This window comes from Sinomonas sp. R1AF57, from assembly GCF_002224485.1.
Taxonomy (GTDB): Bacteria; Actinomycetota; Actinomycetes; order Actinomycetales; family Micrococcaceae; genus Sinomonas; species Sinomonas flava.
Genome location: NZ_CP022463.1, coordinates 2300809 through 2356198, shown reverse-complemented (window position 1 = coordinate 2356198; position 55390 = coordinate 2300809). Strand labels below are relative to the sequence as shown.

Sequence of the window (55390 nt, the reverse complement as noted above, 5' to 3'; positions counted from 1 at the left end):
GGCATCCGGCACGCCGAAGCCGAGGGCTGGATCGAGTGGGACGACGACGGGGAGCGCTGGATCCTGACCAAGAAGGGGGCGTCGAAGTGAGCGGGCGGCTTGGCCCTGGAGTGATCTACGGCCTGCACGGTGGCGACGGCGTGATCCGCTACGTCGGGCAGAGCAAGGCGGGTATCGCAGGGCGGCTGAGCGGCCACCGGGGGACGGCCCGCGCCGGATCCACGCAGCCCGTCCACACCTGGATGCGCGAGGCGGGTATCGAGTCAGTAGTCGCAGTCACCCTTCACGAGGTGCCCGAGGGCGCGTCGATGGATGACGCTGAGGCCGAGTGGATAGCGCGGTCACGCGCCGAGTACCCGGACGTGAATCTGAACACGGTGGCGCGGAGCACGACGCGTGAGGTGACCGCCGTAGAGCGGGCACGGCGAAGCGCCCGCGCCAAGGCCATGTGGGCCGACCCCGAGGCGAAGGAGAAGCTCACAAAGGCGATCGGGGAGGCAATGAGCCGCCCTGAGTCCCGCGAGCGAGTCAGCGAGGCCTCAAAGGCCATGTGGGCCGACCCCGAGGCGAGAGCACGGCAGAGCGAAGCCGCGAGGGCCAATTGGACCGCCCCTGAGTACCGGGCACGGATCAGTGAGGCATCGAAGGCCTTGTGGACTGACCCCGAGCACCGCGCGCGGATGCGAGAAGCCGCGAGGGCCCAGATGGCAGACCCTGCGGTGCGGGCGCGGCTCAGCGAGGCATCGAAGGCCAATTGGACCGCCCCTGAGTATCGGGCGCGGATCAGCGAATCCGCGAAGGCACAGTGGGCTGATCCTGAATTCCGCGCGCGCGTAGACGAGGCCCTGGAGCGCGGACGCCACACCCGGTGGCATACCAATCGCGGCATCCGGAAGCCCGGCTGTGAGTTCTGCCAGAAGTCCCCCTCACGCTCGGCAGAGTCTCCGCAGGCTCGCGAATCACGCCTACACAACCCAACCCCCGAGGAGGACCACCATGAAGGCTGAGATCGCGGAGGGCGCTGCCCGCGCCCACGCATGGGAGTACCAGACGGCGCTCGGAGCCCACGCCGTGTGGGAGGCGGTGTTCCACTACGCCCGTGGCCACGGAGGCGGTCGCTCCACCGCCAGCCTCAGGCCGGTCGCTCGTCGCCCCCGCTCAGTGGTCGTACAGGTGCCGGCTGAGGCAATGATCGACCGAGCAGAGGCCCTAGGGTGGATCGAGTGGCGGGAGGGGCTGTGGTGGCCTGGCTCCCTCAGGCCCGAGGACACGCCGGGTGCCGGCCTTCCCCAGTACGCGCCCACCGCCCCCGTCCTCCGGGCGGCACGGCGAAGCCGCCACGAGTCGCACTGGCTGCTGACGGTTCGGTGCCCCTACTGCGGTGGCCTCCACGCTCACGGCAGCGGTGGCCTTGACCTGAGCGGCGACCTCGGCCAGCGAGTGCCTCACTGCCCACCCCCGAACCGTCCGTACCAGCTGAGGCTGACCGAGGAGGTCAGGCCGGAGACCGACGAGGTAGCACCAGAGGACGGCACGCGGTGAGCCGGGTGTTCCGAGACGATCCGGCCCGGGCGTGGACGAAACCGCTTAGGAATGTGCATGTGACCGCCCCTCATGAGTATGGACGCATCACGGCAGCCGAGGTAGGCGCGATCCGGGCAGCAATCGTGCCGCCCCGGGGGATAGGTGAGCCCGCCGGGGGTGTAGCGGTCACGGTCAACGACGTCGTGAGGCTGACCCTCACTCGGGCTAACGCCCTCGCCCTGATCGACGCTATCGGCCGGGTTCTGGACGAGCCGCCCCGGGTACCTCGTGGCGGCTACCCCGGGTGCGGCAGCCGGGGTGAGGGGGTGGGTGAGTGAGGGTCTACCCGGAGGGCAGGGGGTGGCTGACCGTGGCTGCTCAGGCTCAGGCTCAGTCGCTCAGCCCAAGGCGCTCAGCCTTCAGCCGCTCAGCGCTCAGCCTCAGTCGCTCACTGCTCCAGGTGCTCACTGCTCCAGGTGCTCACTGCTCCAGGCTCAGTCGCTCAGTCGCAGTCGCTCCAGGCTCAGTCGCACCACCTCGAAGCCACCACCTCGACGCCGGGCTCACGTCGCGGCGCCAAGGCTGAGCGGGGCAGGCTGAGCCGGGTATCGGGCGGCTCGGGGTGAGGCTGAGCGGCTGAAGACCTGGAGGCACGAGGCCTATACCGAAGGTCGCGCGGCTGAGGCGAAGCCGAACGAACCGACGAACCGAACGATACGAGCGCGCGAACGAACGATGAGCCGAGTGAACGAGGAACCGAACGACGGGGCAACGGCGAAGGCCGATGGCGGGCGCGGCGAAGGCGCAGCGAAGCCGGGTCACCCTACCCCCCGTAGCCCCCGGCCCCCCGATGAGCTGCCCGCCTTCCGGGCTTAGCGGATCCGCGCAAGTCCAGACTTCAACCCCCCGATACGCCTACCGGCCTAGGCTTTGAATGCAGGCCCTGATCGAGGAAGGTGAGCACCGATGAGCGAGCGAAGGCTAGCCCCTTGCGGTACGCCCGCCGCGTATGACCGCCACCGCCGTCGCGGCGAGCCGGTCGATGATCTGTGTGCCCGCGCCAACAAGGAGGCCAGCCTGGAGCGCCAGCGGAAGCGCAGGGTCAGGGCGCAGAAGGCCCGCGCCCGGGCCGACGACGCTCGCCGGCTCGGCAGCGCGGTGAGGCTTGCCCCCGTGGCGGACCTCCCCCTCACGCCCGGCGATGACGCGTCCGACCCCAACCCCCTCACGGACGCCCGTGAGGACTATCGCCTAGTCATGACCGCCCTGAGCCGGGCCCTGCCGCGTGAGGTTCCCGCGCTGAGCCGCCGCCGCGAAGAGCTCGTCCAGCGCATCGCCGACCTGAAGGCGCAGAAGGACGCGATCCCCTTCGCCGACCGGCTGGCCGAGGCCCGCGCCCGGGTCGTCCGTCGCCGCGCTGAGCGCCGCTGAGGCGTCGGAGGGTACGCCCGTATCCGCTTGGTGCTGCCAGCTCGCAGGCAGGAGACCTGCCGAGGCTGAGCACGACTCCCACGCTGAGCCTCAGACGGGTGCGCCCCGGCTTGGGGGGAAGCCGAGACGCACCACACCCCATGCTTACCCGCGCCGCTGGCGCCTGACGCGATTACCCCCACCTCGGGTCTAAGCGGTAGCCTTGCTCTCGTTTCCATCGGAGGAAGGGAGCCCTCGGTGTCCACCGAAGTCGCGAAGGCAAGGTCGCTCGTCGGCGTGGCGGTTCGCCGCCATGACCCTGAGGCTGAGGCCGATGCCCGCGCCGCGCTCGCAGCGGCGAAGATCGAGCAGTTCCTGACCCACACGCTGGCCGAGGTTCGCCTCAGCCCCGAGCAGCTCGACCGGATCGCCGCGCTGCTGTTCACGGAAGGAACACGCTCATGACCGCCACACCCCTCGACTTCGCGGTGCCGACCGCCGACCTCACGGCAGCCGCCTACTCGCACGTGCCCGGGTACGACGCTGCCTCACGCGACGTCGCCATCGCTGTGGAATGGATGAGGGCGCTTCGCGAGACGCCGCCCCCGGCCCCACTCGACCCTCAGGCTGAGCTGCGCGCTGCGGCCTCGGCCGGCCAGCCCTTCCCGCTCGACCTGCCGCGCCGGGTGCGTGAGGGGGAGCACGCCGGGTACGATCTGGCGCAGTCGCTTCAGATGGCCGGCCAGTTCCTCGCTGACGCGAAGGCGCGGCAGGCCGCCGCCCTGGAGCACGGCGCTGACGCCGGGCTGGGCTGGCTGCGCCCTCACCTGGACGAGACCGTCGCCGCCGTGCGTGAGCGCGCCACCGCGCTGCGGGTACTCAACGCCGACTCGGCCCTGCATGACCCCGCCGCCGCTCAGCTGCTGCGCGACGCTGACGCCCTCACCGCTCGCTACTCGGCCATTCGGGCCGTCCAGCGGGCGCTGGTGCGCGCGGCGTGCACCTCACGGGGCACCGACCACGGTCAGCGTATGTACCTCGTCGCCGGTCAGGTGGCCGACTTCATCGACCGTGAGCGGGCATGGCTCGACCGCCGGGTGGCGCAGGGGCGCTGGCCGCATGACCTCGGCCGGCTGTCCAAGGAGCAGCACGCCCTGAGGGGCTGGCTGACCCGCCCCGGCGAGCCGGTGCTCGATGCCCTCACGTGGCTCGCCCCTCTGCCGTCGGGCAGCGTCGCCGATCAGGCCCGGGCGCTCGCGCTCATCGTCAGCCGGGCCACGCCGTGGCTGCCCAGCATCGAGCAGCTGACCACCGCCTACGAGCAGGCGAACTTCACCACCGAGGGGAACGCCCTCAGCCCCCGTGACGCTGAGGCCGGTATCCGCTGGCTCCACCGCCTGGAGGACGTGACCGGCTACCTGAGCGCCGGGGCACCGCCGCTGCCGCCTGAGCGGGCGCAGGGCCGACCGGCCTTCCGCCACACAGTCCCCTTCGTCAATCGCTAGAGAGGAACCCAAACCATGGAAGACAAGGCCACCCTCACCGCTGCTGCTGGCCGAGCGGCAGCGTGGGCCGCTACGGCAGCCACCACACTGCAGACCGCGAAGGACAGCCTTCGCTCGACGCTCCGGGCTGCCTTCATCGCCGGCACCACCCCGACGCAGGCCACCGTCGACACGCAGGCCGACGCCGTGAACCGCGCGCAGGCCGAGCTGAACGCGGCGAACGCGCTCGTGTCCGAGCTCAACGCTCAGGTGAACTTCGCATGAGCGGGGTCGAGGAGGGGCGCGCCCTCTACTACGAGACGCACCCCCGCCCGCGTGAGGGTGACGCCGAGCGTGAGGACGAGGAGCACGAGTCGGAGGGTATCGACGCCGGGCGCGCTCTGTTCGAGCGCTTCCACCCGCGCCGCGCCGACTGAGCCCCTACCCAGCGGTGCATCTCCCCGCGACGGTAGGACGAGTGAAGCCCCGGTTTTCCAGTGGACCGGGGCTTCGCTACGCCTGGAGGGGTGCCGAGGGCGACGCGGTCACGCTTCCACCGAGACACGCTGGATGAGGGAACTCGCTCGTTCCCACGCCGCCCTCGGCGCTGAGGGGGAGGGGAGCCGCTCAGCCTGATCCCGGGGGAATCGGCGGCCTCACCGCGCCCACCCGCCTACGTCACCCCGACCAGCAGCCCCCCTCCTCACGGCGGCAATGCTACGCCCACGCCTGGAGCGGTCAGTAGGGCGTCTCCGGCTCCTCCTCGACGAATGTGACAAAGCGATTCCAGCCGTCGCGGAGCCCTCAGCCGGAGCCAGAGGACCGCCAGCGGGCACCTCAGCCGGAGCCAGAGGACCGCCAGCGGGCACCTCACGCGGGCGGCGCGCGACCCTCAGCCTCAGGCGCCACCCGATCGACCGTCAGCCGCTCAGGCACGAAGAGCAGCCCCCCGCCGTCGCCGTCGAGCACCGCTATCGCCGTGCCCCCGCGTGAGGCCTCACGGGCGTCCCCCGTAGCGAGGTACGTGACGCCGTAGACCGCGAACACGTCGCCCTTCCGGATCGTGCGGGCGCTCACGCCCCGCCCCTCAGTTGGGCCACATGTCATCGCTGATCACCATCTGGAAGCGGCGGTCTATGAGCTCGACCGGACGGCGAAACTCGTCGTCGCAGCCCGCGCTCACGAGTACGTACACCTCGCTGCCGAATAGCTCCTCGACGCCGCGCACCATGAGCACGTTGCCGCCCCCGTACGCAACGACGATGAGCTGGCCTGGACGGAACCGCGCGCTCATCGCGCCGCCTCCAGCACTTCGAGGGCGAGCCGGTACGTGCCGCCCTCAGCCCGCTCCAGGCGTCCGTCGTAGAGCGCCTCGTGGAGGTCGCCCGTGCGCGCTGAGGCGATGAGCGTGCGAGCCCTGAGGTCGTCGTCCTCGGTGAGCGTGAACAGCGCGAACACCGCCGTGTCCGCGACCGCCTGGAAGGTGGTGAGCGCCTTGGTCGCTCGGTCGAAGTGGGCGACCGCGAAGGCGTCGCCACCGCTGTCCAGCCTCGACTGGGCGGCTCGGGCCGCGTCCTTCGCCTCCTCGACGGCGCTCCAGGCGTCCTTGCCCGCCTGCGCGAGCCTCCTCAGGCAGCGAACCTGCGTGCGGGTCAGCGTGAGGGTGGTCATGATGGGTCAGTCCTCTGGGTGAGCCGGGCGCTCAGCGCCCTGCGGTGTTCGGGGGAGTTGGCGACGACGACAGCGCCGTCGTGCAGGATGATCAGTCGGGCGAGGTCGCCCCCCGCGAGGCGCTTAGCGACCCGCATCACGGTGGCGTCGACAGTGATCGTGACGGTGTCGTCGGGGTGGCGCTCAGGGGAGCGGCGAGGCCGACGCGGCAGCCTCACGGTCGGGTCGGTGACCGTGAGGCGCGCCATACGGCTCAGGCGCGGCACGCCGCTCACGCCTCAGCCTCAGCGGCGACGACGGGGACGGAGCCCGAGTGGCCGGACGCCTTGTGGTGGAGCGCCAGCCCGCCCGCGTTCGACTCGCGGCCGCATTCGGTGCAGCGGAAGCGCTTCGTGTTCGCGGTCGTGGCGCCGCCCACCGCCCCAGGCTCCGGCTCCCACTCGTTGCGGGGGTCCTCACGCTGAGGCTGGAACACGACGACGGTGTTGCCGCTCTTCGAGGTCCAGGGGGCACGGCGCTCAGGCTCGCCCTTCACGACGTCGACGAGAAATTCCTCGTGATCGCCACCGAGCTCCTTGATGCGATGGACGGTGTCGGCCCGGCGGACGCCTGCGGCGGTGCGAAGGGCGCCAGTGGAGGGCTCGTAGATCGTGATGTTCTGCAGATACGTGGTCACGGGGATCAGCTCCAGATTCAGTTGCCTATGTCAGGACAAACATCCTGACGTGAGAGTTATACTCTCGGTTAGCGTGCTGTCGCTAGTAGCTGCCCTGAGGCGTTCGGACTCGCTCAGCGAGGCCGGAGCCGGGGGTGAGGCGTCGGCGAAAGCGCCGAGCAGGCGATCTCAGATCTCCGCCGGGCTCGCGGGGGTGGGGCTGCGGGTACGGGTGTAGCCGGGGGAGCGCGCTGGGCCTGCTGAGGAGACGGCAGCCGCCCTCCAGGTGCGCGCGGCCTCAGCTCCAGGCGCGCGCGGCCTCAGCTCCAGTCGAAGGTGACCGTCTCAGGGTCGAAGCCCCTACGCCCGCGCGGCGCGGGGTGGACCCTCACCGTGAACAGCAGACCGATCACCCCGCGACGGATCATGAGCGACGACTCGGTGAGGTAGGCGACAGGGTCAGACGCGCGGAGCACGGCCGCAGCGGGGTTCGCCGCTCGCGCCAGTGCGGCCTCGGCCGTGACGAGCTCAGCCTGAGCGCGGTCGGTGGCGACCCTGAAGCGGTGACCGTCGATCAGCCCCGAGTCGTACTCGTCAGCGATCCGCGTGAGGCGCTCCCTCAGCACGCGCACCTGCTCGGCGGCCTCACGGTTCTCGCTCGTCGGCGCGGTCAGGCGAGCCCGAAGCTCGGCTACCCGGTCGGGGTCGCTGAGGAACTCCACCGCGACGCCGGCGACGTAGAGGTCGATGTGGCGCTGGGCGCGCGTCAGGTGGCCAGCTGGGCAGCGGTACCGGCCACCGGTCCATGACGTGAGGGCGTCGCCGCAGACGCCGCACAGGTACAGCCCTGAGCCTAGGTGCTTCCGGTCGGTGCCCTCATGCGTTCGGCGGCGCGGGTCGCTCAGCTTCACCTGGACGATGGTGAACAGGTCCTCACTCACGATGGGCGTCCAGCCCCCGGCTCGGCCGGTCTGCTGCCCCCGGTAGATCGCGCGCCCGGCGTAGCGAGGGTTCGTGAGGAGGGTGCGGACCGTCGACGGGTTCCAGGGCGCGCCGTGGCGGGTAGGTACGCCCTGCTGCTGGGCCCACGCCGCGAGCGCGCGCAGCGAGTCGCCAGCGGCGAACCGCTCGAAGAGCACCCTCACGAGGTCAGCCTCAGCCGCGACGAGCTCGCCCTTCGGCGTGTAGCCCGTGAGGCGTACCCCGAGCGGTGGCCGTCCTACCTCGGCGCGCTGCCGTGCCGCTGCCCGCTGGCGCGCGGCCTTCCGCTCAACCTCGCCTCGGGCGACCGCTGCCTTGATTCGGGCGTACATGCGCCCGCCGTCAGTCGTGAGGTCGGCCTCGCCGTTGGCCGTGACCAGCAGGAGGCCGCGCGTCTCGGCGAGGTCGATCCAGTCCTCCAGCTGGCGCGGCTGGCGCGTGAGGCGGTCCAGATCCCAGCACACGATCGCCTGGAAGCGTCCGGCCTCGTAGTCGGCGACCATGCGGTCGTAGTCGGGCCGCTTCTTGCGTCGGTCTGAGGCGCTGATCGAGTTGTCCTTGTACTCCTCGACGACGCTCCAGCCCCGGGCCGTCGCCAGAGCGCGGCAGTCGTCGCGCTGGCGCTGGACGGCTAGCTCGTCGCCGGCGGCGTCGAGGGACTGGCGGAGGTAGATTGCTGCGGTGGTCATACCGTCAAGGCTACGCCGCAGCAGGTTGCGCAGCTAGGCAACTCTGTCGAGTTCCGCTTCAACGTCTAGCCGGGAGCAGGGCCGTCACGCCTCGCAGACGAAGGTAACGGTCCGGATCCGCTCCTCGCGCAGGTTCGCGACCTGATTGCGCGTCATGTCCCCGAAGTCGCTGCCGAGGAAGGTCGCGAACGTCACCGGGGGCCCACCCGACTCCGCAAGGCGCGCGGCCATCGTCTCGAACCATGCGAGGCTCTCGGCCGAAGAGTCGGCCTGGCCGACGATGGTGAACCCGGCGCCGCCGAGGAATGCCGCCATTTCGTCAGGGGAGGCGAGGAAGCTGGTCGCACTGTCCCGGGCCCATGGAACCGGGTAGTGGACCTCGTCTCCGGGCCCCTGCAGGACGTCGTACACGACGAATCGGGCCCCCGGTGCCAGGACCCGGCGCGCCTAGCGGTACATGGCCGGCTTGTCGGCGACATTCATGCCCACGTGCACGGTGAGCGCCGCGTCGAAGTGGGCATCCGGGAAGTCCAAGGCCGTGGCGTCCCCCACGAGGAAGGCCGTCTTCCCGCCCAGGCCGGTCCACGCCGAGAGGTCGGCAGCCGCAGCGGAGAAGGCGGGCGTGGGGTCGACCCCTGTCACGTGGGCGCCCGTGGCCTCGGCGATGGTCCGGGCAGGGCCGCCCAGCCCACTGCCGATGTCGAGCACCCGTGACGTGGCGTCCACCCGCAGTGCGCGGGCCATCTCGAGCGTCGCGGTCCGGCCGCGGATGTGGAACTCGTCGACCGGGGCGAGGACCGTCGTCGCAATGCCCTCCCGCTCGATGCCAGCAGCATCCAGCGCCGCCGCAATCGCAGAAGTGAGGTCGCCCGAGCCGGCGTAGTGGTCCACGAGGGAGTCCGTCACGCTGAGATTCTAAGCCCGCCTGGCCTGGACGGACGCCGGCGCGCACGAGGTGTTCTCCCCGACGTCACTCCAGGGCCATTCGCCTCAAGGGCCCCGCAACCTCGCCGGGCTAGGCTGGGCAGCGACCGGCCGCGTAGATCCAGCTGTGTCCGCGCGGCAGCCGATGCGGAAGGGCGGTACCCCTCACGTGACGACGACAGAGCCAACCACGCACCTCACCGAGCAGGGGATGGAGGATCTCGAGCGCTGGTGGCGGGCGGCGAATTATCTCTCCGTCGGCCAGATCTACCTCCGCGACAACCCGCTGCTGAGGAGGCCCCTCGAGTCCGCGGACGTCAAGAAGCGCCTCCTCGGCCACTGGGGCACCACCACAGGCCTGAACTTCATCTACGCCCACCTCAACCGTGCCATCATCGCCCGTGACCAGGCGATGCTGTTCGTGACGGGGCCCGGACACGGCGGCCCCGCAAACGTGGCCAATGCCTACCTCGAGGGCACCTACTCGGAGATCTACACGCGCTTCGGAGACGACGAGGACAGCCTCCGGGAGCTCTTCCGCCAGTTCTCGTACCCTGGCGGCATCCCGAGCCACGCGGCCCCGGAGACGCCCGGCTCGATCAGCGAGGGCGGGGAGCTCGGCTACTCGCTCGCGCACGCCTTCGGCGCTGCCTTCGACAACCCGGACCTCGTGGTCGCGTGCGTCGTGGGAGACGGCGAGGCCGAGACCGGCCCCCTGGCCGGCAGCTGGCAGTCGACCGCCTTCCTCGATGCCGCCCGCGACGGCGCCGTCCTGCCGATCCTCCACCTCAACGGCTACAAGATCGCCAACCCCACGGTCCTGGCCCGGCGCCCGGAGTCGCAGCTGCGCTCCTACCTGGAGGGCCTCGGATGGGCGCCGCGGTTCGTCACCGTCGACGACCCGCAGGACCACGACGGCGCACACCGCGACTTCGCCGCCGCGCTCGATGACAGCCTCGACGAGATCCGCGCCATCCAGGAGCACGCACGCTCGGCGGGGGAGCGGCCTGCCGACGAGCCGGCCGCGTCCTGGCCGCTCATCGTGTTCCGCTCCCCGAAGGGCTGGACAGGCCCGGCGGTCGTGGACGGCAAGCCGGTCGAGGGCACCTGGCGCGCACACCAGGTCCCCCTCAGCGGCATCCACGAGAACCCCGAGCATCTCGCCCAGCTCGAGCAGTGGCTGCGCTCCTACCGGCCGGAGGAGCTCTTCACGCACGACGGCGCCCGCTCGCCCGAGCTGGGCAGCCTCGCCCCGCGCGGTGACCGCCGCATGAGTGCCACGCCCTTCGCAAACGGGGGGCGCCTGCTCAACGACCTGCGGCTCCCCGACCCCGAGGCGCACATGATCCCGGCGGAGGCGCCCGGCGTCGTGCGTGCCGGGGCGATGCACAACCTCGGCGAGTGGATGCGCGAGGTGATCCGGGCCAATCCGACGAACTTCCGGCTCTTCGGCCCGGACGAGACGGCGTCCAACCGCCTCCAGGCGGTGTTCGAGGCGACGGACAAGGTGTGGCAGGAGCGCATCGAGGGCGTCGACGAGCACCTTTCCCGGGCGGGACGCGTCATGGAGGTGCTGAGCGAGCACCTGTGCCAGGGCTGGCTCGAGGGCTATCTCCTCACGGGGCGGCACGGGGTCCTGAACTCGTACGAGGCGTTCGTGCACATCGTGGACTCGATGTTCAACCAGCACGCGAAGTGGCTCAAGGTGCACCGGGAGCTGCCCTGGCGCCTGCCGGTCGCCTCCCTCACGTACCTGCTCTCGAGCCACGTGTGGCAGCAGGACCACAACGGCTTCTCGCACCAGGACCCGGGATTCATCGACCACGTGGTCAACAAGAAGGCGGACGTGATCCGGGTCTACCTTCCCGTGGATGCGAACACCCTTGTGTCCACGATGGACCACTGCCTGCGCAGCCGTGACTACGTCAACGTGGTCGTGGCGGGGAAGGCGGCGTCGCTGCAGTGGCTGGGGCCCGAGGAGGCGCAGCTTCACTGTGCCCGCGGCATCGGGATCTGGGACTTCGCCGGGAGCGAGGTCGAGGGGGAGGAGCCCGACGTCGTGCTGGGCTGCGCCGGAGACGTCCCGACAGCGGAGGCCGTCGCCGCGGCGCAGATGCTGCGCCGGGACCTGCCCGGGCTCAAGATCCGCCTGGTGAACGCCGTCGACCTCATGCGCCTCCAGGACGAGCGGGAGCACCCCCACGGCCTCCCGGACCGCGAGTTCGACGCCCTCTTCACCACCGACAAGCCGGTGGTGTTCGCGTACCACGGCTATCCGTGGCTCATCCATCGGCTCACCTACCGCCGGGCCAACCACGGGAACCTGCACGTGCGCGGCTACGTCGAGGAGGGCACGACGACGACCCCGTTCGACATGGCGATGCTCAACCGGATCGACCGCTTCCACCTCGCCATCGACGTGATCGACAGGGTCCCCGGGCTTGCGGCCAAGCACGCCGCCCTGCGGCAGCGGTACGAGGACGAGCTGGTCCGCGTCCGCGCGTACACGAGGGAGTTCGGGGAGGACCCGGAAGGCATCCGGGACTGGGTGCTCGGGGAGGGCTGACCGTCCCCGCGCGGCGCGATAGATTGCAGGTTCATAACGACAGGACCCGAAGAGTAACCTCCGCCGAGGTCGCGACGAGGGTCACGTCTAGGCTGTGTGGCACGTGGGTGTCGATGAAGAAGGAGTCGGAATGCGGCGTGGGCGTATCTCCAGGGCTGTAGGCATTGCCGTACTGGCGGTACTCTCACTCGGCGCGTGCGCGACCCAGAACAGCCCCGCCCCGGGAGCGTCCACAGGACAGGCGAGCGCCAAGCAGGGCGGCAAGATCACTGTGGTCGAGGTCAACGCCTTCAACTCCTTCAACCCGAACACCGCGACCGGCAATGCCGAGATCAACTCCAAGGTCAGCTATCCGACGCACTCGGGCTTCTACTACATCGACAACAAGCTCAATGTGGTGCGCAACGAGAAGTTCGGCAAGATGGAGAAGGTCTCCGACGACCCACTGACCGTCAAGTACACCGTGAACGACGGCGTCAAGTGGTCGGACGGCACCCCCGTCACCGCCCATGACCTCTTCCTCCAGTGGGCCGCCTTCTCCGCCTACTACTCCGACGCGAACCCCTCCGCGAAGACCGGCACGAGCTACTTCTCGTTCGCGGGTGACCCGACCGGGCTCAACGCCACGGAGGTCCCCACGATCTCCGACAACGACCGGACCCTGACCTTGAAGTACACCAAGCCCTTCGCCGACTGGGAGATCGCGCTCGGCGGCCCAGCCATCGACGTGCCCGCCCACGTGATCGCGAAGAAGGCGGGGCTGCCCGACGCCAAGGCCCTCACCGACCTCATGAGGGGCATGAAGAAGGGCGACCCGGCCAAGCCGCAGCCCGCGAACGAGACGCTCAAGAAGGCGGCGGACTTCTACAACACCGGCTTCGACACGAAGACGCTGCCCGCGGACACCTCGCTGTTCCTCTCCAACGGGCCGTACATCGTCAAGGAGATTGTCCCCGACCAGTCCATGACGCTCATCCGCAACAGGGACTATGCCTGGGGCCCGACCCCGAACGCCGATTCCATCGTGGTCCGCTACATCGGCTCTGCGCCGGCGCAGGTCCAGGCCCTGAAGAACGGGGAGGCGGACATCATCGCCCCGCAGGCCTCTGCGGACACGATCGACCAGCTCAAGAGCGTGCCCGGGGCCACAGTCCTCCAGGACAAGCAGCTCGCCTACGAGCACCTCGACCTCAACTTCTCCGGCCCGTTTGCCGACAAGGACGTCCGGACGGCGTTCCTCCTCGCGGTCCCGCGCCAGGACATTGTGGACAAGATCGTCAAGAAGCTCGACCCCGAGGCCAAGCCGCTCGACTCCCAGTTCTTCGTCCCGGCCCAGACGGCCTACGCGAACTCCGTCAAGGACAACGGCTCGTCCGCGTTCGACAAGGTCGACCTCGACAAGGCCAAGCAGCTCCTCGCCGGCAAGCAGCCCGAGATCCGCATCATGTACAACAAGGACAACCCGAACCGCGTAGACATGTTCACGCTCATCAAGGAGTCCGCCGAGAAGGCTGGCTTCAAGATCGTGGACGGTGGGCTCGGCCGCTCGGACTGGAGCAAGGCGCTGGGCAAGGGCACCTACGATGCGAGCATCTTCGCCTGGTCCAACCCGGGGGTGGGCGTCCAAGGCGTACCGGCGATCTTCAAGTCGGGCAACGACCTGAACTACAACAAGTTCTCGAACGAGGAAGCCGACAAGCTCATGGACGAGCTGATCGCGACCACGGACAAGGGCAAGCAGAACGAGATCATGACGAAGCTAGACAAGATCGTCTGGGACTCCTCCTACGGCCTGCCGCTGTTCCAGACCCCCGGAGTCCAGGCCTACAGCGACAAGGTCGACGGAGTGGCGTACAACCCGATGAAGACCGGCGTGTGGTGGAACTTCTGGGAGTGGTCGGTCAAGTAGCGAACGCCCAGGACACCACGCCGCCATGCTGACGTACCTTGTGCGGCGGCTGGCCACGGCCGCGCTGATCCTCCTCGGCGCCTCGTTCGTGGTCTACAACCTGACCGCGCTCTCGGGCGATCCCCTCGAGGAGTTCCGTGGGAGCGGGGCGCCCAACGCCAGGCAGCTCATGGACGCGCGCGCGGAGCTTCTGGACCTCGGCACCCCTGCTCCCCTGCGCTACTTCACGTGGCTCGGCGGCGCGGCCCGCTGCCTCATTCCCATCGCCGGGGGATGTGATCTGGGGAAGAACGTCGCGGGCCAGCCGGTCACCGAGGCGCTCGGCGTCGCACTGGTCCAGACGCTCACCCTGGTCACGGCCGCGGCGGTCCTCGCGATCCTCGTCGGCGTTGCACTCGGTGTCGTCACGGCCCTGCGGCAGCACAGCGCGCTGGACTACGGCGTCACCTTCATGGCCTTCCTCTTCTTCTCCCTGCCGATCTTCTGGGTCGCGGTGCTGCTCAAGGAGTACGGCGCGATCGGGTTCAACGACTTCCTCGCCGATCCCGAGATCCCGTGGCAGGTGTCCGCGGGCCTGGGCGCCCTGGCGGCCCTGAGCGTGGGCGGAGTGGTCGGTGGGCGGCCCCGGCGTCGGCTCGCTGCGGGCGGCACCGCCTTCGTCCTCACGGCGGGCCTGCTCGCCCTGGCCTCGGCTACGCGGTGGTTCGCCCGCCCCGGATTGGGCCTCATCGTCCTCCTCGTGGCCGGCACCGGGTTCGCGTTCGCTGCCGCGGGACTGGCCGCCGGGCCGAGGAACCGGAGGGCCCTCGTGGCCGGGCTCGCGGCCGTCGCGGTCGGGCTCGCGGTGTACTTCCCCATCCAGGTGCCCCTCAACGGCGCCACGCCGGGTACGGTCCTCGTCCTCGGGGCCGTGACCGTGCTCGTCGGCGCTGGCCTCGGGTGGCTCGCCGGGGGCTACGACCGGCGGCAGAACATGCGCGTCGCCGTCGCCACCGCGTTGGCGATGGCCGCGATGACAGCCCTCGACCGCTACATGCAGGCGTGGCCCTCCTATGTCGCGGACAGCACCGTGCGCGGCCGGCCGATCGCGACCATCGGCGCATCGACGCCCAACCTCGGCGGAGACTTCTGGACGGTGGGCATCGACTCCTTCACCCATCTGGTCCTCCCCACGATCGCGCTCGTCCTCGTCTCGCTGGCGGGCTACGCGCGCTTCACTCGGTCCTCGATGCTCGAGGTCATGACCATGGACTACATCCGCACCGCCCGCGCCAAGGGAGTGGGGGAGCGCGACATCGTCCTGCGCCACGCGCTGCGCAACGCGCTCCTTCCGATCACCACGGTCGTCGCCTTCGACATCGGCGGCCTCATAGGGGGCGCCGTCATCACCGAGACCGTCTTCTCGGTGCGCGGAATGGGCGTGATGTTCCTCGAGGGTGTCACCCGGGTCGACCCCAACCCTGTCATGGCCGTCTTCATCTGCACAGCGGCGACGGCCATGGTGTTCAACATCCTTGCCGACCTCGCGTACTCGGCCCTCGACCCGCGGATCCGGGTGAGGTGACGTGTCCCAGCCAACCCAGCAGAGTGAGCTGCTCGCCGAGGGGGAGGCCCTCGCCCGTCAGAGGACGCCCGGTGAGGGTCCCGTCGGGCCGAAGGGCCTCAGCCAGGGCCAGATCGTCCGGAAGCGGTTCCTCCGGCACGGCGGCGCGGTCGTCGGGGTCTCCATCCTTGCCGCGATCCTCGCGCTCGCGTTCACGTCGGTGGGGTGGGGGCCCTTCACCGGCTGGTGGAGGTACGGCCACACGGACATCGCACCACTGGTCCACGACGGCGCACCCACCCTCTCGCTTGCCCCGTTCCGTCTGGGGGAGCACCCCTTCGGCCAGGATCGGATCGGCCGTGACCTCTTCGCGATGACGATGCGCGGGGCCCAGCAGTCCATCATTGTCATGCTCGTCATCGGGCTCATCGCCGGCGCCATCGGCGTCGTGGTCGGGGCCGTGGCCGGGTACTTCCGCGGCTGGGCCGACGCCGTCCTCATGCGCCTGACCGACATCGTGATCATCGTCCCGGCCCTCCTGCTCGCTGCCGTCCTGTCCGCAGTCGCCGGCCGCCGCGACGACGGCACCTGGTTCGGGGCCGTCGCGGGGCAGCACGGCGTGCTGGTGCTCGGCGTCTTCCTCGGCCTCGTGCTGTGGGTCGGCCTGGCCCGCCTCGTGCGCGGGGAGTTCCTGACGCTGCGTGAACGCGAGTTCGTCGACGCCGCCCGCCTGTCCGGGGCGTCGAGCATGCGCATCATCGTCCGGCACATCGTGCCGAACGCGATCGGCGTCGTGATCGTGAACGTCACGCTCACCATGAGCTCAGCGATCCTGCTCGAGACGGCGCTCAGCTACCTCGGGGTCGGCGTCAAAGCGCCCGACACCTCCCTCGGCCTGCTCATCTCCCAGAACCAGGACGCGTTCTCCACGCGACCGTGGCTGTTCTGGTGGCCGGGCGCGTTCATCGTCCTGATCTGCCTGAGCATCAACGTCATCGGAGACGGCCTGCGCGACGCCTTCGACCCGCGCCAGCGGCCTTTCCGCGCCGGTCCCGGGAGCGGGCGGTGACGCCGCCCCCGGGAGGGGCGCCCGGCGCCGTCGTGCGCGGATCACGCCCCGGGGGTGAGGAGGGTCGCGACGGCGAGCCCCGCCGTCACCGCCGTCTCGGCCCACGCGACGCGGCGGGTGACCGGGGTGGGCTCCGCGCGTCCGGCATGCGCGGTGCCCGAGGCGAGCGCCTCGGCCCAGCGCCGGCGGACGACGGCGGCCGCCTGTCCCGAGTCGGTGTGGGCGAGGTCGCCGGGCCGGATGGACCGCGCGGGGCCGTACGTGCTCTCGGGAAGCCCGTCGAGGTGCTCGGGCCTCGCATGCCTGGCGCCCCAGATGCCCGGCGCGGGCGCCGCCCAGGCCGTGAAGCGGCCGGACCCGGTCACCAGCGTCAGGGCGTACTTCGTGTCCACATGGGCCAGGGCGTCCCAGGGAACCCCGATGCTGCGCAGCGGGTTGCGGAGTTCGACGCCGGCGTCGCTCACCACCACCGCAGGCCGCCAGAAAAGCACCCACCCGGCCGCGGCGAGCAGCAGGAACGGCGCCGCGAACCGGGCCCCGGCCAGTCCCGCCGCGGACAGCGTCAGTGCGAGACCGGTCGCGGCGAGGCCCCACGTCAGCCAGGCCAGAGCCCTGCTGCTGCGGGCGGCGAGGGTCTCGACGCGGCCCGTGTGCTCCAGGACGTCAGGCTTGAGCGCGGTCATGACCCCATGAAACAGGACGGCGGGAGCCGTCGCCACACCCCGAAGCCGCTGAGGACAGGAGGACGGCCGTGACGGACCGTCCCAGGTACGCGGCGGGCCGCGAGGCAGCGCCCGTCCTCGAGGTCCGCGGCCTGAGCGTGGACTTCGGCGTCGACCGCGCTTGGGTGGCCGCAGCGCAAGGCCTCGACTTCGAGGTGCGCGCCGGCGAGGTCCTCGCCATCGTGGGCGAGTCGGGGTCCGGCAAGTCGGCGAGTTCGATGGCCCTGCTGGGGCTCCTTCCCCCCAACAGCCGCGTCTCGGGCAGCGTCCGCCTCGCCGGAGAGGAGCTGTTCGGCCCGGACCGCAGGCGCCTGCGCGCGGCCCGGGGCAGGGACATCGCGATGGTCTTCCAGGAGCCCATGTCGGCGCTCAATCCCGTCAGCACAGTGGGGGCCCAGATCGTCGAGGCCGTCCGGCTCCACACGCCCCTCCCGCCGCGCGAGGCCCGCGCGAAGGCCCTGGCCCTGCTCGAGACGGTGGGCCTGGGGGAGGCAGAACGGATCTTCCGGTCGTACCCCCACCAGCTCTCCGGCGGACAGCTGCAGCGCGTCCTGATCGCCCAGTCGCTCTCGTGCAGCCCGAAGCTGCTCATCGCCGACGAGCCCACCACGGCCCTGGACGTCACCGTCCAGGCGGAGATCCTGAGCCTCCTGCGGAGCCTGAAGGACAGCCTCGGCGCGGCGGTCCTCCTCATCACCCACGACATGGGCGTGGTCGCCGACCTCGCCGACCGCGTCGCGGTGATGCGCGCGGGCCGGATCGTCGAGACCGGCACGGCCGCCCGGGTCTTCCGCTCCCCCCAGCACGCCTACACCCAGGCGCTGCTGGAAGCGGTCCCGCGTCTGGGGCAGGGCGGCCGCCGCTCGGACGACGGCGTGGACCCCACCGCTGCGCTCGCAGCCGCGGCGGGCGTGGGCCTCGAGGAGGCCGAGCCGCGCGGGCTCTCAGCGCGCGAACGCGAGGCCGCCCCGCCTCCCGCCGAAGCATTGGGCCGGCGGGCCACCCGGGGGGTGCCCGTGCTCGAGCTGCGCAGTGCCGTCGTCGAGTACCCGAGCCGGGGACGCGGAGCGGCCTTCCGGGCCGTGCACGGGGTCGACCTCGCAGTGCATCCCGGCGAAGTGGTGGGCCTGGTGGGGGAGTCCGGGTCGGGCAAGACCACGGTCGGACGCGCCGCGGTGGGACTGCTGGCCGTGGCGGAGGGTTCGCTCACCGTCGTCGGCCAGGAGATCGCGGGCCTCCGGCGGAACTCCCGCCGCCTGCGCGAGGTGCGGCGCTCGATCGGGATGGTCTTCCAGGACCCGTCCTCCTCGCTCAATCCCAGAATGCCGGTCGGCGAGTCGATCGGTGAGCCCCTGCTGCTCTCGGGGACGGCCAAGGGGGCACGCCTCCACGCGCGGGTCGAGGCGCTCCTGGACCAGGTCGAGCTGCCGCGCTCGTACAGGAACCGCTACCCGCATGAGCTCTCCGGCGGCCAGAGGCAGCGCGTGGGCATCGCGCGGGCGCTCGCACTCGAGCCGAAGCTCATGGTGGCTGACGAGCCCACCTCGGCGCTGGACGTCTCGGTCCAGGCCAAGGTCATCGACCTCTTCGCGCAGCTCCAGCGCGAGCACGGCTTCGCATGCCTGTTCGTGAGCCACGACCTCGCGGTGGTCGACATCCTCGCCGACTACATCGCCGTAATGCGCGGCGGCCAGATCGTCGAGCAGGGCCCAAGAGACTCCGTGCTCCGCAGTCCCCGGGAGCCCTACACCCAGCGGCTCCTGGCGGCCGTGCCGCTGCCGGATCCGGAGCGGCAGCGCGAACGCAGGGAACTGCGCGAGCTGCTCGCGGGACGGGCCCCGGAATCCACAGGCTAGATCACGGTTTGGCAAAGGATTCTTTCACTTCTCGGGAATGTGGCTAGGCTGTACGAATGTGGGTCGGATCACGTCACCTGTGTGGCGGGCTCACGGGCTCTCGCATCAGGCCGGGGTCCATTTCCGAGATCGTTAGGAGTTTGAGGGATGCGTCTATCACGCATGTCCAAGGCCTTGGGGGCCGCGGCTGCTCTCGCCCTCGCGCTGAGCGCGTGCAGCGGCGGCGGGGGCACTTCTGGGGGCAGTGCACAGTCGAGCGGCGACCCGAACAAGGTGATCACCGCCTACAGCAACGAGCCGCAGAACCCGCTGCTGCCGGCCAACACGAACGAGGTCTACGGCGGCCGCGTCGTCGAGATGCTCTTCGAAGGCCTCCGCACGTACGCGGCGGACGGCAAGCCCGTCAACGCCCTCGCCGACAGCATCGAGTCCTCTGACTCGCAGAACTGGACCATCAAGGTCAAGCAGGGCCAGAAGTTCACCAACGGCGAGGCCATCACGGCCAAGACCTTCGTGGACTCCTGGAACTTCGCGGCACTCGCCACGAACCTCCAGAACAACAGCTTCTTCTTCGAGTCCATCGAGGGCTACGAGGACGTCAGCGCCACCACGAAGAGCACCGGGGCGGACGGCAAGACCACCTCGACGCCGGCTCCCAAGGCGCAGACCATGTCCGGGCTCAGCGCCCCCGACGACCAGACGATCAAGGTCAAGCTCGTCCAGCCCGAGGCCGACTGGTCCCTGCGCCTGGGCTACTCGGCGTTCTTCCCGCTGCCCTCCGAGGCGCTGAAGGACCCCAAGAAGTTCGGCGAGAACCCGATCGGCAACGGCCCGTACAAGATGGCGAAGGACACCGGGGCGTGGGTGCACGACCAGTCCATCTCGCTGGTCAAGAATGCCGACTACAAGGGTCCGCGTGAAGCCAAGAACGGCGGCATCACGTTCAAGTTCTACACCGACCCGGGCCCGGCCTACACGGACCTCCAGGCCGACAACCTTGACGTCACGGACGTCCTCCCGTCGAACGCGCTCAAGACCTACACCACGGACTTCCAGGACCGGAACGCGACCAAGCCGGTCGCGAGCAACTCGACCCTGAATATCCCGGGCTACAACCCGAACTTCCAGGGCGAGGCCGGCAAGCTCCGCCGTCAGGCCCTCTCCTACGCGATCAACCGCGAGGAGATCGCCAAGGTCGTCTTCAACGGGACCCGGACCCCGTCCAAGGCATTCGCCCCGCCCGTCATCGACGGCTTCAAGGCCGACATCCCGGGCAGCGAGGTCCTCAAGTACGACCCGGCCAAGGCCAAGGACCTCTGGGCCCAGGCCGACAAGATCCAGCCGTACGACGCCTCCAAGCCCCTCCTGATCGGCTCGAACACCGACGGTGGCAACAAGGAATGGGTCGACGCCGTTGCGAACAACTTCAAGAACAACCTGGGCATCCAGTCGGAGATCCAGCCGTTCGCGAAGTTCGCCGAGCTGCTCAACGTCCGCAAGTCGCAGAGCCTCCCGGGTCTGACCCGTGCCGGCTGGCAGGGTGACTACCCGTCGCTCTACAACTTCCTCGGCCCGGTCTGGGCGACCGGCGCGTCGTCGAACTACGAGAAGTACTCGAACCCCGAGTTCGACAAGCTCCTCAAGGACGGCCTCGCCGCGAAGTCGACGGACGAAGCGAATGACAAGTTCAACCAGGCGCAGGAAGTCCTGTTCAAGGACCTGCCGGGTCTGCCACTCTGGGACCAGAACCGCGCCATTGTGTGGAGCAACAACGTGATCAAGGCCGAGACCGGGTGGAACGGCCAGATCCGCTACTTCGACATCCAGGCGAAGTAGCACCGCGACAGCGGACACTCCACTGACCGAGGGCCCGGCGGGTGCCGGGCCCTCGGCCTCTGTTTCAACCGGAAGGCAACACCCATGAGAGTCCCTCCGACCTGGGACGCAGGAGGCACACCGTGATCCGGTACATCCTCCGCCGACTCCTCCAAGTCATCCCCGTCTTCATCGGGACAACCCTGCTCGTCTACTTCATGGTCTTCGCCCTCCCCGGAGACCCCATTGCGGCGCTGTTCGGCGACCGGCAGCCGCCGCAGGGCGTCATCGACGCGCTCCGGGCCCAGTACCATCTCGACCAGCCGTTCATCGTCCAGTACGGGATCTTCCTGAAGAACCTGTTCACCCTGGACCTCGGCGTGGACTTCACCCAGCAGCCCATCGCGGCGACGCTGGCCCGCATCTTCCCCGTCACGGCGATGCTCGCCGTCGAAGCCCTGGCGATCCAGGCGGTCTTCGGCGTGCTGTTCGGCCTCTTCGCCGGCCTCCGCCGGGGCGGCATCTTCGACTCGACCGTCCTCGTCGCGTCCCTGGTCGTCATCGCGGTCCCGACGTTCGTGCTCGGCTTCGTGTTCCAGCTCGTCTTCGGCGTCTACTTGGGGTGGGCCAGACCCACGGTCGGATCCCAAGCCGACTGGGGAAACCTCATCCTTCCCGCGATCGTGCTCGGACTCGTCTCCTTCGCGTACGTCCTGCGCCTCACCCGCGCCTCGGTCATCGAGAACATGAACGCGGACTACGTGCGCACCGCGACGGCCAAGGGACTGTCCCGCACCCGCGTCGTCCTCGCACACGTGCTGCGCAACTCGATGATCCCCGTCGTGACCTACCTGGGCGCCAACCTCGGCGGCCTCATGGGCGGCGCGATCGTGACCGAGGGCATCTTCAACGTCCCCGGAGTCGGCAACAAGCTCTACCAGGCAGTGCTGCGCGGCGAGGGCCCCACGGTCGTGGCGATCGTGAGCGTGCTCGTGCTCGTGTTCGTCCTCGCGAACCTGCTCGTCGACCTCCTGTACGCCTGGCTCGACCCGAGGATCCGCTATGAAGCCTGAACGCACTGAGGGCCACTACGTCGCCCCCTTCGAAGAGAAGACGCTCGGCGCGACCGACACGCTCCGTGTCGAGGAAGCGCCCCTGAGCCTGTGGGCAGACGCCTGGCGCAAGCTCAGGCGGCGGCCGCTGTTCATCATCTCGTCGATCATGATCCTCGCCCTGGTCTTCATCGCCCTCTTCCCTGGCGTCTTCACCCAGGTCCCCCCGAACAGCGAGTGCCTCCTCGAGAACTCCGAGGCGGGCCCGCGCGACGGGCACCCGTTCGGGTTCACCTTCCAGGGCTGCGACGTGTTCTCACGGGTCATCCACGGGACGCAGGCCTCGCTCACGGTCGGCATCCTCGCCGTCCTGTGCGTCCTGGTGATCGGTGTGACGTTCGGCGCGCTCGCGGGCTACTACGGCGGATGGCTCGACGCCGTCCTCGCCCGCCTCGGCGATATCTTCTTCGCCCTCCCGCTCGTCCTCGGCGCGCTCGTCATCACCCAGCTGCCGCTGTTCCGCACGAACAAGAGCGTCTGGACGGTGGTGCTCGTGATCGCCATGCTCGGCTGGCCCCAGATGGCGAGGATCACGCGCGGCGCAGTCATCGAGGTCCGCAACGCGGACTTCGTCACGGCAGCACGCTCCCTCGGCGTCTCCCGCGGCGGGGCGCTCCTGCGGCACGTCCTGCCGAACGCGCTCGCGCCGGTGATCGTCCTCGCGACGCTCGAGCTCGGCGTCTTCATCGTGACCGAGGCAACGCTGTCCTTCCTCGGCATCGGCCTGCCCGAATCGGTCATGTCCTGGGGGCACGACATTGCCGCCGCCCAGACCTCGATCCGGACGAACCCGATGATCCTCATCTACCCGTCCATCGCGCTGTCGCTGTGCGTCCTGAGCTTCATCATGCTCGGCGACGCGGTCCGCGACGCCCTTGACCCGAAGAGCAGGACCCGATGACCGAGAAGACCACAGCGCCCTCGGGGCCCGAGATCACCGATGCGGGCGAGCCGGGCGGCCGCCCGATCCTCGAGATCCGCGACCTCGAGATCACCTTCACCACCGGCAGCGGCGACTTCAAGGCCGTCCGCGACGCGCACCTGAAGATCATGCCCGGCGAGACCCTTGCCATCGTGGGCGAGTCCGGCTCGGGGAAGTCCACGACCGCGCTGGCCGCCATCGGGCTCCTCCCGAACAACGGCCGGGTCACCGGCGGGCAGATCCTGCTCGACGGCGAGGACGTGGCGCACGCCCACGAGAAGCGCCTGATCGAGCTGCGCGGCAACACGATCGGCATGGTCCCGCAGGACCCGATGTCGAACCTGAACCCGGTCTGGAAGATCGGCTACCAGGTGCGGGAGACGCTCAAGGCGAACGGCCGCCCCGACGGTCCCGCCGACGTCGCCCGTGCCCTCGCCGACGCCGGTCTCCCGGACGCCGAGCGCCGCGCGAAGCAGTTCCCGCACGAGTTCTCCGGCGGCATGCGCCAGCGTGCCCTCATCGCGATCGGGCTCGCGTGCGCCCCTAAGCTGCTCATCGCGGACGAGCCGACGTCGGCCCTCGACGTGACGGTCCAGCGCAAGATCCTCGACCACCTCCAGACCATGACGGCCGAGCTCGGCACCTCGGTGCTCCTCATCACCCACGACCTCGGCCTGGCAGCCGAGCGCGCGGACAAGGTCGTGGTCATGTACCAAGGGCGGGTCGTCGAGGCGGGCCCGTCGCTCGAGCTCCTGCGGAACCCGCTCCACCCGTACACCCAGCGGCTCGTGGCCAAGGCGCCCTCGCTCGCATCGCGGCGCATCCAGGTGGCCAAGGAAGCCGGGATCGAGGCGAGTGATCTCCTGACCTCCTCAGACGAGGCCAAGGAGCGCGCCGCCGAGAAGGCCGAGGCGACGGCTGTCGGGGCCGTTGAGTCCGAGGTCGTCCCCGCGGCCAAGGCTGCCGTGCCGACCGACGACGCGCTCATCGTCGAGAACCTGACCAAGGTCTTCAAGCTGCGCACCGGGGTCGGCCGCGGCACCGACTTCACGGCGGTGGACGATGTGAGCTTCCGCGTCCCGCGGGGCACGACGACCGCGATCGTGGGGGAGTCCGGGTCCGGCAAGTCGACGGTGGCCCAGATGGTGCTCCAGCTGCTGAAGCCGACCTCGGGGCGGATCGTGTTCGACGGAATCGACACGGCGACGCTGGACCGCAGGCAGCTGTTCGCCTTCCGCCGGCGCGTCCAGCCCATCTTCCAGGACCCGTACGGCTCGCTCGACCCGATGTACAACATCTACCGGACCATCGAGGAGCCGCTGCGCACGCACAAGATCGGCGACCGGGCCTCAAGGGAGCTCAAGGTCCGCGAGCTGCTCGACCAGGTCGCGCTGCCGCAGTCGGCGATGCAGCGCTACCCGAACGAGCTCTCGGGCGGACAGCGCCAGCGCGTCGCGATCGCGCGCGCACTGGCCCTCGACCCCGAGGTGATCATCTGCGACGAGGCCGTCTCCGCCCTCGACGTCCTCGTCCAGGCGCAGGTGCTCAATCTCCTGGCGGACCTCCAGGAACGCCTCGGACTGACTTACCTCTTCATCACCCATGACCTCGCCGTGGTCCGCCAGATCGCGGACAGCGTGTGCGTCATGGAGCGGGGCAGGCTCGTCGAGACAGGCACCACCGACTCTGTCTTCGACTCGCCCCAGCAGGAGTACACGAGGGCCCTGCTGGACGCGATCCCCGGGGGCAAGCTCCTCCTGCCCCCCGAGGTCGCCTGACGCGGCAGCACCGCGCGGGGGCCCGGGCGCTGTGCGCGCCCGGGCCCCTGTCGCGTCAGTCGAGGGCGAGTCCCTGTGCGGCGAGCGAGTCGGCGAAGATCGGCGTCAGCCGGGCCATGCCGGAGGCCTTGAGGTGGACGCCGTCGGCGAGCTCGTCGGCGAGGCCGTAGCGCGAGATCCAGTCCCCGCAGCCGACGAAGGGCACCTCGAGGCGCGCCGCGATGCGCCCGAGGAGGGCGTCGACTTCGGTGCGGCGGCCGCCGCCGTCGGCAGCCGACTTCGACAGTGTCCCGACCATGAGCCGCTTCGAGTGGGGATACGCGGTGCGCAGCTCGTCCAGGATCGCGACGGCACCCTTCGTGATCGCCGCATCGGAGGACCTGCGCGTCGCGTCGTTGCCGCCGCCCTGGACCACCACGAGTCCGGGATCGCCGTAGGGCAGGAGCCAGTCGCCGAGGCGGAGGGCGTCGTCGTAGTCGTGCACCGAGGCCGTGCCGACCGAGAAGCCCGTTCCGCCCTTTCCCGCGAAGTAGACGCTGTATCCGGCCTTCTCGAGGCCGCGCCGCACCCAGCTGTCAGTGGGCTCGGACTGGGAATCGCCGATCAGGACTGCCGTCCGGGCCAGGTTCCCGAGGATCCTCTCGTGCCGGCCGGTAGCAGGGTCGGCGTACAGCGACCCGAGCGGGAGGAGGGCCGGCGGCGTGAGGCGACGCGCCGACGTCGTGCGCGGGGCGAGCACGAGCGGGGGCGTGGCGAAGGGCACAGCGGCGGACGACGGCGAGGCGGCGGCAGGCGCGGCGACGTCGGAGAGGGGCGCGCCGGATGAGGCGAGCATGACGGCGAGGGCTGCCGTGGCGACACGAAGCCTGCCTGGTCCCATGGGTCCTCCGGTGCGGTGACAACGGGTGCGGTGCGAACGCCCGTTGTCCCATCATGCTGGGTCGCGGCGTCCGGTGCCACTCGGTCTTCCCAGCGCCCCTTCCCAGCTGCCGGAAGGGCGTTTGCTCCCGGAGGGGTAAAATACTGTTGCTGGCCCTTAAGAGGGTCTGTTCCGCTGTGCCTCCGGGCCGGGCCACCCCGAGCCGCATGAGGACGCGGACCGCCGCGACCCACATCCGAAGTGAGCCTCACACGCATGACTGAAACCGTGTCCACCGCCTCTCGCACCGATCTCCGCAACGTCGCCATCGTGGCGCACGTCGACCACGGCAAGACCACCCTCGTCGACGCCATGCTCCGGCAGACCAACTCCTTCGCCGCCCACGGCGACGTCGAGGACCGCGTGATGGACTCAGGCGACCTCGAGCGCGAGAAGGGCATCACCATCCTCGCCAAGAACACGACCGTGCGCTACGCCGGTCCGTCCGCGGCCGAGGTCGGCGAGCCCGACGGCATCACGATCAACGTCATCGACACCCCCGGCCACGCCGACTTCGGCGGGGAGGTCGAGCGGGGCCTGTCCATGGTCGACGGCGTCGTGCTGCTCGTGGACGCCTCGGAGGGCCCGCTGCCGCAGACCCGCTTCGTGCTCCGCAAGGCCCTCGCCGCGCACAAGCCCGTGATCCTCGTGGTGAACAAGACCGACCGGCCCGATGCGCGCATCGAGGAGGTTGTCCACGAGACGATGGACCTCCTCCTCGGCCTCGCCTCGGACCTCGCGGACGAGGTCCCGGACCTCGACCTCGACAAGGTCCTCGACGTCCCGGTGGTCTACGCCGCTGCCCGCGCCGGCGCCTCCTCGCTCGAGCAGCCGGCCGACGGCTCGATCCCGGACAACGACAACCTCGAGCCGCTCTTCGCGACCATCCTCAAGCACATCCCGGCGCCCACGTACGACCCCGAGGGTGTCCTCCAGGCGCACGTGACCAACCTCGACGCGTCGCCGTTCCTCGGCCGCCTCGCGCTCCTGCGCATCTACAACGGCACGCTCCGCAAGGGCCAGCAGGTCGCCTGGGCCCGCCACGACGGGACCATCAGGACCGTCAAGATCACCGAGCTGCTCGCCACACGTGCCCTCGACCGGGTCCCAGCCGAGTCCGCCGGCCCCGGCGAGATCGTCGCAGTCGCCGGCATCGAGGACATCACCATCGGCGAGACGCTCACCGACGCGGACAACCCCCAGCCGCTCCCGCTCATCACGGTCGACGACCCCGCGATCTCGATGACGGTCGGCATCAACACGTCCCCGCTGGCCGGCCGCGTCAAGGGCGCCAAGGTGACGGCACGCCAGGTCAAGGACCGCCTCGACAAGGAGCTGATCGGCAACGTCTCGATCCGCGTCCTGCCCACTGAGCGTCCGGACGCCTGGGAGGTCCAGGGCCGCGGCGAGCTCGCCCTGGCCATCCTCGTCGAGCAGATGCGCCGCGAGGGCTTCGAGCTCACGGTCGGCAAGCCGCAGGTCGTGACGAAGAAGGTCGACGGCCAGGTCCTCGAGCCCATGGAGCACATGACGATCGACGTCCCCGAGGAGTACCTCGGCGCGGTCACGCAGCTCCTAGCGGCCCGCAAGGGGCGCATGACCAACATGGCCAACCACGGCACGGGCTGGGTCCGCATGGAGTTCATCGTCCCCTCCCGCGGCCTCATCGGCTTCCGCACGAAGTTCCTCACGGACACCCGCGGCGCCGGCATCGCCTCCTCGATCTCCGAGGGCTACGAGCCGTGGGCCGGGGACATCGAGTACCGCACGAACGGTTCGCTGGTCGCGGACCGCGCCGGCGTCGCAACCCCGTTCGCGATGATCAACCTCCAAGAGCGCGGCACCTTCTTCATCCAGCCCACGGCCGAGGTGTACGAGGGCATGATCGTCGGCGAGAACTCGCGCGCCGACGACATGGAGGTGAACATCACCAAGGAGAAGAAGCTCACCAACATGCGCTCCTCCACCGCGGACAACTTCGAGGGGCTCACCCCGCCGCGGACGCTCACGCTCGAGGAGTCCCTCGAATTCGCCCGCGAGGACGAGTGCGTGGAGATCACTCCCGAGGACATCCGCATCCGCAAGGTGATCCTCGACGCCAACGAGCGACTCAAGGCCGCGCGCAACCGCTCGCGTTCCTGACTCACCCCGTCCGACGGCGGTCGGCGGCTCCTGCACGGAAGCCGCCGGCCGCCGTCGTGCGTGTCCCGGGGACCGCGGCGGAGTGGTTCCACTCGCCGCGGATCCGCTGGAGCAGCCGATGGGCCGGATCCATGATCATGAGGTCCGACCAGAAGGCGTGGACCAGCGTGACGCCGGATCCGTCCTGCGTCCCCATGCGCGCCCAGAGCCGGGGCAGGGGCGTCGGCGCGAAGGCCAGGGCCGCGCTCGCGTGTCCCATCCTGTCCCGCTGGTATGGCGACGAATCCGTCTGGATGCAGGGGACGCTCCGCTGCACCGTCTCGCCCGAGGCGAGGTGCCGCTCGAGGACCGCCGTGAAGCGCACCGTCGCCCGGAACTCCCCGAAGGGCGCGAGATCCAGGGCCGCGAGACCGACATCGAGGCGGAGCGCGCCGTCGGCCGCGCGCACGCTCACCCGGTCGAAGCGTGCCTCCTGGAAGACCATCGGCGGGAGCCCGGACGGCGCAAGCCTTCCCAGGGCAGTGAGCAACGACATGGCGTGGACCTCCGGCGCAACCTCGATATTTCTATTCGATGGATTAAACCTACCGCACTGTGATCTTCTGCACAACGCTTCCCGCTACGGCTTCTCCCGCGGCGCCCGCCGCGGCGGGGGAGGCGGCACCGGCTTCGCCGCGACGACGTCGGCCAGGCGCACGACGGCGTCGCCCCGGCGGGTGCGGACCGTCACCGTCGCCTCGCCGCAGTCCACGAGATCGCCGAGGGCGTCCGTGAAGCCGTCCTCGATCCTGCTGCGGACGACGACGCGTGTGCCGGCTGGGAGCGAGCGAAGCAGGTCGATGGGGGATTCGGGCACGCTCCATCGTAGGCAGGGCCTCAGCGGCCGGCGGCCCGCTCGCTGCCCGAGCGCCGAGTGCTACGGCCTGTGTCCGGTGGAGTGGCGTGCGGGAGCCGGGGGATAATAGGCTCGACCGGCCGCGGACATGCCGCAGGAAGACGCCAGCAGTGCGGCCGGAACAGAGAGAGGGTGCACCGTGACATACGTGATCGCGCAGCCGTGCGTGGATGTGAAGGACAAGGCCTGCGTCGAGGAGTGTCCTGTCGACTGCATCTACGAAGGCGAGCGGTCCCTGTACATCCACCCGGACGAGTGCGTCGACTGCGGTGCCTGCGAGCCGGTGTGCCCCGTCGAGGCCATCTACTACGAGGACGACGTGCCCGACGAGTGGAGTGACTACTACAAGGCCAACGTCGAGTTCTTCGACGACCTCGGCTCCCCGGGCGGCGCCGCCAAGCTCGGCAACACGGGCAAGGACCACCCGCTCGTCGCGGCCCTTCCCCCGCAGAACCAAGACCACTGACCGTGCGGAACGAGCCGGGCGCCGACAGCGCGACACGAACGGCCTCCTCGATCCGACGTCCCTCCGGCTTCGGCCTGGACCTCCCCGACTACCCCTGGGAGGCCATGCGGCCGTATGCGGCCACGGCGGCGCAGCACCCCGGCGGGGCGGTCAACCTCTCCATCGGGACACCAGTGGACCCCACGCCCGAGGTCATCCAAGAGGCCCTGCGCGCCGCCGCCGACGCGCCCGGCTACCCGACCGTGCACGGAACGCTGGCGCTGCGCGAGGCGGTCGTCGAATGGTTCGCGCGGCGGCGCGGCGTCACCGGGCTCGACGAGCAGGCGGTCATGCCGACGGTCGGCTCGAAGGAACTCGTGGCCTGGCTCCCGTTCCTGCTCGGCCTCGGCGAGGGCGACGTCGTCGTCCGGCCGTCCGTGGCCTACCCGACGTACGACATCGGCGCGCGGCTCGCAGGGGCGACGGCTGTGGCGGCCGACAGCCTCGACGAGCTCGACGCAGACACGCTCGCCCGCGTCCGCCTCGTCTGGGTCAACTCCCCGGCCAATCCGGCCGGTGCGGTGCGGAGCGCTGACGAGCTGCGTGCCGTCGTCGACCGCGCCCGGGCCGTGGGCGCCGTCGTCGCCTCCGATGAGTGCTACGCCGAGCTCGGGTGGGGGGCCTGGGACGCGCAGCGCGGCGGCGAGGCCGTCCCGTCCGTGCTCGATCCCCGCGTGAGCGGAGGGGACCTGACTGGCCTGCTGAGCGTCTACTCGCTCAGCAAGCAGTCGAACCTGGCAGGGTACCGCGCGGCCTTCGTCGCAGGAGCGCCGGAGCTGATGCCGAACCTGGTCAACAGCCGCAAGCACGCCGGCATGATCATGCCCTTCCCTGTGCAGGAAGCGATGCGGGTGGCGCTCGGCGACGACGCGCACGTCCTCGCCCAGAAGGACCTCTACCGGGCGCGGCGCGAGCGGCTCCTGCCCGCGCTCGAGGCGTTCGGCCTCACCCTGTCCCACTCCGAGGCGGGCCTGTACCTGTGGTGCACCGCCGGTGAGGACACCTGGGCAACCGTCGGCCGCCTCGCGGAGCTGGGCATCGTCGTCGGGCCGGGTGTGTTCTACGGGGCAGCGGGTTCGGGCTTCGTCCGGGTGGCCCTCACGGGAAGCGACGAGCGCATCGACGCTGCTGTGGAACGACTCTCCGCGCGCTAGTCCAGCAAGTGTGCGGCACCTCACACGAGGCGGGGTATCGATTAGTGCCTGCCGGGATCTGGGAGTAGCTTAGGAACGTTGCGAGCTACCTCTTGAAGGGGAACCATGACTGAGATGAACGGCGCACTGCTGCGCCACGAGGGCGGAGATCTCGAGCTGCCCCGCATTCGCGCCGTTGAGGGCAATGACGGCTATGACGTCTCCAAGCTCCTCAAGGAGACCGGCGCCGTCACCTTCGACCCCGGGTTCATGAACACCGCGGCCACCACGTCCTCGATCACCTTCATCGACGGCGATGAGGGGATCCTCCGGTACCGGGGCTACCCCATCGAGCAGCTGGCGCAGCACTCGAGCTTCCTCGAGGTCTCCTACCTCCTCATCTACGGAAACCTCCCGACCTCCGCCGAGCTCGACGCCTTCGACCAGCGGATCCGCCGGCACACCCTCCTGCACGAGGAGCTCAAGAGCTTCTTCGCCGGCTTCCCGCGCGATGCGCACCCGATGCCCGTCCTGTCCTCGGCCGTCTCCGCGCTGTCGACGTTCTACCAGGACTCCCTCGACCCGTTCAACGAGGAGCAGGTGGAGCTCTCCACCATCCGGCTCATGGCCAAGCTCCCGGTCATCGCCGCGTACGCCCACAAGAAGTCGATCGGGCAGGCTCTGCTGTACCCGGACAACTCCATGAACCTCGTGGAGAACTTCCTGCGCCTCTCCTTCGGGCTCCCGGCCGAGCCGTACGAGCTCGACCCGCTCGTGGTCAAGGCCCTCGACACGCTCCTCGTGCTGCACGCGGACCACGAGCAGAACTGCTCGACCTCCACGGTGCGCCTTGTCGGCTCCGCGAACGCGAACATGTTCGCGTCCGTCTCCGCGGGCATCAACGCGCTCTTCGGCCCGCTGCACGGCGGCGCCAACGAGGCCGTGCTGAACATGCTCCGCCGCATCCAGGCCGAGGGCATCAAGCCCGAGGACTTCATGGAGAAGGTCAAGAACAAGGAGGACGGCGTCCGCCTCATGGGCTTCGGCCACCGGGTCTACAAGAACTACGACCCCCGCGCGAAGATCATCAAGGCGACGGCCCACGAGGTCCTCGGCAAGCTCGGCGGCAACGACGAGCTCCTCGAGATCGCCATGCGCCTCGAGGAGAAGGCCCTCGCGGACGACTACTTCATCCAGCGAAAGCTCTACCCGAACGTGGACTTCTACACGGGCCTCATCTACAAGGCGATGGGCTTCCCGGAGAAGATGTTCACCGTCCTCTTCGCGATCGGCCGCCTTCCCGGCTGGATCGCCCAGTGGCGCGAGATGATCAAGGACCCGCAGACCAAGATCGGGCGCCCGCGCCAGCTCTACGTAGGCGAGGCCAAGCGCGACTACCCCTCCCGCTGACCCGCCCCGCCCTTTCGGGTACAGATCCCCACGGGATCTCGGCTTCTCGGGTACGACGACGGCCGGTGCCTTCCGCTTGGAAGGCACCGGCCGTCGTCGTATGCTCCCGGACCGCGTACCCGGACCGCCGCGTACCCGGAACGCCGTTCCGGCGTCGCGATCTGTACCCGAAACCGGTGGGCGGGGCGGGTCAGGCGTCCTGGTAGCCGTGGGGGTTGTTCTTCTGCCAGCGCCAGTGGTCCTGGCACATCTGGTCGATGGTGCGGGTGGTGGACCAGCCGAGGTCGTTCAGGGCGGCGGTGGGGTCGGCCCAGAAGGCGGGGAGGTCGCCGGCGCGGCGGGGGGCGATCTCGTAGGGGATGGGCTCGCCGACGGCCTTCTCGAAGGCGTGGTGCATCTCCAGGACGCTGGTACCGGTGCCGGAGCCGAGGTTCCAGCGGTGCACGCCGTCGTGGTCGCCCAGGTAGTCCAGCGCTGCGGCATGGCCCTCGGCGAGGTCGACGACGTGGATGAAGTCGCGCTGGCAGGTCCCGTCGGGAGTGTCGTAGTCGCCGCCGAAGACCATGAGCTTCTCGCGCCGGCCCACGGCGACCTGGGCGATGAAGGGGACGAGGTTGTTCGGGATGCCCTGGGGGTCTTCGCCGATGCGGCCGGAGGGGTGCGCCCCGACCGGGTTGAAGTAGCGCAGCAGGGCGATGCGCCAGGCGGGGTCGGCGGCGCCGAGGTCGGTGAGGATGTCCTCGATGTGCTCCTTGGTGCGCCCGTAGGGGTTCATGGCGCCGATGTCCATGGTCTCCACGTACGGGATGGGGTTGCGGTCTCCGTAGACGGTGGCGGAGGAGGAGAAGACGATGGTGCGCACGCCGTGGCGTTCCATGGTGCGCAGGAGGGCGATGGTGCCGGCGACGTTGTTGAAGTAGTAGTCCAGGGGGATGGCGGCGGACTCGCCGACGGCCTTGAGGCCGGCGAAGTGGATGACGGCTTCAGGGGTGTGCTCGGCGAAGGCGGCGTCGAGGGCGGCCTCGTCGGTGATGTCGGCCCGGACGAAGGCGGCCTGGCGGGCGGCGAGTTCGGCGACGCGGCGGAGTGCCTCCTCGCTGGAGTTGGACAGGTTGTCCACCACGACGACGTCGTGGCCGGCCTCGAGGAGGGTCAGGACCGTGTGTGAGCCGATGTAGCCGGTGCCACCGGTGACGAGGATGCGCATGGCCTTCATCCTATCGATCCCACACACGGCGGCGCGCGGCAGGTGAAGCTGTGACGGGCCGTTGGGGCACAGGTGTGCTAAAGAGGGGGAGTGCCCAGGAGAGTTGACGCGGCCGAGCGCCGCCGCGAGGTCGTGGATGCCGTCAAGCGGATCGTCGTGGCGGACGGGCTCGCACGGGTGTCCCTGCGGGAGGTGGCGGGGGAGGCGGGCCTCGTCGTCGGATCGGTCCGGCACTACTTCGCCACGTCCTCGGACCTGCTCGTCTGTGCCTTCGGCGATGTGGTCGACTCGGTCCTCACCCGCGTCCTCGACGCCTCGGCCCTCGGCCGCGGCTCGGGACACCCGGGCGAGGAGGGCCTGGTGGCACAGCTGTGCCAGCTGCTCCCGCTCGACGAGGAGCGCGCCGTCGACCTCTGCGTGTGGAGCGAGTTCAAGCTAGCGGCGAGGACACGCCCCGAACTCGCAGCGACCGCCGAGCGCGGCCACCGGAGCCTGGCCGCCGCGCTGGGGGCTGCGGTGCGGTCGCTGCGGCCGGAGCTTCCCGACGAGGAGCTCGTCGTCGAGGCAGAGCGCCTCCTGGCCACTGTCGAGGGGCTGGGCCTGCACGCCCTGCTCCAGGGCCGCTGGCTCGACGCGGCGCTGTGCGTCGCCGTGGTGCGGGCGCAGGTCGCCAGCCTCGCGGCGGCGGCGCCCCGGCTCTCGGGTGCCTCCGCGGGAATACACTGAGAAGGCAGACGGCAAGGAGCTATGACTCATGCACCACACTGGAGGACCCGGCTGGCGGATTACCACGGACACGTCCGGGCCGATGCTCCTGGCGCTCTACCTCAAGGACTGTGCAGGGCTCAACGGCGCGGGCATGCCGCCGGTGGCCCCGGCGCATCCGAAGATCCGCGAGAGCGACCACCAGCAGATCACCCAGCATGTGGGCGGCATCCCGGCGCTGCGCCGCGAATGGGAGGCCTGGTGGGCCCAGCTGATCCAGAACCACCCCGAGATGAGCCCCGAGCTCGTCCCCCCGGGTTTCAGCGCGTTCCGCTCGGCCCCTGCGCTCCAGCGGTCGCTGCAGGCGCACTTCGGCACGGCCCTCACGTGGGCGCGCGAGCGGCGGAGCGAGTACGAGCAGCTCGAGAAGAAGCGCGAGGAGCGCGGGGACTTGGACGTGCTGCGGGAGCTGGTGGAGGAGCGGCAGCTCGAGGTCGGCAACGGCGGCCGGAGCTTCGCGCTGACCATCATCGAGCTGCCGCTCGCGGAGGACAGGGCGTGGCTCGTGGACGCGGACAAGCTGATCATGAGCGAGTCCCTCCTCGAGGACAAGGAGATCTTCCGCAGCTACCTGCGGCCCGTGATCGAGCTCCTCGTCTGAGCGGCGCCGGCTAGGGAGCCTCGGCCAGCTGGACGGTCACGACGCCGTCCGGCGCGGCGGACTCGGTCCAGCCGCGGTTTCCGTCGCGGATCCACGAGTGCCCCGCGACGTCGACCCGGACCACCGCGAGCTCCTTCGCGTTCGCGACCGCCCACTGCGCGATGGACCAGGCGCGGGTGCCGTCGGCAGGGATGCTCACGGAGCGGCCGGCGGTGCTCGCCTCCACGGCGCCGTACGCCACGGTGAGCTCGGAGCGCAGGGTCTTGGGGTCGCCCGGGGCGTCGGGCTTGCGCAGGGTGCACGTGAGGGAGGCCTGGGAGTTCCCGGTCAGCGCGGAGGCGAAGGCCCGACCCAGATCCTCGTGCTGGGCGTAGGCCTGCGGGAACCCTGATCGCTGGACCTTCTGCGCGGCATCTGTGATGGGCAGCGTCTCGTAGCCGGGGATCTTCACGAGACCGTCGTAGAACGCGTTCGTCGAGTACACCGCGTCCATGACCTGCGCCTCGGTGCCCCACCCCTGCGAGGGCCGCTGCTGGAACAGGCCCAGGGAGTCGGGCCCGGCGCCGTCGCCGTAGTTGATGTTGCGGAGCTTGGACTCCTGCATGGCCGTCGCGAGCGCGATCGTCGCCGCTCGCGGCGGCAGTCCGCGGCGGACGGCGATCGCCGAGATCAGTGACGCGTTGGCCGCCTGGTCTGTCGCGAGAGACTGCTTCGCCTCCCCGAGGAGGGCGGTGCAGCCCTCGACGACCGGTGTATCGCTCCTGTTGAACACCACCGCCGCGATGTACACGCCCACTCCGACGAGGGCGAGCGCGACGAGGACGGTGAGGGCGCGCCGCACTCTGCGGGCGAGGGCCATCCGGGGTGCTCCTTGAGGTCGGGATCGGGGTCGGGGTCAGGCTGCCGGCCGGGCAGGGCCGGGCGGGACGCGGGCGCCCGCGTGTGTCGACCCCGCGCACGACGCCGCGTGCCCGCCGTGGCGAGTGGGCGGCGTCGTGAGCGTGGCCGCGGGAGCGTCAGTTGGCGTGCAGCGCCTCGTTGAGCTCCACGGTCTGGCCGCTGCGGGGCAGCACCTCGACCTGGCCGTTCGTGGAGTTGCGGCGGAACAGCAGGTTCGGCTGGCCGGAGAGCTCGATCGCCTTGACGACCTTCTCGGCGTTCTCGCCGAAGGCGTCCTTGAAGCCGCTGATGCGCACCCGGGTGCCGGCGGTGACGTACAGCCCAGCCTCGACCACCGAGTCGTCGCCGATAGAGATGCCCACGCCGGAGTTCGCGCCCAGCAGGACGCGCTCGCCGAGGGCGATCCGCTCCTTGCCGCCGCCCGAAAGGGTGCCCATGATCGACGCGCCGCCGCCCACGTCGGTACCGTCGCCGACGACCACGCCCGCCGAGATGCGGCCCTCGACCATCGAGGCGCCGAGCGTGCCGGCGTTGAAGTTCACGAAGCCCTCGTGCATCACGGTGGTGCCCTCGGCGAGGTGTGCGCCGAGGCGCACGCGGTCGGCGTCGGCGATCCGCACGCCCGCGGGGACGACGTAGTCGACCATGCGCGGGAACTTGTCCACCCCGTAGACGGTCACGGCGCCGCGGCGGCGGAGCTTCGCGCGCGTCGCCTCGAAGCCCACCGGGTGGCAGGGGCCGAAGTTGGTCCAGGCGACGTTGGGGAGCTTGCCGAACACGCCGTCGAGGTTGACGGTGTTGGGCTGAACGAGGCGGTGCGAGAGGAGGTGGAGGCGCAGGTACGCGTCCGCGGTGTCCGCGGGGGCCTGGTCGAGGTCGATCTGGACGAAGACGACCTTCGTCTGGGTGCCGCGGTCGGCGTCGTCGCCGTTCTCGGCGGCCTCGACGAGCTCGGCCGGGGCCGCGTCCACCATCGCGTCGTCGGAGAGGTGCTCCGTCGCCGCGCCCAGCGTCGGCGCGGGGAACCAGACGTCCAGGACGGTGGCCTCTCCCGCGGCGCCGTCGGCGGCGGGAGAGGTGTGGATCGTGGCGAGGCCGAAGCCGTGGGCAGCGCGGGATGCGGCAGGGGTCTCAGTCATGCTCCCCAGTCTATCGGCGGGGCGCAGGGCCCTTCGAACTATGCTGGGCGGGTGACCTCCGCCGCAGCCCTGACCCTTGACCTCTCGCAGGACGTAGCCCTGCTCACCGCCGCGCTGCTCGACATCCCGAGCGTCTCCGGCCAGGAGGCAGCGATCGCGGACGCAGTCGAGGCGGCGCTGCGCGCGCAGACGTCGCTCGAGGTGACGCGGGACGGCGACGCGGTGGTCGCCCGGTCTGCCCTCGGACGCAGCGAGCGCGTGATCCTCGCCGGCCACCTCGACACGGTTCCCCTGCCCTCGGCAGAGGGCGCCCGCGGCACCGTGCCGTCCTCGTGGGACGGCGTGCCGGGGGAGGGCCTGCTCTGGGGGCGGGGCGCGACCGACATGAAGGGCGGCGTCGCCGTCCAGCTCGCGCTCGCCGAGCGCCTGTTCCCCCGCAACGCGCACGACGCCGCCGCGCCGGCTCCCGCGCGGGACGTCACCTTCGTCTTCTATGACCACGAGGAGGTGGAGGCCGCCAAGAGCGGCCTCGGCAGGCTGGCCCGCAACAGCCCGGAGCTGCTGGCGGGAGACTTCGCGATCCTGCTCGAGCCGACGGACGGCACGGTGGAGGGCGGCTGCAACGGCACCCTCCGGGTCGAGGCCACCACCGTGGGGGAGGCGGCCCACTCCGCCCGGGCCTGGATGGGGAGGAACGCGATCCACGCGGCAGCGCCGATCCTCGCCCGGCTCGCGGCCTATGAGCCCGCGACCGTGACGGTGGACGGGCTCGACTACCGGGAGAGCCTCAACGCCGTCGGGATCGCCGGGGGGACGGCGGGGAACGTCATCCCGGACCGCTGCACTGTCACCGTCAACTACCGCTTCGCGCCCGACAAGAGCATCGACGAGGCGGAGGCGCACGTGCGCGCGCTCCTGGAGGGGTTCGACGTCGTGCGCACCGACGGCGCATCCGGCGCGCGGCCCGGCCTCACGCATCCCGCCGCCGCGGCGTTCGTCGCCGCGGTGGGGCAGGAGCCGAAGCCGAAGTACGGCTGGACGGACGTGGCGCGGTTCTCCGACCTCGGCGTGCCGGCGGTGAACTTCGGGCCCGGGGACGCGCTGCTCGCGCACAAGGACGACGAGCGTGTCTCCGCCGACGCGGTGCGGGCGTGCCTGCGCGCGCTCGAGTCCTGGCTCGCGACGGGCTAGGGAGCGGTCCGGACAGATGGCTGGGGGCCACCTCCGGCTGGTCGGGAGCGGACTCCCGGCCATCCGGAGGTGACCCCCAGAAGGTGACCCCCAGACGGGGGGATGGGTCAGATGTTCGTCGAGGCCTGCTGGGCAGCGGCCATCGCCGTGGTGCCCTTCTTCGGCCCCGAGACCCGCTGGCTCCTGCGGAGCCGGCTCTCGGCGTACTTCGCGAGGCCGGACAGGATGAGGCACAGGCCCACGTAGAGCGCGCCGGCGACCATCGCAGCAGGGACGATCGGGGACCCGTACTGGGCCTGCGAGCCGAAGTACTTGGCCTGGAACAGGATCTCGTTGTACGTCACGATGAAGCCGAGCGCCGTGTCCTTGAGGGTCACGACGAGCTGGGAGATGATCACCGGAAGCATCGAGCGCACCGCCTGCGGGAGCAGGATGCTCTGCATGACCTGCGACTTGCGCATGCCGATGGCGAAGCCCGCCTCCCTCTGGCCCTTCGGGAGCGCCTCGATGCCCGCGCGGAACACCTCGGCGAGCACCGAGCCGTTGTAGAGGATGAGGGCCACGACAACGGCGGTGAACGGGGTGATCCCGTTGACCCCCAGCGGCGGGAGCCCGTAGTAGATCATCATCATGAGGATGAGGACCGGGATCGCGCGGAAGAGCTCAGTGAACCAGTGGAACGGGGCTGAGACCGCCTTGTGGTCCGAGAGCCGGCCGATGGCGAGGACCATGCCGAGCACGAGGCTTCCGACCGCGGCCACGCCGAAGGCCGACAGCGTCGCGCCGGCGGCCTGCAGGAGGGTCTGCTGCACGAGGGGGAAGGTGAAGATCTTCCACTTCGCCTCGGTGAACTGCCCGGTCTCCGCGAAGCGCCAGATGATGAATGCGATGATCGCGAGGATCACCAGAGTCGAGACGATCCCCAGGACGAGGTGTCGGGAACGGGCCCTCCGCCCGGGCGCGTCATAGAGGACAGAGGTCATCGGGCAACCCTCCACTTGTTCTCGAAGTAGCGCTGGAGCTGCGCGAGGATCAGGACGAGGATCACGAAGAACAGGGCCACCCAGAGCAGGCCCTCCATGGCCGGGTAGCCACGCTCTGAGAGGTTGGCACGGATGGCGCCGGCCTCCGCCACCGAGAAGCCGGCAGCCACGGTCGTGTTCTTCAGCAGGGCGATCAGCACGCTGAACAGCGGAGGGAGCACCGAGCGGAACGCCTGCGGCAGGACCACGAGGGTCAGCGTCTGCGTGAACGGCAGCCCGATCGCCCGGGCGGCTTCGGCCTGCCCGACGGGCACCGTGTTGATGCCGGAGCGGAGCACCTCGGCCACGTAGCTCGCGGTGTAGAGGCTCAGGCCGATGGTCGCCGCGGTCATGAAGTCGATCTCTGGAAGCCCGAGCTTGGGGTACCCGAGGGCGAAGAAGAACAGGACGAGGGTCAGCGGCGTGTTGCGCACGACGTTGACGTACAGGGTCCCGAAGGCCCTCATGGCTGGGACGGGCGAGACGCGCATGGCGCCGATGATCGTCCCCAGGATGAGGGCGAAGATCCCGGAGACGACGAACAGGATGATCGTGTTCTTGAATCCGGTGGTGAAGAGGTCGAGATTGTCGAGGAGGGTGCTCACAGCAGCCTTCGCTTTCTAGCCGGAACGGCGGTGGGCGGGGCCCGGAAGCCCCGCCCACCGAACGGTCAGTAGTTCTCGACGGCGGGCTGCTCGACCTTGGTGCCGGACTTGCCGAGGGTCGAGTCGTAGATCTTCTGCCACGTGTCCTTGCCATTGGTCAGCGTGTCGTTGAAGAACTTGCGCAGCGCGGTGTCGCCCTTCGGCAGGCCGATCCCGTACTTCTCCGTGGTGAACGGCTGGCCGACCACCTTGAGGGCGTCCGGCTCCTGGGCCGCGTAGCCGAGGAGGATGGCCTGGTCCGTCGTGACGGCGTCGACCTGGCCGTTCTTGAGCGCCTCAACACACTGCGAGTAGGTCTCGAACTCGGTGGTCTTGGTCTGCGTGTAGTTGGCCTTGATGTTCTGGATCGGCGTCGAGCCGGTGGCCGAGCAGACGTTCTTGCCGGCGAGGTCCTTCTCGCTCTTGATCGCCGAGTTGTCCTTCTTCACGAGCAGGCCCTGACCGGTGACGAAGTACGGCCCGGCGAAGTCGACCTGCTGCTTGCGCTTGTCGGTGATCGAGTACGTGCCGACGTAGAAGTTGACGTCGCCGTTCTGGATGGCGGACTCCCGGTTCGCGGACGGGATCGCCTTGTACTCGATCTTGTCCTTGCCGTAGCCCAGGGACGCGGCCATCCAGTTCGCGATCTCGATGTCGAAGCCGCTGTACTCGCCGGTCGCGGCATCCTTGAAGCCGAGCCCGGGCTGGTCCTGCTTGACGCCGATGACGACCTTGCCAGCCGACTTGATCTTGTCGAAGGTCGGGCTGCCCGTGAGGGAGACGTTGTTCGCCACCGAGTAGGGGGCGGCGGACTCGGAGGAACCGCCGCCGGTTCCGCCCCCGCCGGAGCTGCCGCCACAGGCGGAGAGGGCCAGTGCGAGCGCCGCGGTGGCGGCGGTCAGCACGGCCTTTTTCTTGCCGAGAAGTGCCATTCGAGCATTCCTTTCTTCACGGGCCAGCAGGCCCAGGTGCGAGCGGAGGTGATGCAGGTGGGTGCTCAGTGGGTGAGCAGCTTGGAGAGGAAGTCCTTCGCGCGGCTGCTCTGGGGGTTCGTGAAGAACTCCTCGGGAGCGGCCTGCTCCACGATCTGGCCGTCCGCCATGAACACGACGCGGTCCGCGGCCTTGCGCGCGAATCCCATCTCGTGGGTCACGACGATCATCGTCATGCCCTCCTTGGCGAGCTGGACCATCACGTCGAGGACCTCGTTGATCATCTCGGGGTCGAGGGCGGAGGTCGGCTCGTCGAAGAGCATGACCTTCGGCTTCATGGCTAGCGCCCGGGCGATCGCCACGCGCTGCTGCTGGCCGCCCGAGAGCTGCGCCGGCAGCTTGGGTGCCTGCTGGGCGACGCCGACGCGCTCGAGCAGCGCCATCGCGTCCCTCTCAGCCGTCGCCTTGTCCACGCCCTTGACCTTGATGGGCCCTAGGGTGACGTTCTCGAGGATCGTCTTGTGCGCGAAGAGGTTGAAGGACTGGAATACCATTCCGACGTCGGCGCGCAGGCGCGCCAGTTCCTTGCCCTCCTCGGGAAGCCTCTTCCCGTCGATGTGGATCTCGCCGCCCTCGATCGTCTCGAGCCGGTTGATCGCGCGGCAGAGCGTGGACTTGCCGGAACCGGAAGGACCGATCACCACGACGACCTCGCCCTTGCTGACTTCCAGGTTGATGTCCTTGAGGACGTGGAGCTGGCCGTAATGCTTGTTCACGCCCTTGACAGAGACGAGCGCAGTCGCCGTTGTGTCGGTAGTCATAGGGAAAATGTAACGGAGATTATCGGATCGCACTCCGAGCCGGGCACGGCGACGCCCCAATCGTGATTGAAGCGAGACTAGCCTTGAGGCATGAGCACTGAATCCCAGCCGTCAGACGAAGCCGAAGCGCCGAGGCCCGGCGGCCACGTCCCGTGGCGGCGCAAGGGGCCGATCGAACTTCGCCGCCGGCAGACGCAGCAGGGCACTGCGGACCAGCATCTTCTCGACACCCACGGGGCCGGCAGGTTCGTCCACACCGACCCCTGGCGCGTGATGCGGATTCAGAGCGAGTTCGTGGAAGGCTTCGGTGCGCTCGCCGAACTCGGCCCCGCCGTCAGCGTCTTCGGCTCGGCGCGCACCGTCCCCGGGAGCCCCTACTACGACACGGGGGTGGAGATCGGCCGGCTGCTCGCCTCGCGCGGGGTGGCCGTGATCACGGGCGGAGGACCCGGGTCGATGGAGGCCGCCAACCGGGGCGCCGTCGAGGGCTCGGGCACCTCGGTCGGCCTGGGCATCGAGCTGCCGTTCGAGACAGGCCTCAACCCGTGGGTCGACCTCGGCATCAACTTCAGGTACTTCTTCGCGCGCAAGACGATGTTCGTCAAGTACGCCCATGGGTTCGTCGTGCTTCCCGGCGGCCTCGGCACTCTCGACGAGCTCTTCGAAGCGATGGTCCTCGTCCAGACCGGCAAGGTCACGTCGTTCCCCATCGTGCTCGTGGGCAGCAGGTTCTGGGGTCCGCTCCTGGACTGGCTCCGCCAGACGCTGGTGTCCGAGGGCATGATCTCCGAGCGGGACATGGACCTTGTCGGGGTCGCGGACACTCCCGAGGAGGCTGTGAAGCTCGTGCTCGCCGGCTTCGAGGAGGACGAGCGGCGCGGGGGCATGTTCGGCAGCGCCGAGGAGGAGTGGGCGGACGCAGACGAGACTGGGTGGTACGGCAGGCCGGAGCAGCCGGGGACGGCGGACGGCGAGTGAGCTTCTTCCTCGTCTTCCTCGCCATCGTCCTGGCAGCGGGCCTCGCATGGTTCGCCGTCGGCGTCGCGACGGGCCGGCGTTCAGCGGACGCGGCCGTGCTGGAGGGACTGGAGGAGCCCGACACATCGCTGGCCCCCGTCCTGCTTCCCGAGCATCCCCGGCCCGAGGATGTCGACCGTGTCCGCTTCTCCCTGGCCTTCCGCGGCTACCGCATGGACCAGGTCGACGAGGTCCTCGAGCGTCTGCGGGACCGGATCAGCGTCCAGGCGGCGCTCATCGAGGCCCTCACGAATCAGGTGAACTCATCCCGCGAGCCGCGTGACTGAGCAGGACGCGACCCCGGCACCGTATCGGGTGCACGCGGCGCTCGGGGGAGCAGTGCGCACAGCGGCCTCACGATTCGCAAGCTGGCCCTGGTGGCTCCAGGTCCTCGCCGTGTACGCGGCGTCCCGCGTGGTCGGCTTCCTGGTCTTCTCCGCGGCCTCGCTGCAGCAGGGGGTGAATCCCTGGTTCCCACCGCAGCCGGACTACTGGCGCTTCGTGCAGATCTGGGACTCCGAGTGGTACGGACGGATCATCCAGAACGGGTACCCAGCCGAGCTGCCCCGATCGGCGACCGGCACCGTCCAGGAGAACGCGTGGGCGTTCTACCCCGTCTTCCCGCTGCTCGTGAAGGGGCTCTCCGCCGCGAGCGGGCTGCCGTGGCAGGCCGTCGCCCAGACAGTCGCCGTCGCGGCGGGCCTTGCCGCGGCGCTCATCGTCTACCGGCTCTTCCGGCACCGCGCCGAACACCGCACCGCACTCTGGGGCGTGGCCTTCGTGGCCTTCTTCCCGGTCTCCGCCATCCTCCAGGTCCCGTACGCTGAATCGCTCGGCCTCGCCCTCCTGGCCTGGGCGCTGCTGCGGGTCGTGGAGCGCCGCTACCTCGCCGCGATGCCGGTCGTGGCTGCGATGTGCCTGACGCGCCCCGTCGGCGTCCCCTTCGCGCTCATGGTCGCGGGCCTGTTCGCCGTGCGCTGGTGGAACCGGCGCGCCGAGGGCACGACGGCGGGCGAGCTCGCCCGGGTAGCGGGGCTCGCCGTCGTCAGCGGGGCTTCTGCGCTTGCGTGGCCGGCCATCGCCTGGGCGGCCACCGGCGAACCGACCGCCTACACCCAGACCGAGACGGTCTGGCGGGGAGGCCCGCTCGAGCTGTTCGTGCCGTGGTTCGACACCGGCGTCTTCCTCTTCGGCCCGGTGCTCGGCGTGATCGCGCCCGTCGTCCTCGTCGCGGTGGCCGCGCTCTGCCTCACGAGCACGCCTGTGCGGCGGCTGGGGGTCGAGATGCAGCTGTGGTCCGGGGCGTACATCCTGTACCTCCTCGCTGTCCTGCACCCCCAGACGAGCACGTTCCGGATGATGCTGCCGCTGTTCCCGCTCGCCCTCGCGGCGGCGGGGCTCTCGCGATCCGCCGCGTACCGCTGGGTGACCGTGGCCTTCTTCGTGCTCCTGGAGATCGTGTGGGTGGTGTGGCTGTGGGTCTGGTCGCAGCTGCCCGGGGGCGGGGACTGGCCGCCCTGACGCGGACGCCCCGACCGTCCCAGGATCGGCACGCCCGTACCGGTGCGTCCTACCCCGGGGTACGCCGGCTGGTAATGTTGTCAGCAGCACACAGTGCACACGACCAACTGGAGGGATGAGCGCATGGCAGCCATGAAACCGCGTACCGGAGACGGTCCGATGGAGGTTACCAAGGAGGGCCGTAGCCTCATCATGCGCGTGCCACTCGAGGGCGGCGGACGCCTGGTCGTGGAACTCAACGCGGACGAGGCCGCCGAGCTCAAGGAGTGCCTCGTCGGAGTGACCGAGTAGTCGCCCATCAGCCTTCCAGCGAGGGCCGGTCCCCTGCGGGGCCGGCCCTCGCTGTGTCAGCGGCGGACCGCCAGGAGGAGGCCGTCTCCCGACGGCACGATCGAGACCGTGACGCGCTCGTCCGTCCTCAGCGCGCGGAGCAGGCCGCGGAGCCTGACGGTGGTGGGCTCGCGGTGGGCGGGGTTGGACACGCGGTCCCGGTCGAGCGCGTCGTTCACGACCAGCAGCCCGCCTGTCCTCAGGAGCCGGATGCCGTGCTCGGCGTACGAGACCGTCGCGGGCTTGTCGGCGTCGACGAACACCAGGTCGTACGCGCCGTCGGTCAGGCGCGGAAGCACTTCGCCCGCGCGACCGGGGATCATCCGCACGCGGTTGGCGGCCACGCCCGCCTCCCTGAAGGCCTCGCGCGCGGCCTTGAGGTGCTCCGCGTCGCGCTCGATGGTCGTCAGCACGGCCTCGCGGGGCAGCCCGCGCAGGATGCTGACGCCCGACACGCCGGCTCCGGTGCCGATCTCCACGGCGGCGTGCGCCTTCGACGTCGCCGCGAGCACCGCCAGGACCGAGGCGACGCCGGGGCTGACCGGCGAGATGCCGAGCTCGAACGACCTGTCCCGTGCCCGCGCCACCACGGCGTCCTCGACCGGGAAGCCCTCGGCGTAGGACCAGCTGGAGGACTTGTCGGAGCTCATGGCCACGCTTTCTCGATCGGGGAGCCCTCCAAGCCTATCGCCCGGGGGCGGGCGGGAATTCTTCGCTGGCGGCGGAACGGACAGGCAACTCTCAGGCAAAGCTGGCACACTGGTGGTCCGAGCGGCCCGGCCCGCGGGACCTCCGCAGCACGCCAGGGCCGCACTGAAGTGAGCGAAGGCAGGTGCGTGGACGTGTCAGCTGGATCGGCTTCGGCCACCCAGTCCCCGACCGACTACCCGTCCGAGACGACCGATGCGCAGGCGTGGGTTCCTCCCACGTGGGAAGAGGTCGTCACCCAGCACTCCGCGAAGGTGTACCGACTCGCCTACCGTCTGACGGGGAACCAGCACGACGCCGAGGACCTCACCCAGGAGGTCTTCGTCCGAGTCTTCCGCTCGCTCGAGAACTTCAAGCCCGGCACGCTCGACGGCTGGCTGCACCGCATCACGACCAACCTGTTCCTCGACCAGGCGCGTCGCAAGGGCAGGATCCGCTTCGACGCGCTCGCCGACGACGCCGAGTCCCGGCTCCCGGGGCGCGAGCCCGGCCCGGAGCGCAGCTTCGAGATGAACAACCTCGACCTCGACGTGCAGGCGGCGCTCGAGGAGCTGCCACCGGACTTCCGCGCCGCGGTCGTGCTGTGCGACCTCGAGGGCCTGTCCTACGACGAGGTGGCGGACGCGCTCGGCGTCAAGCTCGGCACGGTCCGCAGCCGCATCCACCGGGGCCGCACGCTCCTGAGGGAGAAGCTCGCCCACCGCGACCCCCGGCGGGGCGCCGCGAAGAAGCGTCTGGGCCTCCCGCGCGTGGCCCGCGGCCTCCGCTGAGGAGGGCCGGCATGCCATCTCCGCGGTGGAGCCGCCTCCTGCCGGGCAGCCATCCTGATTCGTCTGGGCACGTCGGGTCCTGCCCGGACTGCCGGGGACGCCTCGAGACCGAGCGCCGCTACCTCGCCGCGCTGCGCGAGTCCGAGGTCCCCCGTGCCAGCAGCACGCTGCAGGAGCGCCTCCTGGAGCAGACCAGGCACCTCGCGGCCCAGGCCGACTCGGCTGAGGCCTCGGGCCCGAGCCGCCGTGGGCGCGCCGCCGCCCGGACGGGGCTGTCCGTCCTCCTCGGAGCTGCGGCTGCCACCGGGGCCCTCGCCGTCACTGCCTACACCGTCGCCGGGGAGGCACCTGGGCCCGCCCCTGGGGAGAGCACGTCCGCTGCCTTCGTGCGCACGGCGAAGGGCTCCTCGACGGCGCCGCCCTCGGGGCCGGCGTCGAACGGGCCGAGTGAGAGGGAAGCCGCCGCGGCCCCGGACGGGGCCCGGACCGAGGACCCGATCGAGCGGATCGGGCGGGGCCTCCGGATGGTGTTCGGAGCGTCCTGGAGGCCGTGATCGGCGCCGCCACCATCGAATCGCCCGCGCGATCGGGCAGAAGGTAGTCTTGCTCGCGTGTTCGGAATCAATGGCCCTGAATTCCTCGTTCTGCTGATCATCGGCATCCTCGTGATCGGCCCGAAGAGGCTTCCCGAATACACCCAGAAGCTCGCGAACATCGTCAAGGAACTGCGCCGCATGGCCGCCGGGGCGAAGGACCAGCTCAAGGAGGAGACCGGCGTCGACCTCAACGAGGTGGACTGGCGCAAGTACGATCCGCGTCAGTACGACCCTCGCAAGATCATCCGCGACGCCCTCCTCGAGGACGCGGCCCCCGCTCCCGCAGCCGCCGCGGCGCCGGCGATGGCTGCCGCCGTCCCGCCCGCCCCGGCGCGGACCATCGAACGGCTTCCGGCAGGCGAGGCGGCGCCGTTCGACACCGAGGCGACCTGAGCAGGTTCAGCCCACAGGCGTGACGCCCAGGCTGCGCCCCGCGAGCCCCCGGGGCTGGGTCGCGAGCCGGTCCGCGACTGCCTTGAGTGCGACGGCGGCCGGCGACGAAGGGCTCGAGAGCACGATCGGGGTTCCCGCGTCACCGCCCTCCCGGAGCGCGACGTCGAGGGGCACCGTGCCCAGCAGTTCGACGGGTACGCCCAGCGACGCCGAGAGCCGGTCGGCGACGCGCTGGCCCCCACCGGTCCCGAACACCTCCATGACCGTTCCGTCGGGAAGCGTGAGCCCGGACATGTTCTCGATCACGCCCGCGACCGTCTGCCCCGTGTGGGCGGAGACCGTGCCCGCCCGCTCGGCCACGTCGGCCGCCGCCGCCTGGGGAGTCGTGACCACGAGCAGCTGCGCAGAGGGGAGGAGCTGGGAGACGGAGATCGCGACGTCGCCCGTCCCCGGGGGGAGGTCCAGGAAGAGCACGTCCAGATCCCCGAAGTACACGTCGGCGAGGAATTGCTCGAGCGCGCGGTGGAGCATGGGGCCGCGCCACGCGACGGGCTGGTTGCCCGCGACGAACATCCCGATCGAGATGACCTTCACTCCGTGGGCGACGGGCGGGAGGATCATCTCGTCCACCCGGGTCGGCGTCCCCGTGGCTCCGATCAGGGCGGGCACGGAGAACCCGTGGACGTCAGCGTCCACGATGCCGACCCGCAGGCCGCGCGAGGCGAGCTCGCATGCGAGGTTCACGGTGACCGAGGACTTGCCCACGCCGCCCTTGCCGCTCGCGACCGCAAAGACCTTCGTGAGCGAGTCCGGCCTGCTGAACGGGATGCCCCGCTCCGGGCGCAGCCGCTCCCGCAGCTCCTGCCGCTGCTGCGGGGACATGACATCGAGCTCGACGGCGACGGCGTCCACGCCCGGAACCCCTGCCAGGGCCGCGCGCACGTCCGCGTCGATCGTGCTGCGGAGCGGGCAGCCGGCGATGGTGAGCAGGACGCGCACGGTGACCAGCCCGGCGTCGGCCGTGACGTCGGCGAGCATCCCGAGCTCGTCGATGGGCCGGCGCAGCTCAGGGTCGAGCACACCGTGGAGCGCCGCGCGGACGGCGCGGAGGTCGACTCCGGTCACTCCTGGCCTCCCTCGGCGCCGGGGCCCGCGGGAGCGGCCGGGGCGGTCGTGGGGATGGCCTGGGTGCGCGGGGCCCGGGTCTTCTTGTCCTTGCGCCGCTTCGGCGGGCTGGGCTCCACGGCACTGCCCTGGTCCGCGAGCTCCTCGAGGATGGTGCGCAGCTCGGCCCGCACGAAGTCGCGGGTTGCGACCTCGCGGAGGGCGAGCCGGAGCGACGCGAGCTCGCGGGTGAGGTACTCGGTGTCCGCGAGGCTGCGCTCGTTGCGGGACCGGTCCTGCTCGATCTGGACCCGGTCGCGGTCGTCCTGCCGGTTCTGGGCAAGCAGGATGAGGGGCGCGGCGTAGGAGGCCTGCAGCGAGAGCAGGAGAGTCAGGAGGGTGTAGTTGAGGGCTCTGGGGTCGAACTGGAGGTCCTCGGGGCCCCACGTGTTCCACGCGATCCACACGATGCAGAACACCGTCATGTAGAAGAGGAACTGGGGGGTTCCCATGTAGCGGGCGAACCGCTCGGCGAAGCGGCCGAACGCGTCCGGGTCGGGGTTGAACCGGGGAATGAGCCTCCCGCGCTGCTCGAGCGGCGTGTCGAGACCGGGCAGCCTACGGGGCTCAGCCAAAGCGTCCTCCAAGCTTCTTCAGGGGCTCGCCGTCCTCGTGCACGCGCCAGTCGTCCGGCAGGAGGTGGTCGAGGAGGTCGTCAACAGTCACCGCCCCCACCAGGCGGCCGTCGGCGTTGACCACGGCGATAGCGTTCAGGTTGTACTGGGCCATGATGCGCGCGACGTCGCTGATCGAATCCAGGTCGGAGACGGGATCCAGGCCCTTGTCGACGATCGAGCCCAGCTGCTCCGGAGGAGCCGAGCGCAGGAGCTGCTGGATGTGCACCGTCCCAAGGTAGCGGCCGGTGGGGGTCTCGAGCGGCGGGCGGCAGATGAAGATCGATGACGCCAGGGCCGGGCTCAGCTCCTCCCGACGGACGTGTGCCAGTGCCTCAGCGACGCTCGCCTCAGGCGGCAGGACGACGGGGACCGGGGTCATGACCGAGCCCGCGGTGCCCTCGGCGTACTGCAGGAGGCGACGCACGTCCTCGGCGTCCTCAGGCTCCATGAGGGCGAGGAGCTCCTCGGCCTTCTCCGCCGGCAGGTCGGCGAGGAGGTCGGCGGCGTCGTCCGGGTCCATCTCCTCGAGGACGTCCGCGGCGCGCTCGATGTCGAGCGCGGAGAGGATCTCGACCTGGTCGTCCTCGGGCAGCTCCTGGAGGACGTCGGCGAGGCGCTCGTCCTGCAGCTCGGAGACCACCTCGAAGCGGCGCTGGTCGCTCATCTCCTGCATCGCGTCCGCGAAGTCGGCAGGCCTGAGGTCCTCGTGCGTGGCGAGGAAGTTTGCCGCGCCGCGCATCTGGCCGGCGGCGTGCCGGGTGTCCTCCCAGTCCACCAGCTGCGTCGCACCGCGCCGCAGGCTGCGGAAGCCGCGGCCGGCGGCCTCCCTGCGCACGAAGAGCTTGCTCACGAACCAGTCGCCGTTGCGCTGCTGGTCCATCGCGACGTCCTCCACGGTGGCCTCGGTGCCGTCCTCGACGAGCACCACGTGGCGGTCGAACATGTCCCCGAGCACGAGCTGTTCGGCCCCGCGCTGCTCGAAGCGCCGAAGGTTGATCAGCCCCGTCGTGATGATCTGCGCCTGGTCCATGCTGGTCACGCGCGTCATCGGGACGAACACGCGTCGCTTGCCGGGAACCTCGACGACGATGCCCACTGCCTGCGGCGGCCGCGTCCCGCGGGGGATCACGACGACGTCGCGGAGCCGCCCCACGCGGTCGCCGGCGGGGTCGAAGACGTCGAGGCCGAGCAGCCTGGCGACGAAGACACGGGTGGGGGTCCAACTCACGGGTCTAGGCTACTCCAGCGCAAACTCCCCGCTCACTCTGAGCTGAAACCCGAGTCCGTGGCGGCAACGCGGGTAAGAATAGGGATATGTCCAACATGTTCGGTTCCGCCAAGCCCCTCGACGAGGCCCGGGCCCTGCCCCAGGGCGAGACCGTCGGCTCCTACGTCTCGTACCTCGATGCGCAGAAGGCCGTGGACTACCTCGCTGACCAGCAGTTCCCGGTCGAGCTCGTCGCCATCGTCGGCAACGACCTCAAGCTCGTCGAACGGGTGACCGGCCGGCTCAGCTACCCCCGCGTGGCGCTCAACGGCGCCCTCTCCGGCATGTGGTTCGGCCTCTTCGTCGGCGTGCTGCTCTCCTTCTTCACCCCGAACGGGAGCTACTTCTCGATCATCACGTCCGTCCTCATGGGCGCGGCGTTCTTCATGCTGTTCGGCATCGTGACCTATGCGATGCAGCGCGGGAAGCGCGACTTCACGTCCACCAGCCAGGTCGTCGCGAGCAACTACGACGTGGTGGTCGGCCGCGACGTCGCCCACGACGCCCGCCGCCTGCTCGCCCAGCTGCCCATGGGCTCCGGTACCGTCCACCAGGGCTGGAACCAGAACTGGAACCAGCCCGGGCAGGACGGGTGGAACCAGTCCGGCCAGCAGGGGTGGAACCAGCCCGGCCAGACGTGGCAGCCGCCGCACGAGCCCGAGCCCAAGCGCCCCTCCGGCTGGACCGACCCGTACGGCGTGAACGCCGGCGAGGAGCGGCACCCGCAGGGGCAGCCTGAGTACCCGCAGGCCCCGCAGGAGCCCCAGCAGCCCCACTCGTCGCGCTACCCGGACCTCCCCGATGGCCGGCCGCAGTACGGGGTGCGCGTCGAGCCCGAGCACCCGGCAGACGAGCGGGACCACCCCGCCGAGGAGCGGGCCCGTCCCGCCGAGGACTCGGACACCGAGCGCCCGCAGGAGAAGCCCGAGGGCGGCTCCCACCAGGCCTAGCGGCGAAGCCGTCAGCTGAGGCGGCTCATCCAGGACTCGACGTCGTCCGGAGTGCGGGGGAGTGCGGCGCTGAGGTTCACCGGGCCGTCGGCCGTCATGAGGATGTCGTCCTCGATGCGCACGCCGATCCCGCGGTACTCCTCGGGGATCGCCAGGTCTTCGGCCTTGAAGTACAGGCCGGGCTCGATGGTGAAGACCATGCCCGGGGCCAGTTCGCCGTCGAGGTAGAGCTCCCGGCGGGCCTGGGCGCAGTCGTGCACGTCGAGGCCGAGGTGGTGGCTCGTGCCGTGGGGCATCCAGCGGCGGTGCTGCTGGCCGGCGTCGGAGAGCGCCTCGGCTGCGGAGACCGGCAGAATGCCCCATTCCTCGAGGCGGGCGGCGAGGACTTCCATCGCGGCGGCGTGGACCTCTCGGAACCTCACTCCGGGCCGTGCGGCGGCGAAGGCGGTGTCCGCGGCGTCCAGGACGGCCTGGTAGACCCGGCGCTGGACCTCGCTGAAGCGGCCGTTCACCGGCAGGGTCCGGGTCACGTCCGCCGTGTAGAGGGACTCAGCCTCGACGCCGGCGTCGACGAGCAGCAGCTCGCCCTCCCGGACCGGGCCGTTGTTGCGGATCCAGTGCAGGACGGTCGCGTTGTTCCCCGAGGCGGCGATCGTGTCGTAGCCGAGGTCGTTGCCCTCCTCGCGGGCCTTGGCGAAGAATGCCGTCTCGACGACGCGCTCGCCCCGCCGGTGTGCGAGCGCGCGCGGGAGGGCTCGGACGATCTCCTCGAAGCCCGCCGCCGTGGCCGCCACGGCCTCGCGCAGTTGCCCGGCCTCCCACTCGTCCTTGAGCAGGCGGAGCTCCGAGAGGGCCTCGGCCAGCTGGTCGTCGAGGGCGTCGTAGACGCTCAGGTCCAAGGACTCGGGGTCCTGGGCGGTGTTGTAGCGGGCAGTGTCGACGAGGGCGTCGAGGTTCTCGTCCACCTTGCGGACCAGGCGGACCGAGATTCCGCCGATCTCCGGCGCGCCCACGCCCTTGGTGACGGCCGCTTCGAGGCCGTCGAGGTCGGCGGTGGGGATTCCGAGCCGCGCCTCCAGCTCGGCCAGGGTCGGGCGTGCCCCGACCCAGAACTCCCCGGTGCGGGCGTCGGCGTAGAACTGCTCAGTGTCGCGGCCGGCGAGCGGGCGGAAGTAGAGCGTCGCGGCGTGGTGGCCGCCGTCGTCGCCCGTCCCCTCGTCCACGGGCTCGAGGATGAGGACGGCGTCGGGCTCATGGTCGACGCCGAGGCCGGTGAGGTGTGCGAAGGCCGAGTGCGGCCGGAAGCGGTAGTCGGTGTCGTTGGAGCGGACCTTGGGCGGCCCGGCGGGCAGCACGAGGCGTTCCCCCGGGAAGCGGTCCGAGATTGCCCGGCGACGGCGGGCGGCGTAGTCGGCCACGGCATCGCGGGGAGGCAGCGAGCTGCCGGCCGGGGCCCACTGCGACGCCATGAACGCCTTGAAGGCCTCCGACGTGGGCCGCTGGGAGCGGTTGTTGACGCGCTCGGTGAGCGGCTGCTCAGTGGTGTGCTGCTGCTCGCTCGTGGGCAAGCCGGTGCCGGGTGCGGGATCTGAAACACTCACTGGGCCATTCTTCCACCGGGTCCAGCGATGTCCAGCGGCACGGGCCGCCGACGGCACCGCCGCCGCACGTGACGCGGGCTATGGTGGGGGCGTGAGGATCGATCTGCACGCCCACTCGACCGTCTCGGATGGCACGGAGACACCGCGGGAACTGGTCGCTGCCGCAGCGGCGGCGGGCATCGACGTGCTCGCGATCACCGACCATGACTCCACAGCCGGGTGGGCCGAGGCCTCGGTGGCTGCGCGGGAGCTCGGCATCGAACTTGTGCCCGGCATGGAGGTCTCGTGCCGGACTCCCGAGGGGATCAGCGTGCATCTGCTCTCGTACCTGCAGGACCCCACGCATGCGGGCCTGCTCGAGGAGATCACCAAGGCCAAGGACGCCAGGCTGTCCAGGGCGGAGCACATGGTCTCCCTCCTCGCCGAGGACTACCCGCTCTCGTGGGACGACGTCACCCAGCACGTCGCACCGGGCGCCACCGTGGGCCGGCCGCACATCGCGGACGCCCTCGTCGCTGCGGGCCTCGTCGGCGACCGCACAGAGGCGTTTGCCACGATCCTGTCCTCGCGCTCGCGGTACTTCGTGCAGCACTACGCGCCCGAGCCGGCCCTCGCCGTCGAGCTCATCCGCGCCGCAGGCGGCGTCCCGGTGTTCGCGCACCCCGTCGCGTCCGCCAGAGGGCGGACGGTGGGCGAAGAGGTCTACCGGGACATGATCGACGCCGGGCTCGCCGGGCTTGAGGTGTACCACCGCGACAATCCCGAGGCCCGGCGGCCGTTCCTCCTGGACCTCGCGGCGAAGCACGGGCTCCTCGTCACCGGCTCGTCCGACTACCACGGGACCGGCAAGCCCAACCGGCTGGGGGAGAACACGACGACCCCCGAAGCGCTCGGCGAGATCGAGCGACAGGGGCGCGGCGCCGCCGTCGTGCGCTGACTCCAGACCGGCTGCGGACTGTGACGAACGTCAGACCCTGACGACACGCGCGGACGGGAGCCTGCCGGCCATGATCTCCACGGCCTGCGGGTTCTCGTCCACGCACACGAACCGCCGCCCGAGGCGCTGGGCGACTGCCCCCAGCGTCCCCGAGCCGGCAAAGAAGTCGAGGACCCAGTCGCCCGGGCGGCTCGAGGCGGCGACCATGCGCCGCACGAGCCCCTCGGGCTTCTGCGTCGGGTAGCCGGTCTTCTCCCGTCCGGTGGGGGAGACGATCGTGTGCCACCACACGTCGGTGGGAAGCTTGCCCAGCTCGCGCTTCTCGGGGGTCACCAGACCGGGAGCCATGTAGGGCTCCCGGTCAACCTCGGCTGAGTCGAAGTGGTACGCGGAGGGGTCCTTGACGTACACGAGGATGTTGTCGTGCTTCGTGGGCCAGCGGCGCTTGGTCCGCGCGCCGTAGTCGTAGGCCCAGATGATCTCGTTCAGGAAGCAGTCGCGCCCGAAGATCGCGTCCAGCATGACCTTCGCGTAGTGCACCTCGCGGTAGTCGAGGTGCAGGTAGAGCGTTCCGTCGTCGGCGAGGACGCGCCACGCCTCCATGAGGCGCGGCTCGAGGAACGACCAGTAGTCCCTGAACGCATCGTCGTACCGGTGCAGGGCGCCCTTGACGGTCTCGTACCGCTGGCCGGAGAAGCCCGTCCGGTCGCCGTCCGCGCTCCGGACCATGGAGAGCTCCTGGCGCTTCTGCACCCGTCCCGTGTTGAACGGCGGGTCGATGTAGACCATCGTGAAGGCGCCGTCGGGCAGGCCCGGGAGCACACTCGCATTGTCAGCGTGGACCACGAGGTTCGGGCCCTCGGGGCTGAAGATCCCCGAGGGCATGCTCCCGGCCGCGAGGCCGGCGGCCTCGGCGGGACGCTCTGCGGGCACCGCGCCTTACTCGGACTCGGTGCGGGACACGACCTCGCCGTTGATGCGGCGCGTCCGCGAACGACGGCGGCGGGCCGCCGCGACACCACGGTCAACCGGCGCTCCGTCCCCGGCGTCGGAGAGGCGCACTGCGGCGGCACTGGAGGTCCTGCGGGGCGCCTTGGGCTCGCCCGGCGCCTCGGACGGGGCCTGCTTCGCGGCGGCGGCATCGGTGCCCTCGGCGGCGCCCTCCTCCCCGGCGACCCGGCGGCGACGGCGACGATGACGGCCCTCGCCGCTCGTCTCAGCGCGCGACTGGCGGTCTGCGCGCCCGTGGCCGTGGCCGGCCTTGCCCGCGCCCTCGGCGGGCTCCTCGGTCGAGCCGGCGGCAGCGGCGGCGTTGTGCGCCTCGCCTTCAGCGGCCTTGGGACGACGGCGGCGTTCGCGGTGGCCGGACTCTGCGCCCTTCTTGCCCTCGCGGTGGGCGCGCTTCTTCTTCCCGGGCTCGCCGAGGTCCTCGAGGACCTCGGCGTCGACGCCCTCGAGGACCCGCTTGTTGCGGGGGAGGCGTCCCTTGGTGCCAGCCGGGATGTCGAGGTCCGTGTACAGGTGGGGCGACGACGAGTACGTCTCGATGGGCTCCGGCACGTCGAGCCCGAGCGCCTTGTTGATGAGGGTCCAACGAGGGACGTCCTCCCAGTCGACGAACGTCACGGCGGTGCCCTTGTGGCCCGCGCGGCCCGTGCGGCCCACGCGGTGCAGGTAGGCCTTCTCGTCCTCGGGGCACTGGAAGTTGATCACATGGGTGACGTCCTCGACGTCGATGCCGCGCGCGGCGACATCGGTCGCGACGAGGACGTCCACCTTGCCGTTGCGGAACGCGCGCAGGGCCTGCTCGCGGGCGCCCTGGCCGAGGTCCCCGTGGAGGGCGGCCGCGGCGAAGCCCCGGTCGACCAGTTCCTCCGAGAGCTTCGCGGCAGTGCGCTTGGTCTTCGTGAAGATGATCGTGCGGCCCCGGCCCTCGGCCTGCAGGATGCGCGCCACGACCTCGTCCTTGTCGAGCTGGTGGGCTCGGTAGATCACCTGGCGGATGTCCTTCTTGGTGATCGAGTCGTCGTTGGGGTCGCTCGCGCGGATGTGGGTCGGCTGCGTCATGTAGCGGCGGGCCATGGCCACGACCGGGCCGGGCATCGTCGCCGAGAACAGGAGCGTCTGGCGGACCGGGGGGACCGCGGCCATGAGCGTCTCGACGTCGGGGAGGAAGCCGAGGTCGAGCATCTCGTCGGCCTCGTCGAGCACGATCATCCGGACGTTCTTGAGGTTCAGGTGACGCTGGCGGTGCAGGTCGATGAGTCGGCCCGGGGTGCCCACGACCACCTCGACCCCGCGCTGGAGCGACTCGATCTGCGGCTCGTAGGCGCGGCCGCCGTAGATGACCTCGACGCGCAGGGTGGTGCGCCTGCCCGCGGTCTGCAGGTCCTTGCCGACCTGGATCGCGAGCTCGCGCGTCGGCACCACGACGAGGGCCTGCGGCGCGCCGGGGACCGCGAGCCGGGCGTAGTCCGGGTGCTCGGCGGGAATCGTGCGCTGCAGGGCGGGGATGCCGAAGCCGAGGGTCTTGCCCGTGCCCGTCTTGGCCTGGCCGATGATGTCGTGGCCGCCGAGGGCGACGCCGAGCGTCATCGACTGGATCGGGAACGGGTGGAGGATGCCCGCGTCCGCGAGGGACTGGGCGATCTCCGGCGCCACGC

Annotated in this window: 59 protein-coding genes (2 of these 59 running past the window's edge); 33 read left to right on the top strand and 26 right to left on the bottom strand. The window is 70.3% G+C overall.

The genetic code is table 11. The features are described from left to right. From CGQ25_RS10815 to CGQ25_RS10780, 8 genes are all read left to right on the top strand, one after another. A protein-coding gene (locus CGQ25_RS10815; protein WP_208709592.1) for a hypothetical protein crosses the window boundary here: on the top strand, window positions 1–90 show its final stretch. Its footprint begins 492 nt before the window's first position; the window shows 90 of its 582 coding nt (coding positions 493–582); the start codon falls outside the window, past its left edge; it ends in the stop codon at window positions 88–90. A 20-nt stretch (window positions 91–110) separates the two neighbouring features. After that, window positions 111–1007, top strand: a complete 897-nt coding sequence (locus tag CGQ25_RS10810) for a hypothetical protein (protein WP_208709590.1) — start codon at window positions 111–113, stop codon at window positions 1005–1007. Beyond that, entirely contained in the window at window positions 997–1542 is a 546-nt protein-coding gene (locus tag CGQ25_RS10805) for a hypothetical protein (RefSeq protein ID WP_208709588.1), read from the top strand. The genes CGQ25_RS10810 and CGQ25_RS10805 overlap by 11 nt, the downstream gene beginning before the upstream one ends. A 948-nt stretch (window positions 1543–2490) precedes the next feature. Further along, entirely contained in the window at window positions 2491–2955 is a 465-nt protein-coding gene (locus tag CGQ25_RS10800) for a hypothetical protein (RefSeq protein ID WP_208709586.1), read from the top strand. Between the two features lie 237 nt (window positions 2956–3192). Further along, window positions 3193–3399 carry a hypothetical protein gene (locus CGQ25_RS10795; protein WP_208709584.1) on the top strand — a complete coding sequence of 69 codons (207 nt, stop codon included), beginning with the start codon at window positions 3193–3195 and terminating at the stop codon, window positions 3397–3399. Further along, on the top strand, window positions 3396–4439 hold the full coding sequence (locus CGQ25_RS10790; protein ID WP_208709582.1) for a hypothetical protein: 1044 nt from the start codon (window positions 3396–3398) through the stop codon (window positions 4437–4439). The genes CGQ25_RS10795 and CGQ25_RS10790 overlap by 4 nt, the downstream gene beginning before the upstream one ends. 15 nt (window positions 4440–4454) lie before the next feature. Then, a complete protein-coding gene (locus CGQ25_RS10785; RefSeq protein WP_208709580.1) occupies window positions 4455–4703 on the top strand; it encodes a hypothetical protein in 249 nt (82 codons plus the stop codon). Then, a complete protein-coding gene (locus CGQ25_RS10780) occupies window positions 4700–4855 on the top strand; it encodes a hypothetical protein (RefSeq protein WP_208709578.1) in 156 nt (51 codons plus the stop codon). Before CGQ25_RS10785 ends, CGQ25_RS10780 begins: the two co-directional genes overlap by 4 nt. Before the next feature lie 433 nt (window positions 4856–5288). On the opposite strand, the gene CGQ25_RS10775 is transcribed toward CGQ25_RS10780, so the two are convergent. From CGQ25_RS10775 to CGQ25_RS18305, 8 genes are all read right to left on the bottom strand, one after another. Beyond that, window positions 5289–5495 (bottom strand): hypothetical protein, encoded by a 207-nt coding sequence (locus tag CGQ25_RS10775; RefSeq protein ID WP_208709576.1) that lies wholly within the window; start codon window positions 5493–5495, stop codon window positions 5289–5291. 10 nt (window positions 5496–5505) lie between these two features. After that, complete coding sequence (locus tag CGQ25_RS10770) at window positions 5506–5712, bottom strand: hypothetical protein (RefSeq protein WP_208709574.1); 207 nt, start codon at window positions 5710–5712, stop codon at window positions 5506–5508. After that, complete coding sequence (locus CGQ25_RS10765; RefSeq protein ID WP_208709572.1) at window positions 5709–6089, bottom strand: hypothetical protein; 381 nt, start codon at window positions 6087–6089, stop codon at window positions 5709–5711. The genes CGQ25_RS10770 and CGQ25_RS10765 overlap by 4 nt, the downstream gene beginning before the upstream one ends. Continuing rightward, window positions 6086–6364, bottom strand: a complete 279-nt coding sequence (locus tag CGQ25_RS10760; protein WP_208709570.1) for a hypothetical protein — start codon at window positions 6362–6364, stop codon at window positions 6086–6088. The genes CGQ25_RS10765 and CGQ25_RS10760 overlap by 4 nt, the downstream gene beginning before the upstream one ends. Next, a complete protein-coding gene (locus tag CGQ25_RS10755) occupies window positions 6361–6765 on the bottom strand; it encodes a hypothetical protein (protein WP_208709568.1) in 405 nt (134 codons plus the stop codon). Before CGQ25_RS10755 ends, CGQ25_RS10760 begins: the two co-directional genes overlap by 4 nt. A gap of 299 nt (window positions 6766–7064) precedes the next feature. Then, window positions 7065–8414 carry a recombinase family protein gene (locus tag CGQ25_RS10750; protein WP_208709566.1) on the bottom strand — a complete coding sequence of 450 codons (1350 nt, stop codon included), beginning with the start codon at window positions 8412–8414 and terminating at the stop codon, window positions 7065–7067. Between the two features lie 84 nt (window positions 8415–8498). Then, a complete protein-coding gene (locus CGQ25_RS18310) occupies window positions 8499–8729 on the bottom strand; it encodes a hypothetical protein (RefSeq protein ID WP_222703648.1) in 231 nt (76 codons plus the stop codon). Window positions 8730–8861: 132 nt separating this feature from the next. Further along, window positions 8862–9320 carry a class I SAM-dependent methyltransferase gene (locus tag CGQ25_RS18305; protein ID WP_222703647.1) on the bottom strand — a complete coding sequence of 153 codons (459 nt, stop codon included), beginning with the start codon at window positions 9318–9320 and terminating at the stop codon, window positions 8862–8864. 163 nt (window positions 9321–9483) lie between these two features. On the opposite strand from CGQ25_RS18305, the gene CGQ25_RS10740 reads away from it, so the two are divergent. The 4 genes from CGQ25_RS10740 to CGQ25_RS10725 all read left to right on the top strand — a co-directional run bounded on the left by CGQ25_RS10740 (window position 9484) and on the right by CGQ25_RS10725 (window position 16425). After that, window positions 9484–11904 (top strand): phosphoketolase, encoded by a 2421-nt coding sequence (locus CGQ25_RS10740; RefSeq protein ID WP_208713042.1) that lies wholly within the window; start codon window positions 9484–9486, stop codon window positions 11902–11904. Window positions 11905–12034: 130 nt separating this feature from the next. Beyond that, complete coding sequence (locus CGQ25_RS10735; RefSeq protein ID WP_208709564.1) at window positions 12035–13813, top strand: ABC transporter family substrate-binding protein; 1779 nt, start codon at window positions 12035–12037, stop codon at window positions 13811–13813. A gap of 25 nt (window positions 13814–13838) precedes the next feature. After that, window positions 13839–15377, top strand: coding sequence for an ABC transporter permease (locus tag CGQ25_RS10730; RefSeq protein ID WP_208709562.1), 1539 nt, complete (start codon window positions 13839–13841; stop codon window positions 15375–15377). Between the two features lies 1 nt (window position 15378). Then, entirely contained in the window at window positions 15379–16425 is a 1047-nt protein-coding gene (locus CGQ25_RS10725) for an ABC transporter permease (protein ID WP_255405251.1), read from the top strand. Window positions 16426–16466: 41 nt separating this feature from the next. Here CGQ25_RS10725 and CGQ25_RS10720 read toward each other — a convergent pair whose 3' ends face one another. Further along, the gene (locus CGQ25_RS10720; RefSeq protein WP_208709560.1) at window positions 16467–17108 is read right to left on the bottom strand and encodes a PH domain-containing protein; all 642 of its coding nucleotides are present in this window, start codon (window positions 17106–17108) and stop codon (window positions 16467–16469) included. 68 nt (window positions 17109–17176) lie between these two features. On the opposite strand from CGQ25_RS10720, the gene CGQ25_RS10715 reads away from it, so the two are divergent. The 5 genes from CGQ25_RS10715 (at window position 17177) to CGQ25_RS10695 (ending at window position 24630) form a co-directional block, all read left to right on the top strand. Then, window positions 17177–19003 carry an ABC transporter ATP-binding protein gene (locus CGQ25_RS10715; protein ID WP_208709558.1) on the top strand — a complete coding sequence of 609 codons (1827 nt, stop codon included), beginning with the start codon at window positions 17177–17179 and terminating at the stop codon, window positions 19001–19003. Window positions 19004–19150: 147 nt separating this feature from the next. Next, window positions 19151–20839 carry an ABC transporter substrate-binding protein gene (locus tag CGQ25_RS10710; protein ID WP_208709556.1) on the top strand — a complete coding sequence of 563 codons (1689 nt, stop codon included), beginning with the start codon at window positions 19151–19153 and terminating at the stop codon, window positions 20837–20839. 122 nt (window positions 20840–20961) lie between these two features. Continuing rightward, window positions 20962–21891 (top strand): ABC transporter permease, encoded by a 930-nt coding sequence (locus CGQ25_RS10705; protein ID WP_208709554.1) that lies wholly within the window; start codon window positions 20962–20964, stop codon window positions 21889–21891. Then, window positions 21881–22831: an ABC transporter permease gene (locus CGQ25_RS10700; protein WP_208709552.1), complete on the top strand. Its 951-nt coding sequence runs from the start codon at window positions 21881–21883 to the stop codon at window positions 22829–22831. Before CGQ25_RS10705 ends, CGQ25_RS10700 begins: the two co-directional genes overlap by 11 nt. After that, on the top strand, window positions 22828–24630 hold the full coding sequence (locus CGQ25_RS10695) for an ABC transporter ATP-binding protein (protein ID WP_208709550.1): 1803 nt from the start codon (window positions 22828–22830) through the stop codon (window positions 24628–24630). The genes CGQ25_RS10700 and CGQ25_RS10695 overlap by 4 nt, the downstream gene beginning before the upstream one ends. Before the next feature lie 55 nt (window positions 24631–24685). On the opposite strand, the gene CGQ25_RS10690 is transcribed toward CGQ25_RS10695, so the two are convergent. After that, window positions 24686–25510: an SGNH/GDSL hydrolase family protein gene (locus CGQ25_RS10690; protein WP_208709548.1), complete on the bottom strand. Its 825-nt coding sequence runs from the start codon at window positions 25508–25510 to the stop codon at window positions 24686–24688. A gap of 255 nt (window positions 25511–25765) precedes the next feature. On the opposite strand from CGQ25_RS10690, the gene typA reads away from it, so the two are divergent. After that, the gene (gene typA, locus CGQ25_RS10685; protein WP_208709545.1) at window positions 25766–27691 is read left to right on the top strand and encodes a translational GTPase TypA; all 1926 of its coding nucleotides are present in this window, start codon (window positions 25766–25768) and stop codon (window positions 27689–27691) included. A 1-nt stretch (window position 27692) separates the two neighbouring features. On the opposite strand, the gene CGQ25_RS10680 is transcribed toward typA, so the two are convergent. Then, entirely contained in the window at window positions 27693–28226 is a 534-nt protein-coding gene (locus CGQ25_RS10680; RefSeq protein ID WP_208709544.1) for a hypothetical protein, read from the bottom strand. A gap of 84 nt (window positions 28227–28310) precedes the next feature. After that, a complete protein-coding gene (locus CGQ25_RS10675) occupies window positions 28311–28547 on the bottom strand; it encodes a hypothetical protein (RefSeq protein WP_222703646.1) in 237 nt (78 codons plus the stop codon). A gap of 178 nt (window positions 28548–28725) precedes the next feature. On the opposite strand from CGQ25_RS10675, the gene fdxA reads away from it, so the two are divergent. The 3 genes from fdxA to CGQ25_RS10660 all read left to right on the top strand — a co-directional run bounded on the left by fdxA (window position 28726) and on the right by CGQ25_RS10660 (window position 31634). After that, window positions 28726–29052, top strand: a complete 327-nt coding sequence (gene fdxA / locus CGQ25_RS10670; protein ID WP_208709542.1) for a ferredoxin — start codon at window positions 28726–28728, stop codon at window positions 29050–29052. A 50-nt stretch (window positions 29053–29102) separates the two neighbouring features. Further along, window positions 29103–30245 (top strand): succinyldiaminopimelate transaminase, encoded by a 1143-nt coding sequence (gene dapC / locus CGQ25_RS10665; protein WP_304442235.1) that lies wholly within the window; start codon window positions 29103–29105, stop codon window positions 30243–30245. A gap of 105 nt (window positions 30246–30350) precedes the next feature. Then, a complete protein-coding gene (locus tag CGQ25_RS10660) occupies window positions 30351–31634 on the top strand; it encodes a citrate synthase (RefSeq protein WP_208709538.1) in 1284 nt (427 codons plus the stop codon). A gap of 190 nt (window positions 31635–31824) precedes the next feature. On the opposite strand, the gene galE is transcribed toward CGQ25_RS10660, so the two are convergent. Continuing rightward, window positions 31825–32841, bottom strand: a complete 1017-nt coding sequence (gene galE, locus CGQ25_RS10655; protein WP_208709536.1) for a UDP-glucose 4-epimerase GalE — start codon at window positions 32839–32841, stop codon at window positions 31825–31827. A 90-nt stretch (window positions 32842–32931) separates the two neighbouring features. On the opposite strand from galE, the gene CGQ25_RS10650 reads away from it, so the two are divergent. Then, window positions 32932–33567, top strand: coding sequence for a TetR/AcrR family transcriptional regulator (locus tag CGQ25_RS10650; RefSeq protein WP_208709534.1), 636 nt, complete (start codon window positions 32932–32934; stop codon window positions 33565–33567). A gap of 28 nt (window positions 33568–33595) precedes the next feature. Beyond that, window positions 33596–34207 carry a hypothetical protein gene (locus CGQ25_RS10645; protein ID WP_208709532.1) on the top strand — a complete coding sequence of 204 codons (612 nt, stop codon included), beginning with the start codon at window positions 33596–33598 and terminating at the stop codon, window positions 34205–34207. A gap of 10 nt (window positions 34208–34217) precedes the next feature. On the opposite strand, the gene CGQ25_RS10640 is transcribed toward CGQ25_RS10645, so the two are convergent. Continuing rightward, window positions 34218–35066 carry a hypothetical protein gene (locus tag CGQ25_RS10640; protein WP_208709530.1) on the bottom strand — a complete coding sequence of 283 codons (849 nt, stop codon included), beginning with the start codon at window positions 35064–35066 and terminating at the stop codon, window positions 34218–34220. A gap of 157 nt (window positions 35067–35223) precedes the next feature. Further along, window positions 35224–36246 (bottom strand): 2,3,4,5-tetrahydropyridine-2,6-dicarboxylate N-succinyltransferase, encoded by a 1023-nt coding sequence (gene dapD / locus CGQ25_RS10635; RefSeq protein ID WP_208709528.1) that lies wholly within the window; start codon window positions 36244–36246, stop codon window positions 35224–35226. A 51-nt stretch (window positions 36247–36297) separates the two neighbouring features. On the opposite strand from dapD, the gene dapE reads away from it, so the two are divergent. Beyond that, complete coding sequence (gene dapE / locus CGQ25_RS10630; protein WP_208709526.1) at window positions 36298–37437, top strand: succinyl-diaminopimelate desuccinylase; 1140 nt, start codon at window positions 36298–36300, stop codon at window positions 37435–37437. Window positions 37438–37544: 107 nt separating this feature from the next. On the opposite strand, the gene CGQ25_RS10625 is transcribed toward dapE, so the two are convergent. From CGQ25_RS10625 to CGQ25_RS10610, 4 genes are all read right to left on the bottom strand, one after another. After that, window positions 37545–38420, bottom strand: a complete 876-nt coding sequence (locus CGQ25_RS10625; RefSeq protein WP_208709524.1) for an amino acid ABC transporter permease — start codon at window positions 38418–38420, stop codon at window positions 37545–37547. Further along, window positions 38417–39064 carry an amino acid ABC transporter permease gene (locus tag CGQ25_RS10620; RefSeq protein ID WP_208709522.1) on the bottom strand — a complete coding sequence of 216 codons (648 nt, stop codon included), beginning with the start codon at window positions 39062–39064 and terminating at the stop codon, window positions 38417–38419. The genes CGQ25_RS10625 and CGQ25_RS10620 overlap by 4 nt, the downstream gene beginning before the upstream one ends. A gap of 65 nt (window positions 39065–39129) precedes the next feature. Next, entirely contained in the window at window positions 39130–40035 is a 906-nt protein-coding gene (locus tag CGQ25_RS10615; RefSeq protein WP_208709520.1) for a glutamate ABC transporter substrate-binding protein, read from the bottom strand. 65 nt (window positions 40036–40100) lie between these two features. After that, window positions 40101–40856, bottom strand: a complete 756-nt coding sequence (locus CGQ25_RS10610) for an amino acid ABC transporter ATP-binding protein (protein WP_208709518.1) — start codon at window positions 40854–40856, stop codon at window positions 40101–40103. 90 nt (window positions 40857–40946) lie between these two features. On the opposite strand from CGQ25_RS10610, the gene CGQ25_RS10605 reads away from it, so the two are divergent. The 4 genes from CGQ25_RS10605 to CGQ25_RS10590 all read left to right on the top strand — a co-directional run bounded on the left by CGQ25_RS10605 (window position 40947) and on the right by CGQ25_RS10590 (window position 43685). Further along, window positions 40947–41834, top strand: a complete 888-nt coding sequence (locus tag CGQ25_RS10605) for a TIGR00730 family Rossman fold protein (RefSeq protein ID WP_208709516.1) — start codon at window positions 40947–40949, stop codon at window positions 41832–41834. Beyond that, window positions 41831–42160 (top strand): DivIVA domain-containing protein, encoded by a 330-nt coding sequence (locus tag CGQ25_RS10600; protein WP_208709514.1) that lies wholly within the window; start codon window positions 41831–41833, stop codon window positions 42158–42160. The genes CGQ25_RS10605 and CGQ25_RS10600 overlap by 4 nt, the downstream gene beginning before the upstream one ends. Beyond that, the gene (locus tag CGQ25_RS10595; RefSeq protein WP_255405250.1) at window positions 42153–43394 is read left to right on the top strand and encodes a hypothetical protein; all 1242 of its coding nucleotides are present in this window, start codon (window positions 42153–42155) and stop codon (window positions 43392–43394) included. The genes CGQ25_RS10600 and CGQ25_RS10595 overlap by 8 nt, the downstream gene beginning before the upstream one ends. Window positions 43395–43517: 123 nt before the next feature. Continuing rightward, entirely contained in the window at window positions 43518–43685 is a 168-nt protein-coding gene (locus CGQ25_RS10590) for a DUF3117 domain-containing protein (protein WP_208709512.1), read from the top strand. Between the two features lie 56 nt (window positions 43686–43741). Here CGQ25_RS10590 and CGQ25_RS10585 read toward each other — a convergent pair whose 3' ends face one another. Next, window positions 43742–44374, bottom strand: coding sequence for an O-methyltransferase (locus CGQ25_RS10585; protein ID WP_208709510.1), 633 nt, complete (start codon window positions 44372–44374; stop codon window positions 43742–43744). Window positions 44375–44566: 192 nt separating this feature from the next. On the opposite strand from CGQ25_RS10585, the gene sigE reads away from it, so the two are divergent. The 3 genes from sigE to CGQ25_RS10570 are packed head-to-tail and all read left to right on the top strand — an operon-like array spanning window position 44567 to window position 46191. After that, window positions 44567–45202 carry an RNA polymerase sigma factor SigE gene (gene sigE / locus CGQ25_RS10580; protein ID WP_208713038.1) on the top strand — a complete coding sequence of 212 codons (636 nt, stop codon included), beginning with the start codon at window positions 44567–44569 and terminating at the stop codon, window positions 45200–45202. A gap of 11 nt (window positions 45203–45213) precedes the next feature. Continuing rightward, entirely contained in the window at window positions 45214–45756 is a 543-nt protein-coding gene (locus tag CGQ25_RS10575; protein WP_208709508.1) for a hypothetical protein, read from the top strand. Window positions 45757–45813: 57 nt separating this feature from the next. After that, window positions 45814–46191: a twin-arginine translocase TatA/TatE family subunit gene (locus CGQ25_RS10570; RefSeq protein WP_208709506.1), complete on the top strand. Its 378-nt coding sequence runs from the start codon at window positions 45814–45816 to the stop codon at window positions 46189–46191. Window positions 46192–46197: 6 nt separating this feature from the next. Here the strand turns inward: CGQ25_RS10570 and CGQ25_RS10565 are convergent, their stop codons facing one another. The 3 genes from CGQ25_RS10565 to CGQ25_RS10555 are packed head-to-tail and all read right to left on the bottom strand — an operon-like array spanning window position 46198 to window position 49200. Beyond that, window positions 46198–47316 (bottom strand): Mrp/NBP35 family ATP-binding protein, encoded by a 1119-nt coding sequence (locus CGQ25_RS10565; protein WP_208709504.1) that lies wholly within the window; start codon window positions 47314–47316, stop codon window positions 46198–46200. After that, on the bottom strand, window positions 47313–47942 hold the full coding sequence (locus tag CGQ25_RS10560; protein WP_208709502.1) for a DUF1003 domain-containing protein: 630 nt from the start codon (window positions 47940–47942) through the stop codon (window positions 47313–47315). Before CGQ25_RS10560 ends, CGQ25_RS10565 begins: the two co-directional genes overlap by 4 nt. Beyond that, complete coding sequence (locus tag CGQ25_RS10555; RefSeq protein WP_208709500.1) at window positions 47923–49200, bottom strand: magnesium transporter MgtE N-terminal domain-containing protein; 1278 nt, start codon at window positions 49198–49200, stop codon at window positions 47923–47925. Before CGQ25_RS10555 ends, CGQ25_RS10560 begins: the two co-directional genes overlap by 20 nt. Before the next feature lie 86 nt (window positions 49201–49286). Here CGQ25_RS10555 and CGQ25_RS10550 point away from each other — a divergent pair, with 86 nt between their 5' ends. Then, window positions 49287–50189: a general stress protein gene (locus CGQ25_RS10550; RefSeq protein ID WP_255405248.1), complete on the top strand. Its 903-nt coding sequence runs from the start codon at window positions 49287–49289 to the stop codon at window positions 50187–50189. Between the two features lie 11 nt (window positions 50190–50200). Here CGQ25_RS10550 and CGQ25_RS10545 read toward each other — a convergent pair whose 3' ends face one another. After that, a complete protein-coding gene (locus tag CGQ25_RS10545) occupies window positions 50201–51757 on the bottom strand; it encodes an aminopeptidase P family protein (protein ID WP_208713037.1) in 1557 nt (518 codons plus the stop codon). Between the two features lie 124 nt (window positions 51758–51881). Between CGQ25_RS10545 and CGQ25_RS10540 the strand changes: the two genes are divergently transcribed. Then, window positions 51882–52727 carry a PHP domain-containing protein gene (locus CGQ25_RS10540; protein ID WP_208709498.1) on the top strand — a complete coding sequence of 282 codons (846 nt, stop codon included), beginning with the start codon at window positions 51882–51884 and terminating at the stop codon, window positions 52725–52727. Window positions 52728–52757: 30 nt separating this feature from the next. On the opposite strand, the gene CGQ25_RS10535 is transcribed toward CGQ25_RS10540, so the two are convergent. Then, on the bottom strand, window positions 52758–53612 hold the full coding sequence (locus CGQ25_RS10535; protein WP_208713036.1) for a site-specific DNA-methyltransferase: 855 nt from the start codon (window positions 53610–53612) through the stop codon (window positions 52758–52760). 54 nt (window positions 53613–53666) lie between these two features. Beyond that, window positions 53667–55390 carry the 3' portion of a DEAD/DEAH box helicase gene (locus tag CGQ25_RS10530; RefSeq protein ID WP_208709496.1) on the bottom strand. The gene runs 127 nt beyond the window's last position, so only the last 1724 of its 1851 coding nucleotides appear in the window; the start codon falls outside the window, past its right edge; the stop codon is at window positions 53667–53669.

Bases quoted from the DNA above. Each gene is read 5' to 3' on its own strand.
- CGQ25_RS10640 (WP_208709530.1), bottom strand. From the start codon at position 35,066: ATGGCCCTCGCCCGCAGAGTGCGGCGCGCCCTCACCGTCCTCGTCGCG.
- CGQ25_RS10645 (WP_208709532.1), top strand. From the start codon at position 33,596: ATGCACCACACTGGAGGACCCGGCTGGCGGATTACCACGGACACGTCC.
- CGQ25_RS10800 (WP_208709586.1), top strand. From the start codon at position 2,491: ATGAGCGAGCGAAGGCTAGCCCCTTGCGGTACGCCCGCCGCGTATGAC.
- CGQ25_RS10615 (WP_208709520.1), bottom strand. From the start codon at position 40,035: ATGGCACTTCTCGGCAAGAAAAAGGCCGTGCTGACCGCCGCCACCGCG.
- CGQ25_RS10695 (WP_208709550.1), top strand. From the start codon at position 22,828: ATGACCGAGAAGACCACAGCGCCCTCGGGGCCCGAGATCACCGATGCG.
- CGQ25_RS10735 (WP_208709564.1), top strand. From the start codon at position 12,035: ATGCGGCGTGGGCGTATCTCCAGGGCTGTAGGCATTGCCGTACTGGCG.
- CGQ25_RS10700 (WP_208709552.1), top strand. From the start codon at position 21,881: ATGAAGCCTGAACGCACTGAGGGCCACTACGTCGCCCCCTTCGAAGAG.
- dapD (WP_208709528.1), bottom strand. From the start codon at position 36,246: ATGACTGAGACCCCTGCCGCATCCCGCGCTGCCCACGGCTTCGGCCTC.
- CGQ25_RS10535 (WP_208713036.1), bottom strand. From the start codon at position 53,612: ATGCCCTCGGGGATCTTCAGCCCCGAGGGCCCGAACCTCGTGGTCCAC.
- CGQ25_RS10710 (WP_208709556.1), top strand. From the start codon at position 19,151: ATGCGTCTATCACGCATGTCCAAGGCCTTGGGGGCCGCGGCTGCTCTC.
- CGQ25_RS10750 (WP_208709566.1), bottom strand. From the start codon at position 8,414: ATGACCACCGCAGCAATCTACCTCCGCCAGTCCCTCGACGCCGCCGGC.
- CGQ25_RS10625 (WP_208709524.1), bottom strand. From the start codon at position 38,420: ATGACCTCTGTCCTCTATGACGCGCCCGGGCGGAGGGCCCGTTCCCGA.
- CGQ25_RS10550 (WP_255405248.1), top strand. From the start codon at position 49,287: ATGTCCAACATGTTCGGTTCCGCCAAGCCCCTCGACGAGGCCCGGGCC.
- CGQ25_RS10780 (WP_208709578.1), top strand. From the start codon at position 4,700: ATGAGCGGGGTCGAGGAGGGGCGCGCCCTCTACTACGAGACGCACCCC.
- CGQ25_RS10770 (WP_208709574.1), bottom strand. From the start codon at position 5,712: ATGAGCGCGCGGTTCCGTCCAGGCCAGCTCATCGTCGTTGCGTACGGG.
- CGQ25_RS10805 (WP_208709588.1), top strand. From the start codon at position 997: ATGAAGGCTGAGATCGCGGAGGGCGCTGCCCGCGCCCACGCATGGGAG.
- CGQ25_RS10740 (WP_208713042.1), top strand. From the start codon at position 9,484: ATGCGGAAGGGCGGTACCCCTCACGTGACGACGACAGAGCCAACCACG.
- CGQ25_RS10785 (WP_208709580.1), top strand. From the start codon at position 4,455: ATGGAAGACAAGGCCACCCTCACCGCTGCTGCTGGCCGAGCGGCAGCG.
- CGQ25_RS10730 (WP_208709562.1), top strand. From the start codon at position 13,839: ATGCTGACGTACCTTGTGCGGCGGCTGGCCACGGCCGCGCTGATCCTC.
- CGQ25_RS18310 (WP_222703648.1), bottom strand. From the start codon at position 8,729: ATGGCGGCATTCCTCGGCGGCGCCGGGTTCACCATCGTCGGCCAGGCC.
- CGQ25_RS10610 (WP_208709518.1), bottom strand. From the start codon at position 40,856: ATGACTACCGACACAACGGCGACTGCGCTCGTCTCTGTCAAGGGCGTG.
- CGQ25_RS10680 (WP_208709544.1), bottom strand. From the start codon at position 28,226: ATGTCGTTGCTCACTGCCCTGGGAAGGCTTGCGCCGTCCGGGCTCCCG.
- CGQ25_RS10720 (WP_208709560.1), bottom strand. From the start codon at position 17,108: ATGACCGCGCTCAAGCCTGACGTCCTGGAGCACACGGGCCGCGTCGAG.
- CGQ25_RS10690 (WP_208709548.1), bottom strand. From the start codon at position 25,510: ATGGGACCAGGCAGGCTTCGTGTCGCCACGGCAGCCCTCGCCGTCATG.
- CGQ25_RS10575 (WP_208709508.1), top strand. From the start codon at position 45,214: ATGCCATCTCCGCGGTGGAGCCGCCTCCTGCCGGGCAGCCATCCTGAT.
- CGQ25_RS10790 (WP_208709582.1), top strand. From the start codon at position 3,396: ATGACCGCCACACCCCTCGACTTCGCGGTGCCGACCGCCGACCTCACG.
- CGQ25_RS10585 (WP_208709510.1), bottom strand. From the start codon at position 44,374: ATGAGCTCCGACAAGTCCTCCAGCTGGTCCTACGCCGAGGGCTTCCCG.
- CGQ25_RS10660 (WP_208709538.1), top strand. From the start codon at position 30,351: ATGACTGAGATGAACGGCGCACTGCTGCGCCACGAGGGCGGAGATCTC.
- CGQ25_RS10765 (WP_208709572.1), bottom strand. From the start codon at position 6,089: ATGACCACCCTCACGCTGACCCGCACGCAGGTTCGCTGCCTGAGGAGG.
- CGQ25_RS10605 (WP_208709516.1), top strand. From the start codon at position 40,947: ATGAGCACTGAATCCCAGCCGTCAGACGAAGCCGAAGCGCCGAGGCCC.
- typA (WP_208709545.1), top strand. From the start codon at position 25,766: ATGACTGAAACCGTGTCCACCGCCTCTCGCACCGATCTCCGCAACGTC.
- CGQ25_RS10590 (WP_208709512.1), top strand. From the start codon at position 43,518: ATGGCAGCCATGAAACCGCGTACCGGAGACGGTCCGATGGAGGTTACC.
- galE (WP_208709536.1), bottom strand. From the start codon at position 32,841: ATGCGCATCCTCGTCACCGGTGGCACCGGCTACATCGGCTCACACACG.